General features: G+C 69.6%; 54 protein-coding genes and 1 riboswitch (1 of these 55 only partly in view). Of the genes, 15 read left to right on the top strand and 39 right to left on the bottom strand.

The features are described 5' to 3' along the window. The 7 genes from JJL56_RS16735 to JJL56_RS16705 all read right to left on the bottom strand — a co-directional run. Window positions 1-410 carry the beginning of a cation acetate symporter gene (locus JJL56_RS16735; protein WP_145628901.1) on the bottom strand. 1,261 nt of this gene lie to the left of the window's left edge, so 410 of the gene's 1,671 nt are visible here — the first part of the coding sequence; the start codon lies at window positions 408-410; its stop codon lies beyond the left edge, outside the window. Continuing rightward, window positions 407-718 carry a DUF485 domain-containing protein gene (locus JJL56_RS16730; RefSeq protein WP_109071062.1) on the bottom strand — a complete coding sequence of 104 codons (312 nt, stop codon included), beginning with the start codon at window positions 716-718 and terminating at the stop codon, window positions 407-409. Before JJL56_RS16730 ends, JJL56_RS16735 begins: the two co-directional genes overlap by 4 nt. A gap of 230 nt (window positions 719-948) precedes the next feature. Beyond that, window positions 949-1,716: a phytochelatin synthase family protein gene (locus JJL56_RS16725; protein ID WP_145628903.1), complete on the bottom strand. Its 768-nt coding sequence runs from the start codon at window positions 1,714-1,716 to the stop codon at window positions 949-951. Window positions 1,717-1,778: 62 nt separating this feature from the next. Further along, window positions 1,779-2,291: a hypothetical protein gene (locus JJL56_RS16720; RefSeq protein WP_145628905.1), complete on the bottom strand. Its 513-nt coding sequence runs from the start codon at window positions 2,289-2,291 to the stop codon at window positions 1,779-1,781. An 88-nt stretch (window positions 2,292-2,379) separates the two neighbouring features. After that, window positions 2,380-5,526 carry a carbohydrate-binding domain-containing protein gene (locus JJL56_RS16715; RefSeq protein WP_200485685.1) on the bottom strand — a complete coding sequence of 1,049 codons (3,147 nt, stop codon included), beginning with the start codon at window positions 5,524-5,526 and terminating at the stop codon, window positions 2,380-2,382. A gap of 335 nt (window positions 5,527-5,861) precedes the next feature. Further along, entirely contained in the window at window positions 5,862-7,091 is a 1,230-nt protein-coding gene (locus JJL56_RS16710) for an extracellular catalytic domain type 1 short-chain-length polyhydroxyalkanoate depolymerase (RefSeq protein WP_145628909.1), read from the bottom strand. Window positions 7,092-7,170: 79 nt separating this feature from the next. Continuing rightward, the gene (locus tag JJL56_RS16705) at window positions 7,171-7,590 is read right to left on the bottom strand and encodes a CopG family transcriptional regulator (RefSeq protein WP_145628911.1); all 420 of its coding nucleotides are present in this window, start codon (window positions 7,588-7,590) and stop codon (window positions 7,171-7,173) included. Window positions 7,591-7,887: 297 nt separating this feature from the next. Here JJL56_RS16705 and JJL56_RS16700 point away from each other — a divergent pair, with 297 nt between their 5' ends. Together JJL56_RS16700 and JJL56_RS16695 are read left to right on the top strand one after the other, a co-directional pair. Next, window positions 7,888-8,616 (top strand): hypothetical protein, encoded by a 729-nt coding sequence (locus JJL56_RS16700; RefSeq protein ID WP_200485684.1) that lies wholly within the window; start codon window positions 7,888-7,890, stop codon window positions 8,614-8,616. A 95-nt stretch (window positions 8,617-8,711) separates the two neighbouring features. Further along, window positions 8,712-9,209: a hypothetical protein gene (locus tag JJL56_RS16695; protein WP_345772592.1), complete on the top strand. Its 498-nt coding sequence runs from the start codon at window positions 8,712-8,714 to the stop codon at window positions 9,207-9,209. 18 nt (window positions 9,210-9,227) lie between these two features. On the opposite strand, the gene JJL56_RS16690 is transcribed toward JJL56_RS16695, so the two are convergent. Both JJL56_RS16690 and JJL56_RS16685 read right to left on the bottom strand, forming a co-directional pair. Further along, complete coding sequence (locus JJL56_RS16690; protein ID WP_200485682.1) at window positions 9,228-10,007, bottom strand: hypothetical protein; 780 nt, start codon at window positions 10,005-10,007, stop codon at window positions 9,228-9,230. Window positions 10,008-10,205: 198 nt separating this feature from the next. Beyond that, entirely contained in the window at window positions 10,206-11,252 is a 1,047-nt protein-coding gene (locus tag JJL56_RS16685) for a TerC family protein (protein ID WP_200485681.1), read from the bottom strand. Between the two features lie 540 nt (window positions 11,253-11,792). Further along, window positions 11,793-12,011: riboswitch (cobalamin riboswitch) on the top strand. 116 nt (window positions 12,012-12,127) lie between these two features. Between JJL56_RS16685 and JJL56_RS16680 the strand changes: the two genes are divergently transcribed. From JJL56_RS16680 to JJL56_RS16660, 5 genes are read left to right on the top strand one after another with little or no spacing between them, the layout of a single operon-like run. Next, window positions 12,128-14,041 (top strand): TonB-dependent receptor plug domain-containing protein, encoded by a 1,914-nt coding sequence (locus JJL56_RS16680; protein WP_200485680.1) that lies wholly within the window; start codon window positions 12,128-12,130, stop codon window positions 14,039-14,041. Continuing rightward, window positions 14,038-14,886 carry an ABC transporter substrate-binding protein gene (locus JJL56_RS16675; RefSeq protein ID WP_200485679.1) on the top strand — a complete coding sequence of 283 codons (849 nt, stop codon included), beginning with the start codon at window positions 14,038-14,040 and terminating at the stop codon, window positions 14,884-14,886. Before JJL56_RS16680 ends, JJL56_RS16675 begins: the two co-directional genes overlap by 4 nt. Next, complete coding sequence (locus JJL56_RS16670) at window positions 14,883-15,890, top strand: FecCD family ABC transporter permease (protein ID WP_200485678.1); 1,008 nt, start codon at window positions 14,883-14,885, stop codon at window positions 15,888-15,890. The genes JJL56_RS16675 and JJL56_RS16670 overlap by 4 nt, the downstream gene beginning before the upstream one ends. Next, entirely contained in the window at window positions 15,890-16,693 is an 804-nt protein-coding gene (locus JJL56_RS16665) for an ABC transporter ATP-binding protein (RefSeq protein ID WP_211111887.1), read from the top strand. Before JJL56_RS16670 ends, JJL56_RS16665 begins: the two co-directional genes overlap by 1 nt. Then, entirely contained in the window at window positions 16,690-17,403 is a 714-nt protein-coding gene (locus JJL56_RS16660; RefSeq protein ID WP_200485676.1) for a DUF6925 family protein, read from the top strand. Before JJL56_RS16665 ends, JJL56_RS16660 begins: the two co-directional genes overlap by 4 nt. A gap of 61 nt (window positions 17,404-17,464) precedes the next feature. Here the strand turns inward: JJL56_RS16660 and JJL56_RS16655 are convergent, their stop codons facing one another. The 12 genes from JJL56_RS16655 to JJL56_RS16600 form a co-directional block, all read right to left on the bottom strand. Next, window positions 17,465-19,603, bottom strand: a complete 2,139-nt coding sequence (locus JJL56_RS16655; RefSeq protein WP_200485675.1) for a heavy metal translocating P-type ATPase — start codon at window positions 19,601-19,603, stop codon at window positions 17,465-17,467. Then, the gene (locus JJL56_RS16650) at window positions 19,600-19,962 is read right to left on the bottom strand and encodes a YtxH domain-containing protein (RefSeq protein WP_200485674.1); all 363 of its coding nucleotides are present in this window, start codon (window positions 19,960-19,962) and stop codon (window positions 19,600-19,602) included. Before JJL56_RS16650 ends, JJL56_RS16655 begins: the two co-directional genes overlap by 4 nt. Continuing rightward, window positions 19,955-20,299, bottom strand: a complete 345-nt coding sequence (locus JJL56_RS16645) for a hypothetical protein (RefSeq protein ID WP_145628934.1) — start codon at window positions 20,297-20,299, stop codon at window positions 19,955-19,957. The genes JJL56_RS16650 and JJL56_RS16645 overlap by 8 nt, the downstream gene beginning before the upstream one ends. Continuing rightward, complete coding sequence (locus JJL56_RS16640; protein WP_200485673.1) at window positions 20,296-20,694, bottom strand: hypothetical protein; 399 nt, start codon at window positions 20,692-20,694, stop codon at window positions 20,296-20,298. Before JJL56_RS16640 ends, JJL56_RS16645 begins: the two co-directional genes overlap by 4 nt. Continuing rightward, window positions 20,691-21,032: a cation transporter gene (locus JJL56_RS16635; RefSeq protein WP_145628936.1), complete on the bottom strand. Its 342-nt coding sequence runs from the start codon at window positions 21,030-21,032 to the stop codon at window positions 20,691-20,693. The genes JJL56_RS16640 and JJL56_RS16635 overlap by 4 nt, the downstream gene beginning before the upstream one ends. A gap of 34 nt (window positions 21,033-21,066) precedes the next feature. Continuing rightward, complete coding sequence (locus JJL56_RS16630) at window positions 21,067-21,546, bottom strand: HMA2 domain-containing protein (protein WP_200485672.1); 480 nt, start codon at window positions 21,544-21,546, stop codon at window positions 21,067-21,069. 50 nt (window positions 21,547-21,596) lie between these two features. Further along, window positions 21,597-21,791, bottom strand: a complete 195-nt coding sequence (locus tag JJL56_RS16625) for a hypothetical protein (RefSeq protein WP_200485671.1) — start codon at window positions 21,789-21,791, stop codon at window positions 21,597-21,599. 8 nt (window positions 21,792-21,799) lie between these two features. Continuing rightward, the gene (locus JJL56_RS16620) at window positions 21,800-22,999 is read right to left on the bottom strand and encodes a response regulator (protein WP_200485670.1); all 1,200 of its coding nucleotides are present in this window, start codon (window positions 22,997-22,999) and stop codon (window positions 21,800-21,802) included. Further along, complete coding sequence (locus JJL56_RS16615) at window positions 22,996-26,043, bottom strand: ATP-binding protein (RefSeq protein WP_200485669.1); 3,048 nt, start codon at window positions 26,041-26,043, stop codon at window positions 22,996-22,998. The genes JJL56_RS16620 and JJL56_RS16615 overlap by 4 nt, the downstream gene beginning before the upstream one ends. Further along, the gene (locus tag JJL56_RS16610) at window positions 26,040-27,563 is read right to left on the bottom strand and encodes a bifunctional metallophosphatase/5'-nucleotidase (RefSeq protein ID WP_200485668.1); all 1,524 of its coding nucleotides are present in this window, start codon (window positions 27,561-27,563) and stop codon (window positions 26,040-26,042) included. The genes JJL56_RS16615 and JJL56_RS16610 overlap by 4 nt, the downstream gene beginning before the upstream one ends. A 144-nt stretch (window positions 27,564-27,707) precedes the next feature. Continuing rightward, on the bottom strand, window positions 27,708-28,034 hold the full coding sequence (locus JJL56_RS16605; RefSeq protein ID WP_145628948.1) for a DUF2218 domain-containing protein: 327 nt from the start codon (window positions 28,032-28,034) through the stop codon (window positions 27,708-27,710). A 29-nt stretch (window positions 28,035-28,063) separates the two neighbouring features. Then, the gene (locus JJL56_RS16600) at window positions 28,064-28,693 is read right to left on the bottom strand and encodes a PadR family transcriptional regulator (protein WP_247889639.1); all 630 of its coding nucleotides are present in this window, start codon (window positions 28,691-28,693) and stop codon (window positions 28,064-28,066) included. Window positions 28,694-28,933: 240 nt separating this feature from the next. Between JJL56_RS16600 and JJL56_RS16595 the strand changes: the two genes are divergently transcribed. Genes JJL56_RS16595 through JJL56_RS16580 form a run of 4 tightly spaced genes read left to right on the top strand, consistent with a single transcriptional unit; the run spans window position 28,934 to window position 32,569 of the window. After that, the gene (locus tag JJL56_RS16595) at window positions 28,934-29,863 is read left to right on the top strand and encodes a siderophore ABC transporter substrate-binding protein (protein WP_200485667.1); all 930 of its coding nucleotides are present in this window, start codon (window positions 28,934-28,936) and stop codon (window positions 29,861-29,863) included. 3 nt (window positions 29,864-29,866) lie between these two features. Then, window positions 29,867-30,841: an ABC transporter permease gene (locus JJL56_RS16590; protein WP_200485666.1), complete on the top strand. Its 975-nt coding sequence runs from the start codon at window positions 29,867-29,869 to the stop codon at window positions 30,839-30,841. Next, window positions 30,831-31,814 carry an iron chelate uptake ABC transporter family permease subunit gene (locus JJL56_RS16585; RefSeq protein WP_186453061.1) on the top strand — a complete coding sequence of 328 codons (984 nt, stop codon included), beginning with the start codon at window positions 30,831-30,833 and terminating at the stop codon, window positions 31,812-31,814. The genes JJL56_RS16590 and JJL56_RS16585 overlap by 11 nt, the downstream gene beginning before the upstream one ends. Continuing rightward, window positions 31,811-32,569, top strand: coding sequence for an iron ABC transporter ATP-binding protein (locus JJL56_RS16580; RefSeq protein WP_145628952.1), 759 nt, complete (start codon window positions 31,811-31,813; stop codon window positions 32,567-32,569). Before JJL56_RS16585 ends, JJL56_RS16580 begins: the two co-directional genes overlap by 4 nt. Window positions 32,570-32,575: 6 nt before the next feature. On the opposite strand, the gene JJL56_RS16575 is transcribed toward JJL56_RS16580, so the two are convergent. The 8 genes from JJL56_RS16575 to JJL56_RS16540 form a co-directional block, all read right to left on the bottom strand. Next, on the bottom strand, window positions 32,576-33,664 hold the full coding sequence (locus JJL56_RS16575) for an alpha-hydroxy acid oxidase (protein WP_200485665.1): 1,089 nt from the start codon (window positions 33,662-33,664) through the stop codon (window positions 32,576-32,578). A 46-nt stretch (window positions 33,665-33,710) separates the two neighbouring features. Beyond that, window positions 33,711-34,382: a tetratricopeptide repeat protein gene (locus JJL56_RS16570; RefSeq protein ID WP_200485664.1), complete on the bottom strand. Its 672-nt coding sequence runs from the start codon at window positions 34,380-34,382 to the stop codon at window positions 33,711-33,713. After that, the gene (locus JJL56_RS16565; RefSeq protein ID WP_200485663.1) at window positions 34,382-35,068 is read right to left on the bottom strand and encodes a Fe2+-dependent dioxygenase; all 687 of its coding nucleotides are present in this window, start codon (window positions 35,066-35,068) and stop codon (window positions 34,382-34,384) included. Before JJL56_RS16565 ends, JJL56_RS16570 begins: the two co-directional genes overlap by 1 nt. An 83-nt stretch (window positions 35,069-35,151) precedes the next feature. Then, window positions 35,152-37,455 (bottom strand): TonB-dependent receptor, encoded by a 2,304-nt coding sequence (locus JJL56_RS16560; RefSeq protein ID WP_200485662.1) that lies wholly within the window; start codon window positions 37,453-37,455, stop codon window positions 35,152-35,154. Window positions 37,456-37,825: 370 nt separating this feature from the next. Beyond that, the gene (locus tag JJL56_RS16555) at window positions 37,826-39,352 is read right to left on the bottom strand and encodes a glycosyl transferase family protein (protein WP_200485661.1); all 1,527 of its coding nucleotides are present in this window, start codon (window positions 39,350-39,352) and stop codon (window positions 37,826-37,828) included. A 137-nt stretch (window positions 39,353-39,489) separates the two neighbouring features. Next, window positions 39,490-39,861, bottom strand: a complete 372-nt coding sequence (locus JJL56_RS16550) for a hypothetical protein (RefSeq protein ID WP_145628964.1) — start codon at window positions 39,859-39,861, stop codon at window positions 39,490-39,492. 21 nt (window positions 39,862-39,882) lie between these two features. Further along, on the bottom strand, window positions 39,883-40,488 hold the full coding sequence (locus JJL56_RS16545; protein ID WP_247890458.1) for a hypothetical protein: 606 nt from the start codon (window positions 40,486-40,488) through the stop codon (window positions 39,883-39,885). 53 nt (window positions 40,489-40,541) lie between these two features. Continuing rightward, a complete protein-coding gene (locus JJL56_RS16540; protein WP_186453062.1) occupies window positions 40,542-41,288 on the bottom strand; it encodes a phosphatase PAP2 family protein in 747 nt (248 codons plus the stop codon). 230 nt (window positions 41,289-41,518) lie between these two features. Here JJL56_RS16540 and ahcY point away from each other — a divergent pair, with 230 nt between their 5' ends. After that, a complete protein-coding gene (gene ahcY, locus JJL56_RS16535; RefSeq protein ID WP_145628966.1) occupies window positions 41,519-42,823 on the top strand; it encodes an adenosylhomocysteinase in 1,305 nt (434 codons plus the stop codon). Between the two features lie 169 nt (window positions 42,824-42,992). Here ahcY and JJL56_RS16530 read toward each other — a convergent pair whose 3' ends face one another. The 5 genes from JJL56_RS16530 to JJL56_RS16510 form a co-directional block, all read right to left on the bottom strand. Beyond that, the gene (locus JJL56_RS16530; RefSeq protein WP_145628968.1) at window positions 42,993-43,580 is read right to left on the bottom strand and encodes a hypothetical protein; all 588 of its coding nucleotides are present in this window, start codon (window positions 43,578-43,580) and stop codon (window positions 42,993-42,995) included. A 79-nt stretch (window positions 43,581-43,659) separates the two neighbouring features. Beyond that, entirely contained in the window at window positions 43,660-44,607 is a 948-nt protein-coding gene (locus tag JJL56_RS16525; RefSeq protein WP_244947925.1) for an Hsp33 family molecular chaperone, read from the bottom strand. A 111-nt stretch (window positions 44,608-44,718) separates the two neighbouring features. Next, window positions 44,719-45,633 (bottom strand): ornithine carbamoyltransferase, encoded by a 915-nt coding sequence (argF, locus tag JJL56_RS16520; RefSeq protein ID WP_200485660.1) that lies wholly within the window; start codon window positions 45,631-45,633, stop codon window positions 44,719-44,721. Next, window positions 45,633-46,787 (bottom strand): aspartate aminotransferase family protein, encoded by a 1,155-nt coding sequence (locus JJL56_RS16515; protein WP_200485659.1) that lies wholly within the window; start codon window positions 46,785-46,787, stop codon window positions 45,633-45,635. The genes argF and JJL56_RS16515 overlap by 1 nt, the downstream gene beginning before the upstream one ends. A 150-nt stretch (window positions 46,788-46,937) precedes the next feature. Further along, on the bottom strand, window positions 46,938-47,741 hold the full coding sequence (locus JJL56_RS16510; protein ID WP_200485658.1) for an ABC transporter permease: 804 nt from the start codon (window positions 47,739-47,741) through the stop codon (window positions 46,938-46,940). 80 nt (window positions 47,742-47,821) lie between these two features. Between JJL56_RS16510 and JJL56_RS16505 the strand changes: the two genes are divergently transcribed. Both JJL56_RS16505 and JJL56_RS16500 read left to right on the top strand, forming a co-directional pair. Beyond that, a complete protein-coding gene (locus tag JJL56_RS16505) occupies window positions 47,822-48,382 on the top strand; it encodes a regulatory protein RecX (RefSeq protein WP_145628976.1) in 561 nt (186 codons plus the stop codon). A gap of 74 nt (window positions 48,383-48,456) precedes the next feature. Next, entirely contained in the window at window positions 48,457-49,230 is a 774-nt protein-coding gene (locus JJL56_RS16500; protein ID WP_247891103.1) for a hypothetical protein, read from the top strand. A 194-nt stretch (window positions 49,231-49,424) separates the two neighbouring features. Here the strand turns inward: JJL56_RS16500 and rpmB are convergent, their stop codons facing one another. The 5 genes from rpmB to JJL56_RS16475 all read right to left on the bottom strand — a co-directional run bounded on the left by rpmB (window position 49,425) and on the right by JJL56_RS16475 (window position 54,474). Next, window positions 49,425-49,727, bottom strand: a complete 303-nt coding sequence (gene rpmB / locus JJL56_RS16495) for a 50S ribosomal protein L28 (protein WP_145628978.1) — start codon at window positions 49,725-49,727, stop codon at window positions 49,425-49,427. Between the two features lie 163 nt (window positions 49,728-49,890). After that, window positions 49,891-50,739, bottom strand: a complete 849-nt coding sequence (locus JJL56_RS16490) for a phasin family protein (RefSeq protein WP_200485657.1) — start codon at window positions 50,737-50,739, stop codon at window positions 49,891-49,893. Window positions 50,740-50,934: 195 nt separating this feature from the next. Further along, window positions 50,935-51,933 carry a methylmalonyl Co-A mutase-associated GTPase MeaB gene (gene meaB, locus JJL56_RS16485; protein ID WP_200485656.1) on the bottom strand — a complete coding sequence of 333 codons (999 nt, stop codon included), beginning with the start codon at window positions 51,931-51,933 and terminating at the stop codon, window positions 50,935-50,937. An 81-nt stretch (window positions 51,934-52,014) separates the two neighbouring features. Then, window positions 52,015-52,572 (bottom strand): biliverdin-producing heme oxygenase, encoded by a 558-nt coding sequence (locus JJL56_RS16480; protein ID WP_145628984.1) that lies wholly within the window; start codon window positions 52,570-52,572, stop codon window positions 52,015-52,017. Between the two features lie 42 nt (window positions 52,573-52,614). Continuing rightward, window positions 52,615-54,474 (bottom strand): ABCB family ABC transporter ATP-binding protein/permease, encoded by a 1,860-nt coding sequence (locus tag JJL56_RS16475; protein ID WP_282188934.1) that lies wholly within the window; start codon window positions 54,472-54,474, stop codon window positions 52,615-52,617. Between the two features lie 244 nt (window positions 54,475-54,718). Here JJL56_RS16475 and JJL56_RS33140 point away from each other — a divergent pair. Further along, window positions 54,719-55,734: cache domain-containing protein (locus tag JJL56_RS33140; RefSeq protein WP_345772591.1), on the top strand; the 1,016-nt coding region annotated here is incomplete at its 3' end.

Here is a 55,734-nt window from a genome sequence, read left to right as displayed (position 1 = left end):
AAGCGGCCCAGGTTGCGCAGCCGTTCGGCGATCAGGAACAGCATCAGCGGCCAGCCGACCAGGAAGCCGATGGTGTAGATCACCCCGTCGAAGCCCTTGGCGAAGACCATGCCCGACAGGCCGAGAAAGGCCGCCGCCGACATGTAGTCGCCCGCGATGGCCAGCCCGTTCTGGAAGCCGCTGATGCCGCCGCCCGCGGTGTAGAAGTCCGACGCCGAGCGGGTGCGCTTGGATGCCCAATAGGTGATGCCCAGCGTGCCCGCGACGAACAGCAGGAACATGGCGATGGCCGTCACATTGACCGGCTGGCGCTCCACCGCCCCATCGATGGCGGCGGCGAAAGCGGACCCGGCCGCCAGCACCGGCAACAGCGCGGCGGAGGCGGAAGCGAGAAGACGCGCGGCGCTCATCGGCCCACCTCGTTCAGCAGGTCGCGGTTCATCGCGTCGTAGCGGCTGTTGGCGCGCAGCACGTAGACGCCGGTCATCAGCGAGCAGAAGACGGTGATGACGATGCCGGCGGCCAGACCGACCGGAAAGGTCATGCCCTCGGCCAGCGGGCGCGCCATCAGTTCGGGCGCCAGCGCCGAAGCGAACACGAAGGCGTAGTAGACCGCCAGGACGATCAGCGCCAGCCGCCAGCTGAAGCGTGCGCGGCTCGCCGTCATCGCGGCGAACTTCGGGTTGGACAGCACCCGCTCGTAAATCTCGTCGGACATGATGTTCATCGCTTTTCGTGAAGCCCAGGCATTGCGCATCGCAGCAATACCTTGGGTGCATGGCAGCAAAAAGCGAAATTAAATTTCTTAGACTGCGAAATGACGAAAGATTCGGCCGAAACTGCCCCTGTTTAACCGAACGCCAGTTAATTATTAGCCGGGTCGCGGTTGATCCATGGGCGTGGAATGCGACAACCGGTCGCGCTGCGCCGCAACATGAGCCAACGCTGTTATCCCGCCGTCCGCCCCTTCAGCCGCACATGGATCAGGCCGCTGCCGGTGGGATCGGAGCGGTCGGGCTTCACCATCGCCTCCAGCAGCTTCTCGTCGCTCGACCAGTAGGGCACGTACCACAGCCGGTCCACGTCCATGACCAGCACCCGGTGGGTTTCGGCGTCGTAGGCGCCGAGCGGCGCGATATGCCCCACCGTGGCGTCGCCGGTCAGCGTGCCCTGGTCGTAGGCCAGCAGAATGATGTCGCTGTCGTCGCGTTCGTTCTCGTCCAGGATGCGTCGCAGTTCGCCCAGCGTTTCGGGCGACGTGTCCTTGGGACGGAAGACCTCCACCGTGGCGTCCAGGCCGAAGGCGTCCACCGATTTCTGGACCAGCCCGGCGAAATCGGCGAAGGAGACGCCGTCGCCGTTCTCCGCGGTGGCCGCCTTCCAGCCGTCGTCGTCGACCTCGTTCAGCACCCGCGTCTGGGTGACCAGGCGGTTGGACGAGAGCGGCGGCAGGCCGCGCAGCGCGTTGATCATCATCGCCACACTGGCGACCGAACAGGCGCTGCCCGTCTGCTGGGCCGTGTAATAGGGCATCATCGCCCAGAAGTCCGGTGCCCCGGACTTGCGCAGATGCTCGCGGTCCTGGGTCATTGGCACGGCGTCCGGCCCGAACTTCGGCTTCGTCTCGCTCTGCGCGTCCTGCGCCGCGACGGGCTGGCCCGCCAGCAAGGCGAACGCGCACAGGGCCAGCAGAGCCGAGCGGAACGGTGCTTTCATCGTCGGCGTCTTCATCGCCAGCGTTTTCGTCAATGGTGTCACGGTGGATGCCTCTGCCGGCTTTAGCCGGACGGGGTGGGCCTTGGCGGGATGGTCTGCGGCACGAGCGCCATGCAGTTCTGCACGACCGCGGCGCAGGCGCCCAGCGACGACGCCCGGTAGACCAGCCGCTCGACGGCCCCGTTCCTCAAGGTGAAGGTCGCTTCGCACCGGTTGTCCACCACGTCGCCAGCGCGCGGAGGGTAATAGTCCCACGGGTCGTAGTCGAGCCCGCGATGACGCCAGCCGGGATAACCCCACGGATACCCCCATCCGTATCCCACCGGCGGCGGCGGTGGGGCGTAGTAGTCGATGGAGCCCGCCTGGTAGGTGAAGAACTCCAGGGCGCCGCTGGCCGCCTGCCGGTGCGGCACCCCGGCACAGGAGAGCAGCGTTCCCTTGGGCATGCCGACCAGCGCGCTCTGGGCGGCCAACGCGACGTCGGCCCGGGGATCGGCGCACCCCGCCAGCCCCCCGGCCACGGCGAGCAGAAGGACGGCGGCGGACCGCCGCAAGGCGTGTGGACGCGGGAGCACGGGCGGAGCCTCCTTCCCCGGGACATATCCCGGAAGAACAAGCCTCCGCCCGCTTTTGATCCCGCTTTCGCCCCGTCCGGGCCTGGGATCAGGCGTCCCAGAAATGCGGCATGCCGTCCGACGCCGTGTGGCCGCTCTGGCCGATCATTGCCCAATCCAGGTCATGGATGCCCATGGCCAGCGCCGGGGAGTCCGCCTGCAGCGAGTAGTCGCCCCAATAGGGGTTGTTGAACAGCGGCTTGCCCGTCACGTCGTTGTCGCCGTAGCGCGGCACGTTGTGGACGAGGTTGCGGTCGATCAGCGGGTTCCCGGCGGTCAGCAGCTCCATGTAGTCGTCCAGCGGCAGCGTCCCGCTGATGAGGTTGCCGGTGATGGTGTTGTTGCGCGGCAGGCCGGGATCGCCGTGCTTGGGCGCCCAGCCGACGCGGATGAACTCCTCGGCGTTGCTGGCGATGATCGAGAAGTTGTTGGTGACGAGGTTGTTGTCGCCGCCGTGGATGTGCACCCCGGCCAGCCCGGTGTCCTTCAGGAAGTTGCCGGTCACCGTGACGCCGCCGGCCATGTCGTCCAGATAGATGCCGAAGCCCTTGTGGTTGGTCAGCCACTGGTCGGTGTTGCTGGTCGCCAGCCCGCCCACGCTCTCCACCCAGTTGCCGCGGATGATCGTGCCGGTGTCGACGCTGGACCGGCCCAGCACCTCGATGCCGCCGCCGTCCGCCGTCTCCAGGTTGGAATTGGTGACGCGGTTGTACTCGATGACGTTGTTGCGGTTGATGTTGCTGGAGTCCCAGTTCTTCAGCGAGATGCCGTAGCGCGCGCTGGAGTCCACGTCGTTGTGGGCGATCAGGTTGTTGTCGACCCCGGTGCCGATGATGCCGGCGACCCCCTTGCGCACCTCGCCGACGTGGGAGATGTCGTTGGCGTAGACGGTGTTGCCGTTGCTGCGCCCGTCCAGCTCGATGCCGTTGACGGCCAGATGCTCCAGCGTGTTGCCGCCCACCAGATTGTTGGAGGAGGCCGCGGTCAGCTTGATCGCCGTGCCGACGTTGAGGAAGCTGTTGTTGCCGATGCTGTTGCCCGACGCCCCCTTCAACTCCACCGCGTAGCCCCAGGTGGTGGTGTTGGTGAAGCCCAGCCCTTCGATGGTCACGTCGCTGCTGCCGTTCAGGCGGATCAGCGTGCCCAGCCGCGCCACCTCGACGCCGTCCTGCGCCAGAGTGGCCGGGTTTTCCGGCTTGAACACCAGCGACTTGTCCGACGCGCGCCACGCGAACTCGCCCGCCTGATCGACGAAGGACGGGTTGTTCAGCAGCTTGTAGGTCGTCCCCTCGGCGAAGGGCAGCGAGGTGCCGTTCTTCAGCGTGATGGTGCGGGTGGCGTCGTTGACGCCGGCGATCTCGGTCAGCGTGTCGGACAGCCGCTCGGCGTCCATCAACTGGATCTTCATGCCGGGGATGATGTCGCCCGACGACATGTCGCCGGTGTGGTAGCGCACCGACCAGCCGCTGGGGCCGCCGTTTGCCGCGTCGGCGAAGTACCAGCCGGTGGTGGTGGGGTTGTCGGCGTGGACGATGCCCTTGCTGGCCAGCGTCTGGCGCACCCCGCCGATGGTCAGGTCGAGGTCGGTGGCCTGCGACAGCTTCGCGGAATAAATCCCCTTGCCCTCGCTGACGAAGTTGGTGACCTTCTCCGCCCCGTTCAGCACGGGAGTCTCGCCGGGATAGTTGCGGAAGCTGTGGCCGTTGTCGGCACCGGTCAGCTCCAGCGTTTTGGTCAGGCGGTAGATGCCCTCGCGCACATAGGTCGTGTCGACGTCGCTGTCCCGCATGGCGTCGCGGGCGCGTTCCAGCGAGGCGAAGGGACCGTCGGTGCCGTCGGCGTTCGGCGCCGACAGCTTGCCCGACCAGCTGTCCTTGCCGTTGGCCGCGACGTAGAAGGCCGGGCCGGACGGCGCCGCCGGGGGCGGTTCGGCCGAGGGCTGGAACAGCGACGCCGGGGCGTCCACGTTCAACGCACCACCCCAGAACAGCCCTTCCTGCCCCTTCACCACGTCCTTTCCATCCACCGCCCCCTTGTCATAGGTGACGATGCTGTCGGTCGCCGCGACGGTGTGGCCGTTGATCGACACCGACTTGACGAACAGGTTGCGGTCCTGCCCGTTCACCATGGAATCGTTGTCGTAGTGGACCTGGATCTTGTGGGCTTCCTTGGCGTCCAGATCGACCGTGAAGCTGAAGGGCTGCGGGTCGCTGGACGTGGCGCGGCCCTCGCCGACCACCTTGCCGTCGACCAGCAGCTTGAAGTGCGGCGCCACCCCGCCGGCCGACTGGCCCCAGGCGGTGACGACGATGTCCGTCGGCGTCAGCGTGACCGGCGGCGGCGGCGGCGGCGGCGGGACGTAGGGGCCGCCGAAATACTCCTCCGGCACGCCGAAGGTCAGGGCACCGCCCCAGAACAGCCCTTCCTGGCCCGCGACCACGAACTTGCCGTCCACCGGCCCCTTGTCGTAGGACGCCATCGGGGAGGTCGCTTTGATCTCCTGCCCGTCGATGGTGATGCCCTGGACGAACAGATTGCGGTCCTGGCCGTTGACGGTGGCGTCGTTGTCGTAATGGATCTGGATCTTGTGGGCCTCGTTGGGGTCCACATCGACCTTGAAGGTGTAGCCGGTCGCGCTGGTCGCGCCGACCCAGGCGTCGCCGACCACCTTGTCGTCCACCAGCAGCTTGAAATGCGGCGGCGTGCCGTTGGCGGCGGCGCCCCAGGCCTTCACGACGATCTCGGTCGTCATGGTGGCCGGCGCTTCGGGTTCGGGTTCCTGCGCGCTGGCGAACATGGTCTTGGGCAGATCGACGTTCAGCGCGCCGCGCCAGTACATTTCGGTCTGCCCGGCGATGACGTTCTTGCCGTCAATGTCACCGGTGTCGTAGGTCACCAGCGGGTCGATGCTGAGGATCGGTTTCCCGTTCACCTCGAACGACTTGACGAAGAGGTTGCGGTCCTCCCCGTTCACGGAGCCGTCGTTGTCGTACTGAAGCTGAAGTTTGTGCGCCTGATCGGCCGGAACGCGGGCGGTGAAGCTGTAGCGGCCCAGCGACGCCGACGCGACGGTCGCTTCTCCGATCTCCACCCCATCCAGCCGCAGCACGAAATGTGGCCACTTTCCGCCGGCGGAAGCGCCCCAGGCGTTCACCGTGAAGGTGACGTCCATCAGTTCGGTAGTTTCGGCAGCCATCTCGGACCTCATAGAACTCTAGACAATGGTCTTAGCCCAGAGGTTGAGGTGCCGTGCTTAACGAGAAAATAAGAATCTTGGTAAAAAATATGTTAACGCAGGTGATTCCCGTGGCAAAATTGCGCCTTCCACAGTCTGAACGAAGTGTTTCCACATTATCGTGAAAGTCTAAACATGAATAGACAGGCAACCAGGGCCCAAGCTTAAGCTTCCCTTCGCGGCGAGGCGGAAGCGCGGCCTTGGCGATGGAAGGAGCTTCTTGCCGCGAAGCCGCGCTGAACTGATCCGCAATCCATGGACGTCTCGCAGATGCGAGACGTCCTTCTCGGCGGTGGTTATGACGCGGACGACCGGCGTCGCGGGTTATCGAGGAAGAAGCGCAGCATCTCCCTTGAGGCGTCCGGACCACGCGGATCGGTGTAGGAACCGGCTGGGCTGCCCCCCGCCCAAGCGTGCCCGGCACCCTGGATCGTCCACTGCTCGCACAGCGCATGACCGGAGGCGTCCATGTGGAGGCTGCGGGTGTAGCCGTGCCCATCCGGCACCCGGCCATGCTCCACCGTCGTCCGCAGCCCCGCCGCGCTCGCCTTGGATTGCGCGATGACGTCGTCACCGTTGCGCGGATGCACCGTGCCGTCGCGGTCGCCGTGAAAGACGATGGTCGGCACAGGTTGAGCGAACGGCCGCCCCACCGCTCCACCACCCTGACGCATGGCCGCGAATGCGGAGGGGATGTCGTGGGCGACGCCTTGGGGAAGACCGGAATGCACCCCGATGGCGGCATAAAGGTCGGGATAGGCCGCTCCCATGATGACCGCCGCGGCCCCCCCGGCCGAGAGCCCGGCGGCGAACACGCGGTCGGCGTCGACGGCATGGTCGCTCATGACCTGTCTGGTGATTCCCGCGATCAGCGAGGGCTCGCCGTCGCCGCGCCGCTGGTCGACGGGGTTGAACCAGTTCCAGCACCTCTGGGCGTTGGCCGAGGACGGCTGCTCCGGGTAGACGATCAGGCAGCCGTGCTCCTCCGCCAGCCGGTTCATCCGGGTGCCCGCGGCGAAGTCGTCCGGCGACTGGGTGCAGCCATGCAGCATCACCACCAGGGGAAGCGGCTGGCCGTCGCGGCGGTTGGCCGGGACATAAAGTCTGTAGGAGCGTGTCCCGGCCGCGTTGCCGTAGGACGCCGCGGTGAAGGAGGCGCCGTCCGGCAGTGGATCGGCGGCCGGACGGGCGACGCCGCCCATCCCAAGGTCGAGGCCCGCCGGCATGGCGCGGGCGGCGAGGCCGCGCAGGGTCTCGCCAAGGCCGGCCCGCGGTCCGGGATGGAGCCGGCCGGCGAAGGCGCCGGTGGGCTTGAAGGCCGCGGCGCGGCGCGGCGGCGCGTCCGGACCGTCCGGTGGGGTGTCCACCCGAAGCGGCTCGACGTCGATGACGGTCGGACCGGCACCGGGAGGCGCGTCGGACGTCCCCCGCAGCAGGCGTTGAATGAGGGCGGTTGCCCCGGTGAGGTCGCCGGCCCGGGTGAGGCGCAAAGCCTCGGCCATTCCGGCGGGAACGCGGTCGGTCATGTCGGGAGCTTTCTGTGCTCGGACGGGGGCATGCGGGAAAGCCCCGCCCGTCATCTTTCGGGAATGCGGCCTTGCGCCTTCAGCGCATGCGGTCCGCAAGAGCCGCCTTGACGGCGCTGCTGGCGTGCAGCGCCCCCAGCACGGCGATTGAGGCGATGGTGGCGCGGGCGAGGTCCGGGGTGACGTCCTGGGCGATCGTGGCCAGCCCGAGGACACGGATGTCGAGCATCTCTCCGGCATCCCGTGCCGCCTCCAGATCGCCGCGGCTGTAGTGGCGCAGGCCGAGATCGACGCGTTTGCGCGTCACCGCCTGCCGCAAGGCGTCGCCATGGCGGTCGATCTGGTTGCGGATGGCGGTGCGGATGAGGTCCGTGCGGTTCGCATAGAACCCCTCCTGCACCAGCAGATCGATGTGGCCGAGGTCGACATAGCCGAGGTTGATCGTGATCTTCTCGCTGTCTCCGACCTTCAGCTTCGTTTCGCGGGCGTTTTCCGACATCCCCTTACCATCCTTCCACCATCCAGATGGATGGTAGATGGCGATGAAGGCGCACCGTTCAAGGGGGAGGGCGTCGTCATAACGGCGAACGGTTCAGGACCCGTCGGCGGTGAAGATCCCGACCGCAGCTTTGATGCGCATTCCGCCAACGCACCCGTCTCGAACAATTGATCGCACGGCTTGTTGACAACCCCTCATTGTGAAATACTGGCGCGCCCATCCCTTGAAGCGCGCCTTCCGGCCGACGGACCGGAATCGGCGGGCTTCCGTCTTCAGGAACACGGAAAGGCAGGCAGGATGCGCTCTGGACGACCGAGCATCGGCCGCAAGCCGGATGCCGCTCTCGATCTGAACGCCGCGTTCGATCGGCGTGACACGCTGTTCACCCGAGCCGCGGAACAGATGTCCGACATCGTCGCCAATCCGCCCAGCGGCCCCTACGCCTTCGAGCTGCTGAACGGCGGCATCCGTGAATTGTCGAGCCTGATGATCCGGCAACTGCCCTTGACGACGGCGCGCGAGGCGCGCCTTGCCCACGCCCTCTGCCAGGAGGGGATCGTCGAGGACTCGAAGGCCCTGGCCCTTGGGGAAGGCGTGGCGTTGTTCCTCGACCGGCTTCAATCCGCCGCCGATCATGTGGGAATCGGTCCGGCCGCGGACCACCCTCCGGTGCCGGGCGCCATGGCGGCGCCCCCCGCGCAGGGCTTGGATGGGGTTCTCGCCAAATTGCGGGCGTGCCGCAGCGCGATGGCGGACCAGGGGAACGGCCCCGACACACTGGCCCCCCTTCTGGACGAAGCCGTGGCGGCCCTGGAGCGCATGGCGCTGCAGGAGGCCGTCGCACGCTTCGACAGCGCGGCCGACGCCTTCGAGGCGGCGATGCCGAAGGCCCTGCCGAGCAAGCCGACCGAGCGGATGCTCGCCGCCGGGGCCAAGGCGGGGAGTGTGGCCCTGGACGCGGCGCGGCGGATCTATCAGGCGATGGCGTCGGAATTTCTGTCGCCGAGGAAAGGGGTCGGGGAGTGACGGACGCCTTGCCCATCACGCCGTCACTGACCGCTTCCTTGATAAAGGATCGCACCGGCAGGGAGCGCAGGTCCTGGCCGCTTGCCCGCGGTCTGGTGAGCATCCTGCGCGGCCGCCGCGGCGACCCGCCGCCCCAACCGTCGGAGACCCATGTCGACATCCACCGTCAGCCCTTCCGCTCGGCGCTGGACTGGCACCAGGACATGGTCGCCGTGTGGAAGCGGAATCCCATTTTCGGTCCGGGCCTGCACGACGACCTGAAAAGCGCGGGTCTGCTGCCGCGCTGCGTCATCCTGACGTCGCGGGACGGCGGGCCGCTGCGCTTCCGTTACATCGGGGAGCCGACCCGCCGGGTCTTCGGCGACCGCTGGGCCGACCAGAACATCGGCAAGCCCCATCTCGAGGACGTCCACAGCGCCTACGCGCAGGCCATCGACGCGCAGTACCGGGAGGCGGTGGAGGGCGGGGAGCCGGTGTACAATCACCTGGTGATCACCGGACTTCCCCGGCCGCCCGTCCATTACCGGCACCTCCTGTTCGGCTGGTCGCTGGGCCATCGCCGTCAGGCCCTGCTGGCGCTGATCGATTCCTGAGGCGGACGGACCTCTCCGTCAGGCCGCCTGGGCGAGGTCCGCGGCGAGTTGCGCCAAATCGCCCAGGAACTGCGCACGGCTGAACCGCACAAGGTGCATCGGCAAGGTCTTCAGGCCGACCTGATTGTAAGTGATGCCCGGCTCGTCGTCGATGTGGCGCGGCCCCATCTTCCGCTCCGCCCAGACCGGGACGATGTCGGGATCGACGACCGAGATGAACCAGGTCGGCGACCACAGCAGCCACGCGGCCAGCTTGTTCACCCGCTGGCAAATCGGGAACAGCCCGCGGCCCTGGAAATCGGGGCGCGTCCATCCCGCGTTCGTCCACACCACCCGACCGCGGGTGCTGTTGGCGGTGTCGGACGTGCAGGTGCACCATTCGCCGTCCGGAGCCTGCACGGCGGGCTCGTCGTAGAACACCGTCATGGCGGTGAAGCGCTCACCGATGGACTGCATCGTGCAATCGTAGAGCAGCCCGGCCTGGGCGGTGACCACATCGCCGGAGGGGGCCGTCCCGCAGATCCAGAAGGCGTTGGCCGGCGTCAGGGAGCGGCAGGCCGGATGGGCCGCCGGAAGCATCGGTTCCCAGGAGCCCGCGGCCACCGCCGCCTCGTTGACGCGCACCAGCGCCGGCATGTCGAACACGACGGAAAGCGCGACCCCGCGGGCGGCCGCCAAGCCGACGAGGTCATCGCGGGCGGCCTGGAGCAGGCCGGACAGGGGTCCCGACGGAACGGGGAGAGCGGACAGGGCGATGGAGGCCGGTTGCGTGCCGGTAAACTGCGTGCCGGTGAACATGGATGTCTCTTCCTTGAGTTGGAAAGGAGTGGCATCAAGCGCCAAACGGGGCGCGATCCGCCCCGCGCATCCACATCATCGTCGCAGCGAAACCGGCATTACTACTTTTACGGATGCCGTCACCCGGAAACGCGCGGGGCGCCCGATCCACCGGACCGGACGCCCCGCCTCTTCCCGTCCGCCCTTGGATCGGGCGTCTTACTGGCCCTTGCCGTCCGAGGACACCGCGGCCGCCTCGCTGGAGGAGGCCGGCGTGGAACCACCGGCCCCCTTGGCCGGGCTGCCGGGCACCCACCAGCGGCGGGCCTCGGCGTCCGCCGCGCCCGGCGTCGATTCGGCGCGGGTCTTCAGCATCGAGAAGACGATGGAACCGCCGACCAGGAAGGCCGTGATGCCCAGCGCCACCGCCGTCGGCATCTTGTAGATGTCCACCATCATCATCTTGGCGCCGACCACCACCAGAACCAGCGACAGGCCGTACTTCAGGTAATGGAAGCGGTGGATGACCGAGGCCAGCGCGAAGTAGAGGGCGCGCAGGCCGAGGATCGCGAAGACGTTGGAGGTCCAGACGATGAACGGATCGGTGGTCACCGAGAAGACCGCCGGGATGGAGTCCACGGCGAAGACCAGATCGGTGAATTCGATCAGGATCAGCACGAGGAACAGCGGCGTCATCATCCGCACGCCGTCGCGCATCACGAAGAACTTCTGCCCCTCGTAGCCGTCGGTCATGCGGAAGCGGGAGCGGACGAACTTGACGATCCGGTTGTTCTCCATGTCCGGCTCGTCGTCCACCGACATCAGCATCTTGATGCCGCTGAAGATCAGGAAGGCGCCGAAGATGTAGATGATCCAGTGGAATTCCTGGATCAGCGCCGTGCCCGCCACGATCAGCACGCCGCGCATCACCAGCGCGCCCAGGATGCCCCAGAACAGCACCCGGTGCTGGTATTGCGGCGGCACCGCGAAATGCGTGAAGATCAGCGCGATGACGAAGATGTTGTCGACGCTCAGGCTGTATTCGATCAGGTAGCCGGTCAGGAACTCCAGTCCCTTCTCGGAGCCCTGAAAATGAAAGACGCCGGCCGCGAAAATCATCGCCAGCGTGGAATAGGCCGCGCAGCGCATCAGCGCCTCGCGGCCGGAGATCACATGGGATTTCTTGGAAAATACACCAAGATCAAAGGCCAAAAGCACGCCAACGAAGACGGCGAAGCCGGCCCACATTAAAACGATCTGGTCCATGGAACTGTCCCTTGCTTCATGCACTCCGCTCCCGCAAGCGGAGACTTCGATCGTCACATGAGCAGTCCGACATCACCGATGCGCCACGGCGGGACGCATCGGCCAGAGGGGCCCGGACTGGAATCGTGACCGCAAGGTCTGCGGCCAATGAGAAAGCGCGCGCAACGGCTCGGCCGCGGCGCGTCAGGTCACCCGTCTCCATCGTTCGCCGTGGAGACGTGGCGGTCGGTCAGGATGTTGGTTCGGTGCGGTCCATGTCGATGTCTCCCAAAGGCCCGTCGGGTGCCGTCGTCCGGCGGTGGACCTTGTGGGGGAGCGGGACCCAGGGGGAAGAACAGGGCCAGCTTCCGCAAGGCCGCGCCAAGGCGACGGCTCAATGGGAAGTCCGACATCACAGCGCCGGGCGACGCTGCCAGAGGGGCCCGGACCTCGACCGTCATGTAGTCAGGCCCCGGCCCGGCGACAAGAGGGGGGCATGGCCTTCGCGACCCGTGATCGGCGTATCGGCGGAATGCGGCTTGACCGGAGCCGTTCCGCCCGCGTAGCTTCGCATCCGACGGTTGCCCGAAAGGGCTGAAAATGGGAACACGGTGCGGACCCCGCGGCGAAACGCCGCGCGAAGGTCCAACGCCGGGGCTGCCCCCGCAACTGTAAGCGGCGAGTCGTCCATCGGAATGCCACTGGGATCGCGATCCTGGGAAGGCGATGGGCCGACGATAACCCGTGAGCCAGGAGACCTGCCGTCAGTCGTGGTCACACGCGAACACGTTCGGGCGGGGTGCACCGAAGGTCGTCGAACCGGGAGTCCGTTCGCGGAAACCCTGGTGGGACTTCGTTCGCGGTGACGTGCCACCGGCGTCCCGCCCGAGGTCTCAATGAGTGTCCGCGTTCCCCGCCTTCACCGGACGGCGTCCTTCGCCGCCGTTCTGGGAAGCCTTGCCCTTCCCCTATCGGCCTTCGCCGATTCCACCACCATCACGATGCTTCCGCCGGTCTCGGTGACCGCCAACCGCGTCCCCACCGCCGCCGGGGAAACCGGCAGCGCCCTGACCGTCATCACCCGTCAGGAACTGGAGCAGCGCCAGACCCACCTGCTGTCCGACGCACTGCGCGCGGTGCCCGGCGTCGCCGTCAACCGCACCGGCCCGATGGGCACCCTGACCCAGCTCCGCATCCGCGGGTCGGAGGGCAACCAGACGCTCGTCCTGATCGACGGGATCGAGGTGAACGACCCGGCGTCCGGCTCCGAATACGATTTCGCCAACCTGCTGGCCGGCGACGTGGAGCGCGTCGAGGTGCTGCGCGGCCCGCAGAGCGCGCTCTACGGCTCCGACGCGGTCGGCGGCGTCGTCAACATCGTGACCCGCCGCGGCGCCGGCGTCCCCCGGATCGGCGCCGCCGTCGAGGGCGGGTCCTTCGGCACCGCCGCCGGGCGGGCCTCCTTCGGAACGGGGACCGACCGCTACGACCTGTTCCTCAGCGGCCAGGGCGTCACCAGCGACGGCGTGTCGGTCGCCGACAAGCGGCTCGGCAACCCGGAGAAGGACGGCTACCGCAACGGCACGCTGACCGGAAACGCCGCCGTCCGCCCGACCGAGCGCAGCGAGATCACCGTGACCGGCCGCTACACCCGCTTCCGCGCCGACACCGACGGCTTCGTCGGCGGGCGCGGCGCCGTCGATGACGGGACCAGCACCGCCGGGGAGCAGTATTTCGGACGGCTCCAGGGCAAGATCGCCCTTCTCGACGGGAAGTGGGAGCACATCGTCGGCCTGACCCATGGCCGCCAGCAGCGCGACTACCGCGACGCCGCCAAGACGGTGACCAGCCGTTACGACGGGCGCAAGACCAAGGCCGACTACCAGACCAACCTGACGCTGAAAAGCGGTCCCGCCGACCATGTGCTGACCGCCGCCGTGGAGCGTGAGGAGGACAAGGCGATCAGCCGCAGCGCCTTCTCCAGCTTCGACCGCTCCATCGGCTCCACCGGGCTGGTGGGCCAGTACAAGCTGGGCCTGTTCGACCGGCTGACCCTGACCGGCAGCGTCCGCCACGACGGGAACGACCTGTTCCGCGACGCCACCACATGGCGCACCACCGCGGCCTACCGCGTCGAGGGCAGCGGGACGACGCTGCGCGCCTCCTACGGCACCGGCGTCAAGAATCCCACCCTGTTCGAGCTGTACGGCTACACCGCCACCTACGCCGGCAACCCGAACCTGAAGCCGGAGCGGGTGCGCGGCTGGGACGCCGGCTTCGATCAGTCGCTGTGGGGCACACGGGCCTCCGTGGACGGCACATGGTTCGACCAGCGCATCCGCGACCTGATCACCGGCACCGGGCGGACTTCCGTCAACATGCCGGGCGAATCCCGCATCCGCGGCTTCGAAATGGGGCTGTCGGTGGAGCCACTGGACCGGCTGACCGTCCGCGGCTCCTACACCTGGACCGACGGCGAGGATTCCGCGGGGGCGGAGCTGGTGCGCCGGCCCAAGCAGATCGCCAGCCTGACCGTCAACCACCGCTTCCTGGAGGACCGGGCGAACGCCAACCTCAGCGTGGTCTACAACGGGCGGTCCAGCGACTGGGCCTACGATCCCTTCTACAACCGGCAGGTCGTGAGCCTCACCCCCTACACGCTGGTCAACATGGCCGGGTCCTACGCGCTGTCCGAGGGGATCGAGGTCTTCGGACGCGTGGAGAACCTGTTCAATCGCCGGTATCAGGAGGTCTGGACCTACGGCGCGACGGGCCGGGCCGGGTATCTCGGGCTGCGGCTGTCGCTGTGAGGCCCACCCGTCTCGGGCTGGCCGCCGCCCTCCTGCTGATCGCGGGGGGGCCGGCGGCGGCGTGGGAGGCGCCGCCCGCAAAGCCGCAGCGCATCGTCTCCCTGAATCTGTGCGCCGACGAGCTGCTGTTGCGGCTCGTCGGGCCGGAGCGCCTCGCCGCGGTGACGTGGCTGGCGCGCGATCCCCGCGCCTCCACGGTGGCGGATCTGGCGGCGCGGGTGCCGGTCAACCACGGGATGGCGGAGGAGATCCTGCCGCTCAACCCCGACCTGATCGTCGCCGGGCGCTACACCACGCGGGTCGCGGTCGGGCTGCTGACGCGGCTGGACGCGCCGCTGCTGGAGCTGGACGTCCCGCAGAGCGTGGCCGGGGTGAAGGAGCAGATCCGCGGCCTCGCCCGCGCCGTCGGCGAGCCGGAACGGGGGGAGGCGCTGGTCGCCGACCTGCTCTCCCGCCTCGACGCCCCGCCCCCCGCCGCGCCGGGGCCGCGCCCGACCGCGGTGGTCTTGCGGCCCAACGGCTTCGTCGCCGGGTCCGGGTCGCTGGTGGACGAACTCCTGACCCGCGCCGGGCTGGAAAATCTGGCCGACCGCCTGCCGCTGGGCAGCCAGGGCGCCCTGCCGCTGGAGGCGGTCATTCTGGGCGGGGCGGACATGCTGATCGTCGACGCCGCACCCGACGCGCCGCCGTCGCTGGCCGGTGCCCTTCTGCATCACCCTGCCCTGAAAGCTCTAAAACATCAGGTCCGCACCCTGTCGCTGCCAACCCGCCTGTGGACCTGCCCCGGCCCGCAGATCGCCGAGGCCGCGGAACGGCTGGCCGCCGCGCGGGAGGCCGCACCATGAGCCGGGACTCCCGCATCCCCTACGCCGCCCTGGTCGCCGGGCTGACGGGTCTGGCGCTGGCGCTCTGCGCGGTGTCGGCGGCGGTCGGCTATGTGCCGTTCGACCTGGGCGCCGCCCTGTCCGACTGGCTGGCCGGGCGCCCCACCCTCGGCGCTCTGGTGCTGGCCGAGCTGCGCCTGCCGCGCGCCCTGCTGGGCCTGCTGGTCGGCTTCAGCCTGGGGCTGACCGGTGCGGCGATGCAGGGCTGGCTGCGCAACCCGCTGGCCGAGCCGGGGCTGGTCGGCGTGTCGAGCGCGGCGGCGCTGGGCGCGGTGATCGTCTTTTACAGCGGCCTGTCCGCCGCGCTGTCGCTGGCCCTGCCGCTCGGCGGCATGGCCGGAGCCGCCACCGCCGCAATTCTGCTGAACCTGATGGCGGCGCGGGGGGCCGGAACGACGGCGCTGGTCATCGGCGGCATCGCCATCAACAGCCTCGCCGGGTCGCTGACCGCGCTGGCCCTCAACCTCGCCCCCAACCCCTACGCGGCGCTGGAGATCGTGTTCTGGCTGATGGGATCGCTGGCCGACCGCGGCACCGACCAGCTCTGGCTCGTCCTGCCGCCGATGCTGGCGGGCTGGGCGCTCTGCCTGTCCGGCGCCCGCGCGCTCGACGCGCTGACCCTGGGGGAAGACGCGGCGCGCAGCCTGGGCTTCGACCTCACCGGGCTGCGCGTCCGGCTGATCGCCGGGGCGGCGCTGGCGGTGGGCAGCGCGGTGTCGGTCACCGGCGCCGTGGGCTTCGTCGGGCTGGTGGCCCCGCACCTGATGCGCCCGCTGGCCGGGGCGCGGCCCGGACGGCTGCTGCTGCTGGCGGGTCTGGCCGGGGCGTGCCTGACCCTGGCCGCGGACATCGCGGTCCGGCTGCTGCCGACGCGGCCCGAACTGAAGCTGGGCGTGGTCACCGCCCTGATCGGGGCGCCCTTCCTGATCGTCCTGATCGCCCGGCTGCGGCGGGAGGAGGCGTGATGCGCATCGAAACCCACGGCCTGTCCGCCACCGCCGGCGGGCGGACCATCCTGACGGACGTCAATCTCGCCATCAGGCCCGGCGCCTTCACCGGCCTGATCGGTCCGAACGGCGCCGGCAAGACCACCCTGCTGCGTCTCCTCGCCGGTCTCGCCGAGCCGGCGGCGGGCCGCGTCACCTACGATGGAAGGTCCGCTGCACAGGTCGGACGGCGGGCGCTCGCCCGCGGCATCGCCTATCTGCCGCAGAGCGGCCCGGTGCATTGGCCGCTGCGCGCCGAGGCGCTGGTGATGCTCGGCCGCCTGCCCCACCGCGGCCCGCTGGGCGGAATCACCGCGGCGGACCGCGCGGCGGTGGAACGGGCGCTGTCCATCGCCGACGCCGCGCACCTGCGCGGGCGGATCGTCGGCACCCTGTCGGGGGGCGAGCGGATGCGCGTCCTGCTCGCCCGCGCCCTGGCGACCGAGGCGCCCGTCCTGCTGGCCGACGAGCCGGTCGCCGCCCTCGACCCCGGCCACCAGCTCGCCTGCATGGCGCTGCTGCGCGACACCGCCCGCCGGGGAAGCGGCGTGGTGGCGGTGCTGCACGACCTGACCCTGGCCGCCCGCTTCTGCGACCGGCTGATCCTGCTGTCGGAGGGCGGCGTGCGGGCCGATGGGCCGCCCGACCAAGTGCTGACCGACGACACCCTGCGCGCCGCCTACGGCATCGCCGTCCACCGTGGCGAGGCCGGCGGCGAACCCTTCCTGCTTCCCTGGCACGCCCTGCCATCCCCGAATTCCGTAACGGAGACCACCCGATGAGTGACCTGTCCTCCCTGCTGCGCGACGCGCTGAACGATCCGGCGACCGGCTGGAGCCTCGGCGCGTTCGGCGCCATCGCGGAGTTCATCCGCGACCCGGACGAACCCGTCGTCCTGCGCAGCGACGGCCCGGAGCTGGAGGCGCGGACCGCCCGCGGCGGGTTGCGTCTCCGCCCCACCCCGGCCATCCGCCCGGTGCCCTACCGGACGCGCAACGGCAGCCTCGCCGTGGCCCTCTGCCTGCCCTGCCACGTCGGCGCCATGAACCGGCGCGGCGTGGTGACCGAGCTGGGTCCCGACCACGCGGCCATCGCCGAGGCGGACCGCGGCGCCCTGCTGTTCGACCTTGGACTGGGCGTCTTCCAGACCGACGTCTGCGTGCGCAGCGCCGACCCCGCCACCATCGCCCGCCTGCGCGCGGTGGTCGGGACGGAGCTTCTGGCGCCGGGCAACCCCTTGCCGCCCGACCTGCCGGCGCTCAGCCCCGACCGTGTCTTCATCGGCCCCTTCGGGCGGATCGAGGTCAGCCAGCCGATCCCGCCGCCCGACGGCCGCAGCCCGGAGGGTCCACACACCCACGTCCTGCCGAAGCTGCTGGCCCACAACCGGACCCACGCGGCGACCGTCCCGATCCCGGACGGCTGGGTGCCCAGCCTGTACCTGTCGCCGCGCGCGGAGTCCTTCGCCGCGTGGGAGGGGCTGGGGCGCTGAGGTCCTGCCCCCTCCCTAACCCTCCCCCTCTACGAGGTGGAGGGGACTGCAGCCGCTTCGCTCAAGCCCCCCTCCCCCGCGAAGCGGGGGAGGGTTGGGGAGGGGGCACCGACGCCGCCGGCGCCCGGCGCAGCGCGTTCAACAGAATCCCGATCGTCGTCCCGTTGTGCAGCACGGCGGTGCCCACCGGGGACAGCAGGCCCAGCGCGGCGGCGCCGAGGATGGCGCTATTCAGCCCCACCGTCAGGCGGTAGTTGCGGGCGATCAGCGCCATGGCGGCGTTGGCCGTCTCCTTGGCGTCCGCCACCCGCTCGATCCGGTCCTCCAGAAGCGCCACGTCGGCGGTCAGGCGGGCGATGTCCGCCCCCTTCTGCATGGCGATGCCGACATGGGCGCCGGCCAGCGCCGGGGCGTCGTTGATGCCGTCGCCGACGAAGGCGATGCGCGCGCCGTCGCGGCTCAGGTCCTCGATGATGCGGGCCTTGTCGGTGGGCAGCAGGTCGGCGTGGAAGCCGTCGAGACGCAGCTCCGCGGCCAGCTCGGCGGCGCGGTCGCGGTGGTCGCCGGTCAGCATCAGGACCCGCGTCACCCCCGCCCGCCGGAGCCGCGCGATGGTCGCCGCGCTGGCCGCCCGCACGCTGTCCTTCAGCGCCAGCACGCCGACCAGCACCCCGCCGAAACCGATGAACAGCAGCGTCTTGCCGTCGCGGTGCAGCGCGTCGATGGCCTCCCGTTGGGCCGTCGTGTCGATGCCCTCGTCGTCCTCGATGAAATGGCGGGAACCGACGACGATGCGCTTGCCGTCGATGACGCTGGCCACCCCGTGGGCGACGATGAACTTCACCTCCTGATGGTCGAAGTGGCGGTTGTGGGTCTCCTTGGCGGCGTTGACCACGGCCATCGCCAGCGGGTGGAAGTAATGCTCCTCCACCGAGGCGGCGAGGCAGATCAGGTCGTCGGGGCTGAAGGTCGGGTCGAAGGCGATGGAATCGGTCACCTGCAGATCGCCGGTGGTCAGCGTGCCGGTCTTGTCGAAGATGACCGTGTCGGCCTGGGCCAGCCGTTCCAGCGCGTTGGCGCCCTTGATCAGGATGCCCCCTTGGCCCGCCCCGTACATGGCCGACTTGAAGGCCACCGGGGTCGCCAGCTTCAGCGCGCAGGAATAGTCGGCCTGGAGCACCGACGCGGCGCTGCGCCAGTCGCCGGTCATCAGGAAGGAGCCGCCGGCCAGCTTCAGCACCGTGGGCACCAGCCGGTCGGCCAGCCGCGCCGCGTCGAGCTGCGCCTCGCTCTTGGCGGTCAGCGACTGTTCGACGTAATCGGCGATGCGGGCGGCGGCGGTGTGGCTGCCGACATGCTCGGCGTAGACGACGAGCCGCCCTTCCTCCATCAGCGTGCCGGACAGGACGGCGGAGCCGCGCTGCTTGACCACCGGGGCGCTCTCGCCGGTCATGGCGGCCTCGTTGACGGTCGCCTCCCCGCTCAACACCGTGCCGTCCACCGGGATCACCGTTCCGGCGCCGATCACCACGCTGTCGCCGACCATGACGGTGTCGGCGGGCACTTGGATTTCCATGCCGTCACGCAGCAGCCACACCTGATCGCTCGACGGGCGCAACAGCCGTTTCAGCAGCGCGTCCGAGCGGCGGGCGATGGAGTCCTCCATATACTCGCCGAGCGCCAGCATGAAGACGGTGGTGTTGGCCGCGGTGAAATCCCGCCGCGCCAGGGAGATCGACACCGCCGCAGCTTCCAGCACGTGGGAGTTGACGCCCTCCCGCCCATAGATGGCCATGCCCTCCCGCAGCATCGGCATCGCGATGGCCAGCGACAGCGGCAGGCGCAGCGGCATGGGCAGCAGGAAGCCGCCGACCAGCGTGGCGAGGCTGCGGGCCAGCGCGGCGCCGTGATTCTCACCGCCCTCCGCCGCCGGGGCGGGCGGGGCCGCTTCGGGAATCGGCAGGGCGGCCAGCGCGAGGCACAGCGCCGTGGCGTCCGTCACCGCCGGATCGTAGCGTAGGGCCAGCGACCGCGCGGCGCGGCTGACCCGAACCGACGTCACCCCGGCGACCGCCTCCACCACCCGCTGCAGGGTCGCCTCGTCAGCGGGGGTGCCGGGACGGCAGGCGTAGCGCAGCCGGATGCGCCCCGGAACCCGATGGACCGGCTCCAGCCGCAGGAACCAGGGCAGGCCGCTCATGAGGCTCCGGCCTGTTCCGCCTCCAGCTCGGCCTGGAGGTCGGCCATCTGCTCCTTCATTTCGGCGAGGCCGCCGGCGAGGTTGCCGTACAGCTTCAGGCCGGACTTCACGATCTTGCCGCGCAGCTCCTCGTCGGACAGCACATAGGCCGCCGCCGCCCCGACCAGAAGCCCGACCAGGAACTGCTCGGACCGGCGCGACGGCAGAAGACCGCTCAACCCGCCGAGAAGCCCCTGCCCCCGCGCCATTCCGGCCCCCATGCGACCTCCAATGGGGGCGCCGTTGGCGGCCATGGCGGCTTCATACTGGCGCTGCTGCTTCTTCAGCTTCTTCAACGCCTTCTTGGTCTTCTTAGCCATGGGGGTCCTCGTTCTTCGGCAATTCTTGCGGCAGCTCGTCCGCCGGATTCAGCAGATGTTCGATCATCACCACACCCGCCGCCCCGGCGGCGACCGCCAGGGCGAGGCGCGCGTAGTCGCGGTTGCGCAGGGCGTCGGCGGCAAGGCTGGCGGCGGCCAGCGCCGCACCGCCCTGCAGACCGTGGCGCAGGATGGTGCGCGGCGCGGGAGGCTCGGCGCCCGTCACCCAGCGGTCCTGGACGGCGGTCAGCAGGCCGGTCGCCACCATGCCGCGCGTGAAGTCGGCGGCGAGCGTGCCGGAGCCCCGCGCCTTGCCGCGCCGCTTCGCGCGCTTCACGCGGCCCCCGAGGCGGCGGACGGCGTCGGTTCGGTCTTTGCCGGCTCCGCCGCATCGGTCTTTGCCGGCTCCGCCTCGGCGGGCACCACGGGTTCGGCAACCACGTCTTCCACCGTCTCATCAACCGCCTCATCCACCGGTGTGACGAGGCGGGAGCGCAGACCGGCGGAGGTCCGCTCGATGGCCAGCAGGCCGGTGACCGCGGCCTCGCGCACCGCGGTCCGGGCCTTGCCGGCACCCTCGCGGGCGGCGGCCTTCACATCGACGGCCTTGACGTCGGTGGCCCTGAGGTCGGCGATCTTGGGATCGGCCTTGGCCTTGGCGTTCTTCACCATCCGGACGCCGATGGCCCCGGCGATCACACCGGACGCGAATGTCAGAAGCGGCAGCATCATGGTCTCCTTTCCGGCACACCGCCGGCAAAGCCGGCGGTGGCGATGCGCAGCAGCGTCCCGGCCGCCGCGCTGGCTTCCCCGCGCAGCAGATCCGGCCACGCCGAGGGCGGGATCACCGTGGGGTCGTATTCGATGGTGCAGGACCGGGCGAGCGGGTTCAGCGCGACGGAACGGATGCCCTCCGCCCCGGATAGCGCCCGGTGCAGCGCCTTGGCGTCGTCCGCCAGCGCCGCCAGATTGCGCTCCGCGGCGCCGTCGAGCTTCAGCCGCACCCGGCCCGGAATGTGGTGCGCGATGGTCAGGGCGGCGGCCAGCCGGCTCAGGAATTCGTCGGGCATGCTCGGGTCGCGCTCGGTCATTGAAAGCGGGCGTTCATTGGAAGAGGCGTTTGCGCTGCACGGTCATGTGGACGAGCATGAAGGCGACGAACAGCGTGCCGAAGCCGGCATGGACGCGTTTGCCCACCCCCAGCGCCGCCAGGGTAGCCGCCATGCTGCCCATCATCCCGATCTTGGCCGCGCGGTTGATCCGCCATTTCAGCTCGGGAGCGGCCGGCTTGCTTTCCGCGACGGAGGCAGGCTCGTCCGGCTGCGGCGGAGCCTCCGCGGGGTACAGCACCGCCGTCAGCAGCGTCTCCACCTGGGACCGGGCTTCATCCGGCGCCACCGCGGCGGAGTCGTAGCTCAGCAGAAAGCTGCCCACCGCCGGGTTGCTCTCGGTCATCCGGACGGCATCCAACGCTTCCAAACGTCCCAGCGCTTCCTGGAAGCGGTCCGTCCGGCGCAGCAAGGGGTGGCGCACGCGGATGCGTCCGGGCACCGCCGATGCGATGGGAGAGGTCCGTCCGGTCATTGCCCGTTCTCCTGCGTCAGCCGCGGTCCACCCACACGGCCAGGGACCGTTCAATGGCTGCCCAGAATATCCATAACTTCACAATGGTGAAACATTTCCCGCCCTTGCGCATCGGCGTCGGGCGCAAGGCCGCGTTGCAAAAATGCCGCGCCCTCATCCATGAAGTGCAGGGCGAGGAGCATCATGGCGCCGTGGCCGCGGTCCGCTTCCGGCTCTGGAACTTGCTTTCCGGCGTGATTGAGCAAAGTCCAGCTCACAGATCCGGCGGGGTGCGGGCCGGCAGATGCAGGGTCGCCAGGGTGCCGCCCCCGGAGCGCGAGGCGATGGTGAAGGACCCGCCCAGCCGGTCCGATGCCAGATTGTCCACGATGTTCAGGCCGAGCCCGACCGACCCCGTGCCGCGTCGGGTGGTGAAGAAGGGCTCCAGGATGCGCCCGGCGGTCCCCTCCAGGATGCCGGCCCCGTCGTCGGCGACGGACAGCAGGACCGTCTCCGGCCCCGACGCCATGGCCCCGACCGTTACCAGCCCGCACCGCCCCGCCGGAAAGGCGTGGTCCAGCGCGTTGCGCACGAGCTGCTCCAGGATCGTCGACAGAATTGCCGGGTTGCTGACCATGCGCAGGTCGGCGGGGCAGTCCACGGCCATGCGGTGCCCCAAAGGCTCCCACTGCGGGCGCAGGCTCTCCGTCACCTGTTCGAGGAAGGGCCTCAGCGCGATGGTCTGGCGCAGCCCGCCATGGTCCGCCGCCACCCCCTTGAAGCAGCGCACGATCTCCCCGGCGCGCGCGATGGTGCCGGACAGCAGGGCGGCCAGCTCCCCGGCGCTCGCCAGGAAGCGCTCAAGCTCGGCGCGGCGGAGCTGGTTGGCGGCCAGCCGCTCCGTCATCGCGGCGACCCGGTCGCCGAGATGGGACGCGCTGCCCAGCGCCACGCCGATGGGCGTGTTGATCTCGTGCGCCACGCCGGCGACCATCTGGCGCAGCGCCGCCATCTTCTCGCGCTGGGCCTGGGCCAGCTTGCGCGTGCGCTCGCGGACCAGCGCCTCCAGATGCTCGTTCTCGTCCTTCAGGCTGCGGTTGGCCCGGCGCAGCGACAGGTGGGTGGCGACGCGGGCGCGCACGATGGCCGGGCTGAAGGGCTTGGTCACGTAATCGACCGCCCCGGTCTCCAGCCCGAAGGCCTCCTCCTCGGGGCTGGACAGGGAGGTGATGAAGATCACCGGAATGTCGGCGGTGGCCGGGTCGGTCTTCAGCAGCCGGCACACCGCGTAGCCGTCCAGCCCCGGCATCATCACGTCGAGCAGCACCAGCTCCGGCGGGTCGGCGGAGGCCAGCTCCAGCGCGCGGCGGCCGGAGGTGGCGAAACGCACCTCGTGCCGGTCCTCCAGCACGCTGGCCAGCGCCCGGATGTTGGCCGTGTCGTCATCGACGATCAGAATGTGACCACCGTTCACGGTGTCGTCTCCCGGTCCCGTTCCCTGTTGCATGCGGCGGTGAGCCGTTCCAGCGCCGCGCGGGCGGCGGCGAAGTCCAACGCCTCCACAGCGTGCCCCATCCTGTCCAACGCCTCGTCATGGCCATGCCCGGCCAGCAGGCCGCGCAGAGCGGCGAAGCGCGCTGCCGCCGACAGGCTGCCGCTGCGCAGCGCCTCCTCCAGCGCGCGCAACGCCTCTTCCAGCTCGTCCGGGCTGACCAGAGGAAGCACCGGGATTTCCGGCACGACCTCCACAGCCATCTCCGCGGCGCGCAGCGTTTCCGCCGAAGCCAGCGCGGGACCGAGGGCGGCGGACAGGTCGGCCACGAGCCCCGGTATCGCGTCTCGCCGCTCCTCGCGCGCCGCCAGTTCCAGCGCCGCGGCGGCGGAACTGGCGGCCATCGCGCCGACCGTCCCGGCGCTGCCGCGTAGTCCATGGGCGAAGCGTTCCAGCGCCGGCCCGTCTCCCGCGCTGCGCAAGTGCTCCAGCCGGACCGGCGCATCGCCGTAGCGGTCGAGGAAATCGAGGATCGCCCGGCGCAGCGTGCCTGCCCGCCCATTCATCCGCGCCAGCGCCGGGGTGAGGTCGAACCCCTCCAAGCTGTCGGGAAGTGTCTCGGGACGCTTGGCATCCGTCTCCGCGGCCATGGCGACCGGCGGAGCCTCCCGCCGCCCGAACGGCTTCAGCCGGCGGTTCAGCACGGCGACGAGGCGGTGCGGCTCCACCGGCTTGGCGATGTGGTCGTCCATCCCCGCGTCCAGACAGCGCCGCCGCTCCTCTTCCAGGGCGTGGGCGGTCATGGCGATGATCGGCAGGCGGTCGGGGCCGCACTGGCGGCGGATCGCCCGCGCCACCGCGAAGCCGTCCATGTCCGGCATCTGGACGTCGGTGAGCAGAGCGGCGTAGTCCGCCCCCGGCTCCAGCGCCAGCCGCACCGCCTCCCCGCCGCTGCCGACCGCGGTGACGGCCAGCCCGGCGTCCTCCAGCAGCTCCCGCGCAACCAGACGGTTCACGGCGTTGTCGTCGACGACCAGCACGCGCAGGCCGCGCAACGGCTCGTCCACCTGCAGGCCCGCAAGCCCCGGATCGGCCAGGGCGGGCAGCGCCCCCACAGCGCCGTCCTGCACGCCGACCGTGACCGTGAAGCGGAAGGTGCTGCCCAGGCCGGGGGTGCTGTCCACGGCGATGCCGCCGCCCATCATGACGGCCAGCCGCCGGCTGATCGCCAGCCCCAGCCCGGTTCCGCCGTAGCGGCGGGTGGTCGAGCTGTCGGCCTGGGCGAAGGGCTGGAACAGGCGGGCCACCTGCTCCGCCGTCATGCCGATGCCGGTGTCGCGCACGGCGAAACGCAATTCGGCCTCCCCCTCCCCGGCCATCCGCGGCGCGGCGGTCACGCCGAGGACCACGCTGCCGCTCTCCGTGAACTTGACCGCGTTGTTGACGAGGTTGAGGAGCACCTGCCCCAGCCGCAGAGGGTCGCCCAGCAGGGCGGTGGGCACGTCCGGGGCGACCTCCAGCCGCAGAACCAGCCCCTTCTCCTCGGCGGAGAGGGCGGCGGTGCCGGCCACCATGTCGAGCACGGCGGACAGGTCGAAGGGCACGCGCTCCAGCGTCAGCATGCCCGCCTCGATCTTGGAGACGTCGAGGATGTCGTTGATGATCCCCAGCAGCGCCGTGGCGGAAGCGCGAATGCGGGTCAGGTAACCGCGCTGGCGCAGCGGCGGCCCGGCGCGCAGGGCGAGGTGGCTGAGGCCGAGGATGGCGTTCATCGGCGTGCGGATCTCGTGGCTCATATTCGCCAGGAAATCGCCCTTGGCGCGCGACGCCTCCTCGGCGCGGCGGCGGGCCTCCTCCACCTGCTGCTGGCGGCGCGCGATCTCGTCAAGGAAGTGGCGGATCGAGCGGGAGATGGTGGCGATCTCGTCGGTGCCGCCGTCGGGCAACGGCGTCTCCCGCCCCTCGACCCGGTCGAGCACCGCGTCGTTCAGCCGGACCAGACGCAGGGTCAGGAAGCGGCGCAGATACAGATACACGCCGAGCGCCACCAGGAAGCCCAGCGCCCCCAGCCCGATCAGGATGCGGTTCTGCGTCGCGGCCAGTTCGGACAGGCCGTCCGCCTCGCCCGCCGCCGCCGCGTTGATCCGTTCGAACAGCGCGTGGGAGATCTTCACGACCTCCTCGACCATCACCAGCACCTGGTTGGTCAGCGCCTTGCTGCGGGCGATGGCCGCCTGCCGCTCCATCAGGCTGGGCAGCAGGCCGGTGGGGCCGAGCAGAGCCACCTCCAGCCGCCGGTGCAGGGCGGCGAAGCGCTCCGCCTGTTCGGGCGGCAGCCCGGTATGGAGCGCCGGCAGGGCCGACAGCGCCGCCGCCGCGTCCTTCTGGGCGCGCGCGATCTCGCGCTGGAACCGGCTGTTGCCGGCGTGGGTGCTCTCGTTCAGCACGCGGTTGACCGTGTTGGTCCAGGCGGTCAGCGGTCCCAGCCGGTCTGCCGGCAGCGTCGGCAGCACGGCGGCGACCAGCGCGCCGGCCTCCGCCGACAGACGGCGGGTCTCGTCCAGCGCGTCGTCGGTGCGCACCGCCGCGTCGATGCGCTCGGCGACCAGCCGGTCGAGGTCCGCCACCGTCGGGACGAGCGTTCCCAGCACGCCGGCCAGCGTCGCGCCGCCCTCGATGTCGGAGAGGGCCTGGGCCGACCGGGTGACCGCCGTCAGGTTGGCCGTCAGCTCGGCCAGGGTGACCCGCCGTTCGGGATGGCTGGTCGCCCCGCCCAGCCGGGTCGCCTGCGACAGCACCTGCTGCAGGCCGCCGTTCAGCACCGCCCCGGTGGTGATGCGCGGCAGCGCCCCGTTGGACAGGTCCGACAGGGCGTGGCGGAACTGCGCGAGGTCGTAGAGAGCCGCACCCGACACGCCGAGCAGCACGCCCACCATGACCAGAAGGCCCAGCCCGACGCGCCGCCCAACGCCGCCCCGGAAGGGCGCGCGCGGGACCGGCGCGGTCGAGGCTGGCTCCGTCGTCATCGACGCTCGGTGATGCGGCCGTCGATGCGGGGCGACACCGTCCCCCGGTCGGTCAGATGCTGGGCCATGATCTCCCACAGCAGCTTGCCGCCGGCCCCGGAGGAGGAGGGGAAGGCGCCGGGCGACTTCAGCATGCCGTAGCCGTCGCCGCCCTGGGCCAGATAGGTGGGCAGGGCCACCGAATAGGTGGCGTTCGGGTCGAGCGGCTTGCCGCCCACCGTGACGGAGACGACGCGGCTGCCCGCCGGTTGCTTCAGGTCGTAGACCACCGCCATGTTGGACGGGTGGAGGAAGCTGCCCTTCTGGTTGTCCACCCCGGCGGCGCTGACCTCCAGCGCCTCGCGCAGGGCCTTGCCGGTCAGCGGGACGGCGATGATGGAGTCGCGGAAGGGCAGTTCGCGCTGGATGTCGCGGCGGGTCAGCACGGCTCCCGCCTCGTACTGGCGGTTGCCGCGGATGTTGCCGCCGTTGATGAAGGCCAGGTCGGTGTTGAAATGGCCGCGCATGGCATCGGCGATCAGCGAGGCGAAGGCGTTCTCGCCCGTGCGTATCGCGGCGCGGCGGGTGTCGAGCGGGGTCGCCGTCGTCCCGACGGTGATGTCCAGCAGTTCCGACAGGCGGGTCAGATAGACGCCGACGCGCTTTTCCATCGCCGGGTCCGGCACCAGCCCGGCCAGCGGCACGATGGCGGCGCCGGCCAGCGCGGGCGGCGCCTTGCCGTCGCCGTCCAGCTTCAGGACGAAGGCCGATCCCTTCACGTTGACATGGACGCCGAAGACTTTTCCGTTGCCGGCCTCCAGCACGTCCTTGCCGCTGGCGGAGAGTTGGAGCAGCGCGTCGATGGCGGGTTCGCCGCGCAGCGCCTCCACCGCCTCCGGAGTGTTGTCCAGGATGGCGACCACATAGACGGCCCCCTGCGCGCGCAGGGCGCGGGCCTCGGCGGCGATCGTGGCGGGGGGCCGGACCTCGATGTCCGGCACGATGTACTGGACGGTCAGTTCCGGCGAGATCGCCGAGACCACGCCGATCTTGCCCACGGGCGTGTCGAGCAGCGCCGACGGCTCCAGCCCCTCCATCACCTTGCCGGTGTTGCGGTCGATGGTGTTGGCGCTGACGAAGGGGAAGCGCGCCTCGTAGCTGCGCAGCGTCAGCTCGTCCTTGCCGAAGCCGAGATCGCGCTTGGTCACCGCCATCATGTCGGGCTGAAGCTCGTTCAGCAGGTCGATCATGTGGGCGCCCCGGTCGAAGGTGGACAGGACACCCGCGGCCAGCGACGCGCCGCCGTGCAGGAACAGGGTGCCGCCCTCCACCCGCGTGGTGCGCAGCAGCGTGGCGAGGTTGGCGAGGCCGCCCTCACCCTCCACCGGTTCGATGTCGGCCATCGTCGAGGTGAAGACGATCGACAGCTCCGCCGCCGACGCGACCGGCGCGAAGGCGCCGAGCGCCGCGACGGCGCAGGCGGCCATGACGGCACGCCAGCCGGAAAAACGCCACACCCCACCATCGCCGCGCTTCGGCATGGGTACCCCCTTCTGCCATCCCTGTTCCTTCAGGATGGTTCTTCCCGTATTCGGGTGGGGGAGTTCAAGGCATATCCACGCATGCCGGGGAACATTCCCGTGACAAAAACCCCTTTCGAAACAAGGACAAGAGCAACGACCGGATCAGGCCTCCTCGTCCTGCCAGGGGTAGGCCAGCGGAACCTCGCGGAAGGCGAAGCGGTCGAGATGGCGTTCCAGTGCCCCTTTCAATGCGGCGAGATGCTCGGCGGAGCTGGTGTCCAGCCGGCAGTCCAGCGAGTCCGGCCGGGCCTGGAGCGTCAGGATGGCGTCGCCCGGCCAGTCGGCGCCGCGGGCGTCGCGCGGGAAGACGACTCTCCCCGCCTCCGGCGTGTATTCCACCGCCAGATTGTGCGCCCAGTGCTTGCAAAGCTGTTGAAGGTAGCGGCTGCCGTTCGGGGTCGGAACGCGGACGCTGCTGGCGTGTCTCATGTTCATCCTTCCATGCGGTGGCGGTGTGTTCAGGGAAGACGTTCGATGCGCTGGGCCGCCTCGTCGATGATCGAGACGGCGGCGTGCACCGTGTCCGCATCGACGCCCTCGCGCCCCAGCCGGTGCATCAGCACGGCGCGCAGATTCTCCATGGCGCGGCGGATCGGGGCGCCGTCGGTGTGCTCCCGCCGGGTCGCCAGGGCGGCAAGGCGGGCGAACAGGGCCTCGACGGTGTCCTTGTCCTGGGCGAGCTGGGCGGTGCCCTCCGGGGTCACGGCGAAGGGTTTGCGCGCGCCTTCGGCGTCCGTCTTGGCGATGTGGCCCATCTCCTCCAGCAGCGACAGGGTCGGGTAGATCACGCCGGGGCTGGGCACGTAGCCACCACCGGTCAGCTCCTCGACGGCGCGGATCAGGTCGTAGCCGTGCCGTGGCTCGTCGGCGATCAGCTTCAGAAGAACCAGCCGCAGTTCCGACGCTTCGAAGACGCCGCGCCGGCCGCCGCGGCCGCCGCGCCGCTCGTGACGCTCATGGCCCCAGCCGCCCTCCGCGGCGTGACGGCCGCCACCATGGCGAGGACCGCCGCCGTGCGGGCCATCGCCGTACGGGCCGGGATGATGGCGGCGCATCCGGCCGCAGAAGGGATTCGGGAAAAACTTCATGACAAGGGCTCCATCGTGTTCCGATAGATTCAAGATATATCGCGAACTATCTTATATCAAGCCCCGATCGCACCGTTTCCCCTCTCACGCCCTGGGAGAGGGGAACACCCTCTCCAGCCACGCCCGGCAAGCATACTGCGAATGCGAGCAATTCGCATTGACGATCCGCGGGAATCCGGACCACAGTGCCCCCGCCCTTCCGGCATAGGCCGTCCAGTCAAAGTTGAAGGAGATTCAAGGATGAAGCTGACCCGACGCCACGCCCTCGCCATGACCGCCGCCGTGGTCGGCCTCGCCGCCCTGGCGCCCGCTCCCGGCCACGCCCAGGACATGACGGTGCGGCACGCGCAGGGCGAGACCCGGATTCCTCCAAAGCTCGACCCCGTCCTGGTCTTCGACATGACCGCGCTGGACACCTTGGACGCGCTGGGCGTGGCCATCGCCGGGGTGCCCACGGGGCTGAAGCCGCCGCACCTCGCCAAGTATGACGGTCCGTCCTACGCGAAGATCGGCACGCTGTTCGAGCCCGACTACGAGGCGGTGAACGCCGCCGAGCCCGGCCTGATCGTCGCCGGCGGCCGGTCGGCCCCGAAATACGCCGAGCTGTCGCGCATCGCGCCGACGCTCGACATGACGACCGACCAGACCGACTTCCTGGCCAGCTCCATCGCCAACATCGAGACGCTGGGCCGCATCTTCGGCAAGAGCGCCCTGGTCAAGCAGAAGGTCGACCGGCTGCGCGCCTCCATCGCCGAGTTGAAGGCGACCGCGGCAAACGCCGGCAAGGGCCTGTTGGTCCTGACCACCGGCGGCAAGATGAGCGCCTACGGGCCGGGGTCGCGCTTCGGCATCCTGCACACGGAGTTCGGCATCCAGCCCGCCGCCCCCGACCTGAAGGTCGCCAACCACGGGCAGGCCATCTCCTTCGAGTTCATTCTGGAGACCAACCCGGACTGGCTGTTCGTGATCGACCGCGACGCCGCCATCGGGCAGGACGGCAAGCCGGCCCGGCAGTTTCTCGACAACGACATCGTCCGCCGCACCACCGCCTGGCGGAAGAACCAGGTCGTCTATCTGAACGGCGGCAACTGGTACATCGTCGGCGGCGGGCTGTCGGCGCTCCAGCAGGATGTGGACGATCTCCTGGCGGCGCTGTCCAAGAAGTCCTGATCCGTGAAGCCCCTCCCAATCGCCACACTCCCGATTGCCGCATTCGGCATCGGCCTGCTGGCCGTCTGGAGCCTGTTCGTTGGTGTCAGCGACGTCAGCCTCGCGGCGCTGTTCGGCGGCGCCCCGGACCAGGCCACGCAGGTCCTGCTGGTCAGCCGTCTGCCCCGGACGCTGGCCCTGATCCTGGCCGGCGCGGCCATGGCGGTGTCCGGCCTGCTCCTCCAGATGCTGGTCCGCAACCGCTTCGTGGAGCCCTCCACCGCCGGGACCGCGGAATCGGCCATCTTCGGCATGATGATGGTCTCGCTGCTGGCGCCGGAGATGCCGGTGTTCGGGCGCATGGCCGTCGCCAGCCTGTGCGCGCTGGCCGGAACGGGGCTGTTCCTGGCGATCCTGCGGCAGGTGCCGCTGCGCTCGCCGCTGGTCGTGCCGCTGGTCGGCATCATGCTGGGTGGGGTCATCACGGCGATGACGGAGTTCGTTGCCTACCGCCAGGACCTGATCCAGTCGGTGCGCGGTTGGGAGACGGGGGACTTCTCCGCCATCCTGCTTGGCCGCTACGAGCTGCTGTGGCTGAGCGCCGCCCTGACCGGCGTCGCCTATCTGGCGGCGGACCGCTTCACCGTCGCCGGGATGGGGCGTGACGTCGCCACCAACCTGGGCATCGACCACCGCAAGGTGATGGCGCTGGGGCTGGTCATCGTCTCGATGACCACGGCGGCGGTGATCGCGACCTGCGGCATGATCCCCTTCCTGGGGCTGATCGTTCCCAACGTTGTCAGCCTCGTCCGCGGCGACAACATGCGCGGGTCCCTGCCCTGGGTCGCGCTGATGGGGGCCGGGCTGGTGCTGGCCTGCGACATCGCCGGGCGGCTGGTGATCCACCCCTACGAGGTCCCGATCGGGACGATGATGGGAGTCATCGGCAGCGCCCTGTTCCTCTACCTGCTGCTGCGGAGGAACGGCCATGCCGGCTGACCGCCGCATCCTCTCGCCGATGGTCGTCCTGGGCGGCCTGTCGGCGCTGACCCTGCTGTCGATCGCGCTGTTCATGACGCTGGGCGCGCGCGGCAAGTGGGACTTCATCCTGGCTTTCCGCGGCACCAAGATCGCGGCGATGGTGCTGGTCGGCTACGCCATCGCCGTGTCGACCGTGCTGTTCCAGACGATCACCAACAACCGCATTCTCACCCCGTCGGTGATGGGCTTCGACCATCTCTACCGGCTGATCCAGACCGGGCTGGTGTTCCAGTTCGGCAGCGGCCTTGTCGCGACGCTCGACCCGCGCCTGCGCTTCGGTGTCGAGGTGGCGTCGATGGTCGTCTTCTCCGGCCTGCTCTACTGGTGGCTGTTCAACGGGGCGGGCCGCGGCGACAACCGGCGCAGCCTGCATTTGCTGCTTCTCGTCGGCATCGTGTTCGGCGTGCTGTTCCGCAGCGTGACCAACTTCCTTCAGCGCATCATCGACCCCAACGCCTTCCTGACCGTGCAGGACCGGCTGTTCGCCAACTTCAACCGGGTGGACGTCGAGCTGCTGACGGTGTCGGCGCTGGTCGTGCTGGCGGTGTCGCTGGCCGGCTGGCGGTGGCGGCGCACCTTCGACGTGCTGGCGCTGGGGCGCGACGCCGCGGTCAACCTCGGCGTGGAGCACCGGCGCGCGGTGATGACGGTGCTGGTGATGGTCTCCATCCTGGTGTCGGTGTCCACGGCGCTGGTCGGGCCGGTCACCTTCTTCGGCCTGCTGGTCGCCAACCTCGCCTATCTGGTGATCCGCTCGCACCGGCACGCGCTGATCCTGCCGGCCGCGGTGCTGATCGCCGTGCTGACGCTGGTCGCCGGCCAGCTCGTGCTGGAGCGGGTGTTCGGCTACAACGCGGCACTCAGCATCGTCATCGAGTTCGTGGGCGGTCTCGCCTTCCTGTTCATCCTGGTGCGGGGTTCGGCCCGATGATCGACGTCAAGACCATCACGAAACGCTACAACGGAACCGTCGTCGTCGACGGGGTGTCCCTGTCCCTGCCGGCGGGCGGGGTGATCTCGCTGATCGGGCCGAACGGGGCCGGCAAATCGACGCTGCTGTCGATCGTCAGCCGCCTGCTGCCGATGACCTCGGGCACGGTGGAGATCGACGGGCTGGACGTGACCACCACGCCGGGCGAGGTGCTGGCCCGCCGCCTGTCCATCCTGCGCCAGGACAACCAGATCATGTCCCGCCTGACGGTGGAGGACCTCGTCGCCTTCGGCCGCTACCCGCACAGCAAGGGCCGCCTGACCGACGACGACCGCGGGCACATCCGCAACGCGCTGCGCTATCTGGACCTGGAGCCGCTGGCCGGCCGCTTCCTGGACGAGCTGTCGGGCGGCCAGCGCCAGCGCGCCTTCATCGCCATGGTGCTGTGCCAGGACACCGAATACATCCTGCTCGACGAGCCGCTGAACAACCTCGACGTCAAGCACGCGGTGGCGATGATGAAACTGTTCCGCCGCACCGCCGACGAGTTCGGCAAGACCATCGTGCTGGTGCTGCACGACATCAACTTCGCCTCCTGCTACTCCGACCGCATCGTCGCGATGCGCGACGGCCGGGTGGTGCACCAGGGACCGCCGGAGGTCATCATCACGCCGGACGTCATCCGCGACGTCTACGGCGTCGAGGCCCAGGTGATGGAGAACGGCGGCCAGCGCATCGCGCTGTATTATCAGTAAAGTGCCTCAGAAGCGCGGCGGTTCGAAGATCGCCGAACGGTCGATGTCGGCCAGCCGCGCCCGCCCGCTCAGCGCCATGGCGACCTCCAGCTCGGTCTGCAGGATGGTCAGCATGTGGGCCACCCCCGCCATGCCGCCGACCGCCAGGGCGTGCAGCACCGGCTGGCCCACCAGCACCGCGTCGGCGCCGAGCGCGAGGGCCTTCAGGATGTCGGTGCCGCGCCGGATGCCGCCGTCCGCCAGGATGGGCAGGCGGCCCGCCGCGCGGGCGGCGACCAGCGGCAGCACCTCCGCCACCGCGGGCAGCGTGTCGAGCGTCCGCCCGCCATGGTTCGACACGATGATCCCCGCCGCCCCGGCCGCGATGGCGGGGTCCACGTCGTCGGGGTTCATGATGCCCTTCAGCAGCACCGGCAGCCGCGTCTCGGCGCACAGCCGGCGCACGGTGTCCCAGGTGGCGGCGGCGTGCAGCATGCCCTGGAAGACCGGGCTGCCGGGCCGCGCCGGAGTGAAATTGTCCGGCGCCAGACCGGCCAGATTGACCGGAGCGATGCCGTCGGGCAGGCGGAAACCGGCGCGCTGTTCGATGTTGCGCAGGCCGCTGACCGGCGCGTCCACCGTCAGCACCAGCGCGCGGTAACCCGCGGCCTCCGCCCGCCGCACCAGGGTGAGCGTGTCTTCAAAACGCGGCTGGGTGTAGATCTGGAACCACAGCGGCCCGCCGGCCGCCGCCGCGACCTCCTCCAGCGTCACGCTGGACTGGGTGCTGACGGTCATCCAGGTGCCGGTGAGGCCCGCCGCCTGCGCGGTCGCCCGCTCCCCGTCGCGATGGACCAGCCGGTGGAAGGCCATCGGCGCGATCAGGATGGGATAGGGCATGGCCTGCCCGAACAGCGCCGTCGCCGCGCTGGCCTGCGACAGGTCGCGCAGCGCCCGAGGCATCAGGCGCATCCGGTCGTAGGCGTCGCGGTTGGCCTGCCGGGTGATGCCGTCCGCCCCGGTCCCCGCGATGTAGGCGCGGGTCGCCGCATCGACGCGGGCGGTGAAGTGGCGCTCGTAGTCGGAGAGCGAGACGGTGTCGGCGGGAACGCTCATCGCGGGGGTCCTCAAGAAATGTTCCCTCTCCCCTCCGGGGAGAGGGTTAAGAAGTGCCCTCCGCCAAATCCCTCGCCCGTCGCGCCAGCGCGCGCAGGCGAGGGTCGGGCTGGTCGGCCAGGGCGACGGCCATGCCGCGGTGGAAGTCGGGAAAGCCGGTTTCCAGCGCCCGCGCGAACCACGCCAGCGCCTCCTCCGTCCGCCCGTCCTGGAGCAGCAGGCGGGCGTGGTTGAAGCGGCCCCAGCAGTCCCCGCCCTCCGCCGCGGCCTGGAAGAGTTGGCGGGCGCCCGCCCCGTCCTCGGCCACCGCGCGCCCGGCCTCGTGGAACAGGCCGAGCATGTTCAGCGCCTTCACGTTGCCCTTGCGGGCAGCGGCGGCGTAGAGCCGGTAGGCCTCGGCGTCGTCCGCCGCGACGCCCAAGCCGCGGCAATGCAGGTCGGCCAGATTGAACAGCGCCCACGCATCGCCCAGCTCGGCGGCCCGGCGGTAATGGGCGGCGGCCAGGACGGGATCGGCGGGCACGCCCCAGCCGTGCTCGTGGCAGCGGCCCAGCATGTTGACGGCGCGGGCGTCGCCACTGCGGGCGGCGATGCGGAACCACTCCACCGCCTGCGCCCGCTCGGCCCCGCCGCGGTCGAGGCACTGCTGCCCCAGGGCGAGCTGCACGTCGATGATCCCCGGCCCCTCCGTCGAACCGGTTGCCGCTGCGCCGGCCATCACACCTCCGCCCAGCGCCGCAGCAGGTTGTGGTAGTGGTTGACCAGGGCCAGCACGGACGGGTGCTGGTCGCCCAGCTCCCGGCGCAGGTCGATGATCGCGACGTCGAGGTCGTAGAGCATCGCCCGCAGCCCGTCGTCCTTGACCAGCGACTGCGTGAAGAAGAAAGAGGCCCAGCGCGAGCCGCGCGTCACCGGGGTCACCCGGTGCAGGCTGCTGGACGGGTAGACCACCGCGTGCCCCGCCGGCAGCTTCACGCCCTTGGTGCCGTAGGTGTCCTCGACCACCAGATCGCCGCCGTCATATTCGCCGGGATCGCTGAGGAAGATCGTGGTGGAGACGTCGGCCCGCATCCTCATGCCGCCGGTTCCCGGAATGGCCCGGATGGCGTTGTCCACATGGTTGCCGTAGGTCATGTCCAGGTCGTAGCGGTTGAACATCGGCGGCAGGACGCGCAGCGGCAGGACCGCGGAATTGAAGGCCGGGTTGCGGCCCAGCGCCTTCAGGATGACCACGCCCAGCTCGCGGGCGGTGTCGCTCTCCTCCGGGATCTGCCGATTGTTCTTGGCCAGCACCGCCTGGGAGCCCGCGGTGACGCGGCCATCGACCCAGGGCGACGCCTCCAGCACCGCGCGGCAGTGGGCGACCTCGTCGGCGGTCAGAACGTCGGGGATTTGCAGAAGCACGGGGAGGAATCCTTTTGCAGAAGAAGAAGGCCGGACCGGCCCCCCGGAGGATGGTCCGGGAACACGGTCCGGCCTGGCCGGGATCAGAAGGTGACGCCGGCGGTCAGCATGAAGGTGCGGCCCGAGGCCGGAACCGCGCGCGAGGCGTTGAAGGCCGAGGCGTAGTTGCGGTGGTCGGTCAGGTTGTAGGCGTTGAGCGCCAGGGAGAGGTTGTTGATCTCGTAGGACACCACGCTGTCCAGCGAGACCGTCTCCGGCACGCGCGCGGTGTTGGCGCTGTCGGCCCAGTATTCCGAGGCGTACTGGACGCCGCCGCCGACCATGACCTTGCCGGGCACGAAGCCGGCGGCGAACTCGTAGGTCGTCCACAGGCTGGCGTTGTGCTTCGGCACGTTCGGCGCCTCGTTGCCGACGACCGCCGCGTTGGTGCGCGACTCCTTGATCTCGCCGTCGAGGTAGGCGTAGCTGGCGTAGACGCTCCAGCCCTCGACCACCTTGCCGCTCACCCCCGCTTCGAAGCCGCGGATGCGGGTGCCCAGGCCGGCCTCGGAGAAGCCGTCGGTGACCGTGCCGGTGGCCGGATCGACCGAGTAGGTGTTGCTCTTCTCGATCTGGAACAGGGCGCCGTTCAGGCCCAGCCGCCCGCCGAGGAAATCGGCCTTGCCACCGATCTCGTACAGGTCGGTCTTTTCCGGATCGAAGTCACGCCCGTTGCGCGGGGTCTCCGCCGTGCCGTTGGTGACCTGCGCCGCGATGTCCACGCCGATCGGCTTGTTGGAGCGCGCGTAGGAGACGTACAGCGACACGTCCTTCGTCGGCTCGTAGATCAGGCTGGCGGACGGGCTGAGCGTGCGGGTGGTCTCGTTACCGCCGACCACCGCCGGGTCGGCGGACTTGAAGGTGGTGCGGAAGTAATCCCAGCGCAGGCCGCCCTGCACCGAAAGCTGGTCGAACAGCCACACGCGGTCGGTGACGAACAGGCCGGTGTTGGCGACGCTGGACTCGCGCACGCCGGTCGCCGGATAGGTGATGAAGGCGTTGGCCGGGTAGTTGTGGCTGGGGTTGCGGATGGTCTGGGTGTTGGTGCGGTTGACCCAGGTGCCGCCGCGCCGCTCGTCCTTCTGATAGCTGAGGTCCAGGCCGCCGTTGACCTTGTGGTAGAGGCCGAGGAAATTGCCCTCCGCCTTCACGCCCGCGACGTTCTGGACGCCCCAGCCCTTCTGCTTGAAGGCCATGCCGCCACCGGCACCATAGCCGATCACCGGGTTGCCGCCGTTCAGGAAGGCGGTGTTGGCCGCGGCGGTCAGCGCCGAGGGAGCCGTGGAAACGAAATCGCGGTCGTAATGGCTGTAGCGGCTGTCGTTGTAGAAGGACAGGGTCTTGCTGACCTCGTGGGCCAGGGTCGAGGTCACGATGTGGTTGTCGGTGTCGTCACGGTCCAGATTGCGGACGTAGGACGTGGACCGGTCGAGCCCGAACTCGGGTGCCGGGCGGACGATGCCGTCGCGGCCGCGGATCATGGGCTGGCCCATGTCCGGCGTCTTCTCGCCGTTCAGGTAGGCGTAGTTCATGTGCCAGGTCGTCGGGGTGCCGAGGCCCACGCCCAGGTCGGCGGCGATGCCCTTGCGCTTCGCCTCGACCTTGTCGCGGTCGGCGACGTCCTGGTCGTGGTACAGGCCGTTGAAGCGCAGCGCGGTCGTCTCGTTGATCGGCTGGTTCACGTCCACCGTGGTGCGGTAGGTGGGGCCGGAACCGACCGACTGCTCGACGTTGTAGCGCTTCTCAAGCCCCGCCTTCTTGGTGCCCTGGTTGATGACGCCGCCGGAGTTGCCGACGCCGAAGCCGTTGCCCGACGGCCCCTTGAAGACCTGCACGGATTCGGTGTTGAAGACGTCGTGGGTGTAGACGCCGAAATCCTTCAGGCCGTCGGTGTAGATGTCGCCGCGGGCGGTCAGGCCGCGGATGCGGAACTGGTCGCCGTTCTGGCCGCCGTTGCCCTCGCCGGTGGAGATGGTGATGCCGGGGACGTTGCGCAGGACCTGCTCCAGGGTCGTCGCGCGCTGCTGCTCGATGATCTCTTCCGGAACGACGTTGACGACGCGGGGCGTGTCCTTGACCGTGTCGGGCAGACGGGAGATGCCGGTGGGCTTGGCGTTCACGTTGCCGCTGTCCGCCGGGCGGTCGGCGCCGACCCGCACCGGGTCGAGGACGGTGGCGGCGCCGGCCGCGGTGCCCGGCGCGGTCCCGGTCCCCGAACCGGCCCCCGCACCGGCCGTCTGCGCCTCGGCCACGGTCGCCAGGGTGGAGAAGGACATCGCCAGCCCCGCCGTCGCGGCGGCGCCGGCGATGATGGGTCGGAGGCGGTCGGGGACATTCGATTGCAACATGAGGCTCTCCCGAGAAATCGTCGTGGCGGATGCGCCGATCAGCGGCCGGTATCTACCAAGCGGGGAGTAGCCCCCATCAACGGCGATCATTCAGAATAATTCTAAATTGCAAAATCACCGTCATTCGGCCCCGACGCATGCAGGGGTATGCTCTTTGGCGGAGGCTCATCACCAACCGTCCGGTGGCCTGCACAGGCACCGATCCGAAGGCATTTTTTGTATGTATTCCAACGATTTAAAATGTCTGATCAGGAGCTCTCAAAGGCGCCCGCGGCAACGGGAGGGATCGGACTGTTGCAAAGCAGCAACTCCGATAATAAGAATTATTCTCAACATGCTGGGGTACCGCAGACCGGACGTCTCTTGTACGTCAGGACGGAATCCGGGCCGCCATCGCGGTCTGCCCGAGACGGGCCTTCCAGAGTTGCTCGGCCAGCCGCAGGGCGTCGGCGAAGGCTGGTCCGGTGGCGCCGGGAAGGGCGAACAGGGCGAAGGCCGCGGTGCCGACGATGATGCGCTCCGCCCGCGCGTCGCGCACCGCGCCGGTCCACACACCCTGCCAATATTCCAGGCTGGTGCCGCGCGGGCGCGGCGTGGGCGGCGGCTCCTCCATGCAGGCGGGCAGGATGAGATCCTCCGCCTCGCCGTTGACCAGACGGTGAATGGAGGAGGAACGGAAAGGCGTGAACTGGGCGACGTCGCGCACGCTGCCCAGCACGGCCATGTGCTTCCAGCCCAGGATGAGGGCGGCGTCGCGGTGCAGTTCCCGATAGGTCGGCTTCGCCGCGCCCAACAGGGAAGTCTTGGCCTTGGCCGGCTTCAGCAGATGCACCGCCTCGAACACGGCGGAGCGGGTCTGGGTCAGCCGGTGCAGCCCGATCAGCCGGTAGATCTGCGGGGACAGGGCGGCCAGCGGCGCGTAGGCGATCCGCTGCGCCGCCAGCGCCGCGGCGATCTCGCGCGCGTTGGTGCAGACCGGGATGCCCACGGTGGGCGCGATGAACTCGTACCGGCCGGACGCCGCGCTGCACCCCGTGCCGCCGTGCAGCAGCACCCGGTGACCGGCCTGCACGACCAGCCGCGCCGCATGGAAGAACCAGGGCGGGTTGTGGTAGTTGGGCGAGGTGAAGCAGGGCCAGTCGATGTCCGCCTGGATCGTCCGGCCCAGCCCGGCGGCGACGTGCGCCCGCATCGCCCGCACCAGTCCGGCGAGTTCCGGCGCGGTCGAGCCGCGCATCCGCATCATGCCGAGAAGCGCGCCGACCTGGACCGGATCGGCCTCGCCCGCCAGGATGATGGTCATCGCCTCCTCCGCCTCCTCGGCGGTCAGGGGGCGCCCGTGGCCGCCACCGGCGATGCCCAGCACGCCGATGTGGCGGGCCAGACGGTCCTGCGCGGAGGCATCCGGCGCGATCGTCGCCAGCTTCGCGTCGAGTTGCGCCGGGGACGGCTGCCCCTCCAGCAGGCCGGCGGGCCGCACCTGGAGCGGCGGCGCGTCGATGCCGGTCGGCACGTTCCAGCGGGGATCGAAGGTCTCGTCGACGGCCGGGCGTTCCGCCGACGGTTCGAACAAACCGTCGATCCCACGGGCCATCGCCTGGACGCGCGGGCGCAACGCTTCGGCGAAGGGCGTGGGCACGAGACCGCGGCCGGAGCGGATGAACAGGGGATCGCCGAACTCCTCGCGCATCTGCGCCAGGAGCCGGCTGAGCGCCGACGTCTGAAGACCGAGGTCGCGGGCGGCCAGCGTGACGTTCCGTTTCGACAGCAGCGCGTCCAGCGCGACGATCAGACGTCCGCGTGACAGCCGGTTCTCCTGGTTGACGGCGGCCGTCCGCCGCGGACCGGACAGCTTCGGCTCCGGGCGCGGCGCCCCGTCCTTCCTCTTGACCGTCATGTGAATTCAGCCCGAATGCGGTTGCCTGGCCGTTTCACGGCTGCATACCATGATAATGATACGCATTCGCATGCGAACGCAACACGCATGGCTCTCCCCTTCTTCACTGGAAAGAAGGGGAGGCGGGCTTTGTAAGCTCAGTCTTCGGACGCTTCGGGCTTGGGGGCCGCGGCCTGCTCCGCCTGAATCCGCTCGACGATGCGGGTCAGCGCCGCCGCGTCGAACGGGCTTTCCATGTTCAGGTCCTGGGCGAACTTGCGGATCACGCCGATGGCGCGGCGCCGGGTCACGATGTCGACGTCGCCGGGGCGCGTCCGCTCGACCACCGGACCCTTGTAGTAGCCGCTGCCGACACGCCACTGGCGTTGCCCGTCCGCCCGCCATTTGGTGCCGTCGGACAGCACCATGCAGCGGTTGCCCTCGGTGAAGGCATCGACCGTGGCGATCCTCTCCGGGCCGGTCTGGCTGTTGTGGATCGTCACCTGATCCCCGACCCTGAACGCTGTCATTCCGTGATCATCCTATCTGAATCAGTCTCTGTCCGGCACCGGCCCGCCGGAATGAAGCCGCGCGCCGTGGTCGCTTTCGCGCCGCTCCTCCACCGCCGCCATCAGCCGCGACTTCGCGGTGGCGCGGCTGTCCGGCGCCCCGTCCGCCTTCGGTTGCCCCGCTTGGGGCTGGCCCGGCGGCTGGCTCCGCGCGGCGGAGCGCACGCCGTTCAGCGCCGCCAGGAAGCCGGTGGCCGGGCGCATCGTCCTGCCACCGCGCAGGCCGGGCGGCGGGCCCGCTGGCGGCGCCAAGGGCGGCAACGCCGGGGGTTGCGGCTTCGCCGCGGCGACGGGGACGACCTCGGCCTCCACCTCATCAAGCGGAGCCCGCCGTTCGGCGGCCTCGGCATGGGCGAGGCTGGTGGCGCGCTCCACGACCAGCGTCCGGCATTCGCCGTCCAGCGTTTCGTAAACGCGCTTGGCCTCGTTCAGTTCATGCAGGTCTTCCGTTTCCAGCGTGCGGTCCAGCGCGCTGGCGAGCATCCGGAACTCCAGCACACCCGGCACCCGCGCCTCGTCCACGGCGCGCTTCAGCACGCCGACGGCTTGCAGGGTTTCACGGTCTAGTGCGCCTTCGGACATCGACATGCTGTGGGTTGAACGACGGGATCACCCGAAATATCGGCTGAGGCCGGGTGGGGTCAAGTGCGATCCGGCACCGTTCCGGCTTCATCCTCCGGTTCGACCGCACCGCGTCTTTGCAGCCACAGGGCGACGAGCCAGCACAGCGCGGCCCAGCCCGCCCCGACGCACCAGCCCGCCAGGACGTCGGTCGGCCAATGGACGCCCAGATAGACGCGGCTGCACCCGACCAGCAGCGTCACCGCCATCGCCACGACGAGCACGTAGGCCTTCTGCCGCTTCCCCTCGACGAAGCGCGCCAGCATCGCGCCCAGCGTCAGGAAGACGACCGCCGACAGCAGCGAATGGCCGCTGGGGAAGCTGGCGGTGAAGACGATGTCGCCGTGGGGGACGATGTCCGGACGATCCCGGCCGATCTGATTCTTCAACAGGCCGCTGATCGCCATGCCGCCGCCGACCGACAGCAGCACCAGAAGCGACGCCCCGCGCTTTCCCCGAAGCAGCAGGAAGCCCAGCGTGACCGCGGTGATCAGCGACAGCACGGTGATGCTGCCCAGCGCCGTGACGTCGCGCGCCGCGTTCTGCAGCCAGGGCGGCCCCAGCGGCATCGCCGGGTCGCCGGCCACCCGCAGCGCCATCAGCACCGCGCGGTCGAAGGCCGCCGTCTCGCCCTCGATCACCTCGCCGGCCAGCAGGGCGAAGGCCAGCATCAGCCCGGCGCTGACCGCCATGCCGACGAGAAGCCGCAACTCGTGCCGGCCGAGCCTCGTCCAGAAGCCGGGTGCCCTCAAACCTGCCAGCGCCATCGCCCGTCCCTTGCCTTCCGTCCGCCGCAGAACGGTTATGGGAACGCCGGCCTCCCGGAAAAAGGTCCACCGCGCCGAAGGGGGAAAGTCCAAACGACCCGCCCGCAAACATAAAGATATCTTTATGCTTGCGGGGTCCGGATGGCGCTGCTACACCAACGCCACAGCGGGCCGGTGCGCCCGCCCCTTTTCATTGCTGTCCCGCAAACAGCCGCGCAGGAGACCCCCCGATGGCCGCGCCCGCCAACTTCACCGACTATAAGGTCAAGGACATCAGCCTCGCCGAGTGGGGCCGCAAGGAAATCACCATCGCCGAGACCGAGATGCCCGGCCTGATGGCGCTGCGCGCGGAATTCGGCGAGTCCAAGCCGCTGTCCGGCGCCCGCATCGTCGGCTGCCTGCACATGACCATCCAGACCGCCGTGCTGATCGAGACGCTGACCGCTCTCGGCGCGACCGTCCGCTGGTCGTCCTGCAACATCTTCTCGACCCAGGACCAGGCCGCCGCCGCCATCGCCGCCGCCGGCATCCCGGTCTTCGCCTGGAAGGGCGAGACGGAGGAGGAGTTCTGGTGGTGCATCGAGCAGACGCTCCGTGGTCCCGATGGTTGGACCCCGAACATGATCCTGGACGACGGCGGCGACGTCACCCAGATCATGCACGACAAGTATCCGGAGATGCTGGCCGAGGTCCGCGGCCTGTCGGAGGAGACCACCACCGGCGTCCACCGTCTCTATGAGATGATGAAGAAGGGCACGCTGAAGGTTCCGGCCATCAACGTGAACGACAGCGTCACCAAGTCGAAGTTCGACAACCTCTATGGCTGCCGCGAGTCGCTGGTCGATGGCATCAAGCGCGCCACCGACGTGATGGTGGCCGGCAAGGTCGCCGTGGTCGCCGGCTACGGCGACGTGGGCAAGGGCTCCGCCGCCTCGCTGCGCTCGCAGGGCGCGCGCGTCCTGGTGACGGAGATCGACCCGATCACCGCGCTCCAGGCCGCCATGGAAGGCTATCAGGTCGTCACGATGGACGAGGCCGCCCCGCAGGGCGACATCTTCGTCACCGCGACCGGCAACGTGGACGTCATCACGCTGGACCACATGCGCCAGATGAAGGACCGCGCCATCGTCTGCAACATCGGCCACTTCGACAGCGAGATCCAGATCGAGGCTCTTCGCAACTACAAGTGGGAAGAGGTCAAGCCGCAGGTTGACGAGGTCGTCTTCCCCGACGGCAAGCGCCTGATCGTCCTGGCCCAGGGCCGCCTGGTGAACCTGGGCTGCGCCACCGGCCACCCGAGCTTCGTGATGAGCGCCAGCTTCACCAACCAGGTGCTGGCCCAGATCGAGCTGTGGACCAACGCCGCCAGCTACGAGAACAAGGTCTACGTCCTGCCGAAGCACCTGGACGAGAAGGTCGCCCGCCTGCATCTGGACAAGATCGGCGCCAAGCTGACCACGCTCTCCGCCAAGCAGGCCGAGTACATCGGCGTGAAGGTCGAAGGCCCGTTCAAGCCGGACCACTACCGCTACTAATCAGCGGGTCCGGACGGATCGGAACGGAAAGGGCCGCCCAATGGGCGGCCCTTTTTGTGTTTGGCGGTGAACGGCGGTGCCCCCACCCTTCCCACGGCTTCGCCGCGGGCCCCTTCCCTCCCCCGCCCAGCGGGGGAGGGGATAGGGTGGGGGACCCGTCTGCCGAACGTTACCGCCGCACCATCGGCGCCAGATCCTTGCGGATGCCGGCGTCGAGCCGGGCGTTCAGATCGTCCATCATCCGGCGGACGAGGTCCTGCAACGTCGCCTCGCGATCAGCCACCGAGATGTTCTCCGGCACCGTGGTGGAGTGGGTCACCGTCGCCTTGGTCATGCCGCGGAAGGTCGTTTCGCCGGGCAGCTCGCCGCCGATCTCGACCTCGATCCGGCCGTCGTAGCGCTGGGCCTGATCGTTGGTGAAATAGCCCTTCACCCCGCCGGTCTTGGGAAGCTGAACCTCGACGATGCTGGCGTCGCGGATGGTGACGCGCACACGGCCCGGCCCGCCCGCGGCCTGGAGCCGCTCGTTGGCCCAGCGGCGCACCGCCTCGGCGGGCGGCAGGGGGATGCGCTGGTCGACGGCGGTGCCGGCGGGACGGTGGGCGTCCACCACGTCGACACCGCCCGCGTTCAGGACGATCGGGCCGAAGTTGGAATAATCGATGGGCCGGGACGCCGGACGCGGCGGCGTGCTCTGGCAGGCCGTCAGGGCCACGGTGGCGAGAGCGGCGGCGAGAACGAAACGGCGGGTGGGCATGATCGCTCCGGTGAGACGGAAAAACGGCGCGGCACTATAGCCGCGCCGCCTTCCCAACGCATCCAGAACCTGGAGCCCCCTACTTCGCCGTCCCGTAGACCCGGTCGAGGTCCGCGTCGTCGAAGTGGTAGGCGGTGGAACAGAACTGGCAGACCACCTCGACCCGCCCGTCGTCGATCTTCAGGCTCTGCACCTCGTCCCGCGGCAGGCTGGACAGCATGTCCGACACCCGCTCGCGCGAGCAGCGGCAGCCGAAGCGCAGGGCCTTGGGCTGCCACACCCGCACGCCGTCCTCGTGGAACAGGCGGAACAGCAGGTCGCGGGCCGGCAGCTCAGGGTCGAGAAGCTCGTCGCCGGTGGTGCTGGACAGCAGGACCATGGCGCGGCGCCACGCATCCTCGTCGCCGGAGCCGAGCACCTTCTCGGTGGCGTCCTGCGGCAGGCGCTGGATCATGATGCCGCCGGCCCGCCAGGCGCCCTTACTGCCGTCCGGCAGGGTTTCCTGGTCCACCGACACGGTCAGGCCGGTGTCGATCTGCTCCGACTGGCGGAAGTAATGCTGCACGCAGTCGGCCAGCGTCTTGCCGTACAGCTCGACGATGCCCTGGTAGCGCTCGGTGTTCGGCCCCTGGTCCACGGTGAAGGCGATGTGGCCCTTGCCGAGCAGGGCCGGCGCCGGGGCGATGGCCACGTCGTCGGCGGCCTTGGCCAGCGCTTCCTCGTCGAACTGGGCGTAGGCGCGGATGTCGCCGACCGAGGTGATGTCCGCCACCATCAGCCGGACCGGGCCGTCGCCCTTGGTCTGGAGCGTGAAGATGCCGTCGTACTTCAGCATGCTGGACAGCAGCATGGCGAGCGTCATCGTCTCGGCCAGAAAGCGGGCGACCGGCTCCGGATAGGCGTGGCGGGTCAGGATTTCGTCCAGCGCGGGTCCCAGCTTCACCATGCGGCCGCGCAGGCGCGACGCCTCGATCTGGAAGGGCAGAACGAGATCGTCGGTGATCGGTTGGACGGAAGGATCGTCCATGATGTCCTCGAAGTTACGACAGGCCATGGCCCGGCGCCGCCTTCCCGTTCGTCACGGGGGGCGGCGCCGGGCCACGCGCCAAATTCCAAGGGCTCTTAGCCCCAAGCGCTCTTAGATAGTGGCGCCGAGGCACCATGCCAGTATGGCCTTCTGGGCGTGCAGGCGATTTTCCGCCTCGTCCCAGACGACCGAATGCCGGCCGTCGATCACCCCGTCGGTCACTTCCTCACCGCGGTGGGCGGGCAGGCAGTGCATGAACAACGCATCCGGGGCGGCCAGGGCCATCAACGCCTCGTTGACCTGATAGGGCGACAGGATCGCCGCCCGCTCGTCCACGTCGGTGTTGTGCATGGAGGCCCAGGCGTCGGTGACCACGCAGTCGGCGCCGCGCACGGCCTCCTCGGGCGAGGTGGTGACGGTGATCCGCCCGCCCTCGCGCTTCACCCAGTCCAACAGCTCCGGCGCCGGGCCGTAGATCTCCGGGCAGCCGAGGCGGATCTCCACGCCGAAGCGCACCGCCACATGGACCCAGCTCACCGCCACGTTGTTGACGTCGCCGATCCAGGCCACCGTGCGCCCTTCGATGGGGCCGCGATGCTCCTCGAAGGTCATCACGTCGGCCATGATCTGGCAGGGGTGCGACTGGTCGGTCAGGCCGTTGATGATCGGCACCGAGGCGAACTCGGCCAGCTCGTGCACGCGCTCCTCGCCCATGGTGCGGACCATCACCGCGTCCACGTAGCGGGACAGCACGCGGGCGGTGTCGCCGATGGTCTCGCCGCGGCCGAGCTGCATGTCGTCGGGCTTCAGCACCACCACGTCGCCGCCGAGCTGGCGCATGCCCACCTCGAAGGAGACGCGGGTGCGGGTCGACGGCTTCTCGAAGATCATCGCCAGCGTGCGGCCCGCGAACAGCGAGCGGTAGGCCGGGATGTCCTTCTTGATGGTCACGGCCATGTCGAGGATCTGGCGCAGGGTGGCCTTGTCCAGCCGGTCGATGTCGAGGAAATGACGAACGGCGGGCATCACACCAGCTCCTTGGCGGTCTTGGCGAGGATGGACACGGCCTCCTCGACCTCGGCCTCGCCGATGTTCAGCGGCGGCAGAAGCCGAACCACATTCTCGCCCGCCGGAACGGACAACAGGCCGTTGGCGCGCAGTTTCGCCACCACGTCGCCGACCGCCGGGCCGCAGACGAGGCCGAGCATCAGCCCCTTGCCGCGCACGCCCTTGAAGACCGACGGGTTCTCGGCCACCAGCCCGGCCAGACGGTCCTGGAGCAGCCCGCCGATGCGCTGCACATGGTCGAGGAAGCCGGGCTCCAGCACCTTGTCCAGCACGGCGTTGCCGACCGCGGTGGCCAGCGGGTTGCCGCCGTAGGTCGAGCCGTGGGTGCCGGCGGTCATGCCGGACGCCGCCTTCTCGGTGGCGAGGCAGGCGCCCAGCGGGAAGCCGCCGCCGATGCCCTTGGCCACCGCCATGACGTCCGGCGTGATGCCGGCCCACTCATGGGCGAACAGCTTGCCGGTGCGGCCCATGCCGCACTGGATCTCGTCCAGGAACAGCAGCAGCCCGTGCTCGTCGCAGATTTCCCGCAGGCCGCGCAGGAACTCCACCGAGCCGGCGCGGATGCCGCCCTCGCCCTGGATCGGCTCCACGCAGATGCCGGCGGTCTGGTCGGTCACGGCGTTGCGCACCGCCTCCAGATCGCCGAAGGGCACGAGGTCGAAGCCGTCGAGCAGCGGGCCGAAGCCCTTGATCAGCTTCTCCTGCTGCGCCGCCGACACCGCGGCCAGCGTGCGGCCGTGGAAGGCCTGCTCGAAGGTGATGATGCGGGTGCGGGCCTTGTCGCCCTTCTCGTAATGGTACTTGCGGATCAGCTTGGCGCCGCACTCCCACGCCTCGGCGCCCGAGTTCGTGAAGAACACGGTGTCGGCGAAGGTGGCGTCGGTCAGCCGCTTGGCGAGGCTCTCCTGCCCGGCGACCCGGAACAGGTTGGAGGTGTGCCAGAGCTTGTGGGCCTGGGCGGTCAGCGCCTCGACCAGATAGGGATTCGCGTGGCCGAGGACGTTCACCGCCACACCGGCGGCGAAGTCCAGGAATCGTCGCCCGTCGGTCGCGTACAGATACGGACCTTCGCCGCGCTCGAACACGATGTCGGCGCGGGCATATGTGGGCATGACGACCGGAATCACAGCGAAAGCCTCCGAATGAGGAAAGCCCGGCGGACACCCTCGCCCGCCGGGAACCGTCGAATATCAAGATGTCACTTCAGCCTGTCAACGGATTGGCTACGCCAACCGGCTGAATTCGGCCGAATTCCGGCGGATTTACGCCTTCAGCTTGTAGCCCGTCTTCAGCATGCGCCAAGCCAGCCACCACAGGGCGCCGTTGACGGTCAGCATGACGAGAATCCCGATCCCCAGCGTGCCGTCCGACCGCCCGATGAAGCCGTAGCGGAAGCCGTCGATCATGTAGAAGAACGGGTCGAAATGGGCGATCCACCAGAAGACCGGCGGCAGCGTTTCCACCGAATAGAAGGTGCCGGACAGGAAGGACAGCGGCGTCACCACGAAGTTGGTGACCGCCGCGATGTTGTCGAACTTCTCCGACCAGATGCCGCCGACCAGCCCGAGCAGCGACAGCAGCATGGAGGCCATCAGGGCGTGGAAGATGACGAACTCCGGATGGGCAATGCGGATCGGCACGAAGGCCCAGATCGCCAGCCCGGTGACCAGCCCGACCAGCAGGCCGCGCGTCACCCCGCCCATGACGAAGCCGAAGACCAGCTCCAGCGGAGCCATCGGCGGCATCAGGATGTCCACGATGTTGCCCTGGACCTTGGCGATCACCACGGAGGAGGAGGTGTTGGCGAAGGCGTTCTGGGCCATCGCCATCATGATCAGGCCGGGGGCCAGGAACTCCAGATAGGGCACCGTCCCGATCATCCGCACCGCACCGCCCAGCGCCAGCGCGAAGACGGCGTAGAACAGCAGGGTGGTGACCACGGGCGCCCAGACGGTCTGCTGGTGCACCTTCAGGAACCGGCGCACCTCACGCGCGTAGAGGGTCCATAGGCCGACCCAGTTGACGGCGCCGACCTGGCGGGGCATGGGAGGGAGAGGATGAGTCATCGCACCACGATCAACAGGAATGGACCGGACTTTAGGGCGCGCCGCCCGTTCCGGCAACCGCCCCCGGACGGGAGACAGCCATGACCCGCGACCAGCCGCCGGCCCGCAAGCCGCCGCGCCTCGTGACCGCCCAGTATCTGGAGAACGCGGCCCTGCACTATCTCCAGCGCTTCGCCAGCTCCTCGGCCAGCCTGCGCCGCGTGCTGATGCGCAAGGTCGACCGCTCCGCCCAGGCCCATGGCACCGACCCGGCGGAGGGCGCCCGCTGGGTCGAGGACCTGATTGCCCGCTACCTGCGCAGCGGCCTGCTGAACGACGCGGCCTATGCGGAGATGCGCGCGGCCAGCCTGCACCGCCGCGGCACCTCGACCCGCGCCATCCGCGAAAAGCTGTCCGCCAAGGGCATCGGCCGCGACGAGGCCGACCGCGCGCTGGAGTCGCTGGACGAGGAGGTCGAGGGCGACCTGAACCTGACCGCCGCCCTGGCGCTGGCCCGCCGCCGCCGGCTCGGCCCCTACCGCCTGCCGGACAAGCGCGCGGAGTTCCGCGACAAGGATCTGGCGGCGCTGGGCCGCGCCGGCTTCGCCTACGACATCGCCCGGCGGGTGGTGGACGCCGAAGACCCCGACTCGGTGGAGTAACCCCCTCCCCTCCGCGGCCCGTTCGCCCCGTCCGGCTGTTGTTCGGCAAACGCCACCGGTTCGGGAAAGCAGACATGCGCCACGCCGCCCTCGCGGGCCTCACCCTCGCCACCGGGCTGCTCGCCGCCGCCGGGGCCGCCCGCGCGCAGGACGACGAGCGCATGGCGCTGTCGTCGGAGCTGCCGATCACCGTCGAGGACGCCGCCGCCATCGAGAAGGGCAGCGTCGACGTGAAGGTTCGCGCCTTCTTCGAGCGGCTGAAGGGGGATGGTGGGCGCAACCGCCTGTCCTTCGACCCGGAACTCCAGGTCGGCGTGGCGAACGGCCTGGCGTTGAAGGTCAGTCCCGGCTACCGCGTGGGCAACGCCGACGACGCGCAGCAGGGCGACGTCAAGGTGTCCGCCGAATACAACATCCGCGAACCGTCGCAGGGACGGCTTGGCGTCTCGGTGGAGCCTCTGGTCAGCATCCCCTACGGGGCGGGGAGCAAGACGACCGAGGCCGGGATCACCGGGCGCCTGACCCAGCCGCTCGGCACCGCCGCCGGCGCGCCGCGCCTGCACGCCAACCTGTCCTGGCGGCATCTGTTCGATCCGGCATCGGACGAGCGCGAGAACCGTTTCATCATGGCCGCCGGGATGAACGCCCCGGTCGGCCCCGCCACCGCCGTGGCCTTCGACGTGGTGCGCGAGCAGTCGCAGGAGCGCGGCAAAGCCGACAATTTCGTGGAGGCCGGCGTCCGGCATCTCGTCGGAGAAGACCTTGCCGTGGGAGCCGGGGTCGGCGTCGGGTTCGGCCCCGATTCGCCGCGCTACCGCCTGCTGCTGGGCGCGCAGCGGTCGTTCTGAACCCGGCATCCGGACACGACAAAACGCGCGCAAAGCCTTTCGGCGATGCGCGCGACGCTCTCAACCGGGATTCGGTGCAACCGAGAGTCGGAGTCGTCCTGGTGTGGGGCGTAGCGCCCGACCGCGGAGTTTGCCGCCCCGCGGTGACGTCACCAGAATCGCCGGAAGCGCTCAGGCGCCTCCAGCGGTCAGCCTCAGGCCGCGGCGGCCTGCTGCTTGTCCTGGGCCTTGGCGATGCGGCGCTTCAGGCGGCGCGCATCCAGGCTGAGGACGTCGTCCTTCGCGTCGAGCAGGAAGGCGTCCAGGCCGCCCTTGTGCTCGATCGAACGGATCGCGTTGGTGGAGATACGCAGGCGCACCATCTGACCCAGAGCGTCGCTCAGCAGCGAGGTTTCCTGCAGGTTCGGCTGGAAACGGCGGCGGGTCTTGTTGTTGGCGTGGCTGACGTTGTTGCCAAACTGCGTGCCCTTACCGGTCACGGAGCACCGACGTGCCATCGGACTGATCCTTTATTTTTGCAAATGAAACCCGGTCCCGGGCAGCATTCCGCCCGAAGGAGGCGGCGTTATAGTCGAACAAGCGCGCGCCCGTCAAGGAAGGAAGAGACGGGCGCGCGCCGATCGACGGTCCCCGGGCCGGCGGGGACCGCGATCCGGTGAATCACTCGGCCGCGGGAGCGGCGGCCTTCGGGGCGGCCTTGGCGGCCTCCGGCTTCGGCGCATCCGCCTTCGGGGCCTCGACCTTGGGGGCTTCGGCCTTCTTTTCCTCGACCTTCGGGGCGGTCTTCACGTCCGCCTTCACGTCCGCCTTCGGGGCCTCCGCCTTGGGCGCCGGGGCGGGAGCCGCCTCGGCCTTTGGCGGTTCGGCCTTTGGCGGTTCGGCCTTCACCGGCTCCGCCTTCGCAGCGGGCGTCTCGGCCTTCTTCTCTTCAGCCTTGGGCGCCTCGACCTTGGGAGCGGCGGCCTTGGCCGGAGCCTTGCGGGCCGCCGGCGCCTTCTTCGGCGCCTGGGCGGGAGCCGGCTCGGCCTTCACGTCCGCCTTCACCTCGGCCTTCTTCTCCTCGACCTTGGGCGCCTCGGCCTTTGGGGTCTCCACCTTCGGGGCGGGAACCGGCGCAGCCAGCGGGGCGGCCTTGGGCGCCGGGGCGGCCGGAGTCAGGGCCACCGGGCTGACGCCCAGTTCGGCGGCGATCTTCGAGGAGACGTCGAGGACGGTCTGCACCTGGTTGACGACGCGGGCCTGGGCGACCGTCGCCCATTCGCGCTGCACGGCGGCGAGGTCCGCCGGGCTGCGCACCTTGGCGAATTCACCCGCGAGGTGCGTCGTCTCGCCGATGCCGGCGGTCACGCCGTCGAGCAGGCGGCGGCAGCCGTCCTGCATGACGCCGGCGACGCGCGTGCTGCGGGCGGCGTAGGTCTCGGCACCCGCCTTGCCCAGCGGCGACAAAGCCAGCGGCCCCATGGTCAGGGGGTTGAAGCGCTCGAAAAGATCCAGAAATTTGGCGGCCATGTCCTAGGGTCTCCCGTTGACGACTCGACGCGGAGGCGGTGTCGGACAAGTCAACTCCGGCTCATACCCCAGGAGACTGCGGGCAAACCTCTCGCCCAAGCGCCGCGAAGACGCTCCTTTCCCGCCCACGCCACCTTATGCACGGGAGAATCGCGGCGCAACGGAAATGTTGCGGTGCAGCATACCCGAAAGGACCTACTCCACCGGGCGCCCGAGGAACTTTTCAAGCAAAACGCGTGCAGCGGCGGTGGGGGTGATGGCGCCGCCGGTCACGCGGGATTCCAGCGCGGACAGGTCGGCGCGCACGGCGGGATGCGCCTTGAAGGCGTCCACCAGCGTCTCGCGGATCTCGCTCCACAGCCAGGCGCGGGCCTGCTCGGCGCGGCGCGTGGCGCGGACTCCGGACGCCTCGGTGATCGCCTTGTGCTCCCCGATGGTCTCCCACACCGAATCGATGCCGGCCCTGGTGATGGCCGAGCAGCTCAGCACCGGAACGCGCCAGTCGCCATGGCGCAGCAGGGTCAGGGCGTGGCGGTAGTCCGCGACGGTATGCCGCGCCGTGTTGGCGAGGTCGCCGTCCGCCTTGTTGACGACCACGAGGTCGGCCAACTCGACGATGCCCTTCTTGATGCCCTGAAGCTCGTCGCCCCCGGCGGGCAGCAGCAGCAGCATGAACAGGTCGACCATGTCGGCCACCGCCGTCTCCGACTGGCCGACGCCCACCGTCTCCACCACGATCACGTCGAAGCCCGCCGCCTCGCAGATCAGCATGGCCTCGCGCGTGCGGCGGGCCACGCCGCCCAGCGTGGCGCCGGCGGGCGACGGGCGGATGAAGGCGTTCGGTTCGCGCGACAGGTCCACCATGCGGGTCTTGTCGCCCAGGATGGAGCCGCCGGTGCGCTGCGACGACGGGTCGATGGCCAGCACCGCCACCTTGTGCCCCCGCGCGATGACGTGCTGCCCGAACGTCTCGATGAAGGTCGACTTGCCCACCCCCGGCACGCCGGAAATGCCCACCCGCACCGAGTTGCCGGTGTGGGGCAGCAGCGTCTCCAGCAGGGAATCGGCCTGGGCACGGTGGTCGCGCCGGGTCGATTCGATCAGCGTGATGGCGCGGGCGAGCGCGCGGCGGTCACCCCGCAGCACCGCGTCGGCGAGCGCGGCGGGGGTGTTGAGGGCGGGAGCGGTGGTCATGCAGGGAACCTAGCGGGCGCGGCGGGCGCGGTGAAGCCCCCGCGTCGATCCGCTGCGTCGATCCGCCGGCCAGGTCCTGGATCAGGCGGCCTTCGGGACCAGCCCGTCCAGCCAGACCTCCAGCGCGGCGAACAGGGCCACCGCCGTGGCGCAGGCCGCCTGCGCCGACTCGGGCGTGTCCAGATCGCTTTCCAGCCGGGCGAGCAGCGCCTTCCAGCGGCCGGCCATGTCGATTCCAGCGGACGCAAGGAAACGCGCCCCGCGCGTGGCGTCGAACCCCAAGGCACGGGTGACGTTGGGCAGCATCGCCCGCCCGCCATGGGCGGAGCCGTCCAGCACGTAGCGCGCCGCCAGCCGCGCCGGCAGGCCGTCCAGCGCCGGCAGCACCCCGGCCACCGGCAGGGAATCCGCGTCCACCCCCAGATCGGCCAGATCGGCGCGCAGCAGGTCCAGCCGCTCGGCGCCCTCGCCCAGCGCCCGCTCGATGGGGGAGTTGAATCCGTGCAAGGCGATCAGGGCGTCGCGGTACTCGTCTGCCGTGATCGACGGGCTGGTCAGCGGGCGCAGGACCGCCGCCCGGTCCAGCCGTTCATGGATGTCGCGGGTCGCCTCGCGCAGCGCCTGCCGTACCGGTCCCAAAGGGATGCTCCGTCGTGATGATGGGTTCAGGTGGGAAAGGGATCAGGTGGGGGCAAGGACTTCCGGAACCGGTTCCGGCCCTTGCGAGGATTCCTGCTGCCGCGCCCACAATGCGGCATAGGCGCCGCCGCGCGACAGCAGTTCCATGTGGCGTCCCCGTTCGATCACACGCCCGGCCTCCATCACCAGGATCTCGTCGGCGTCGATCACGGTGGACAGGCGGTGCGCGATCACCAGCGTGGTACGGCCCCGGCTGACCTCGCGCAGGTTCGCCTGGATCTCCCGCTCGGTGTGGGTGTCGAGCGCCGAGGTCGCCTCGTCGAACAGCAGGATCGCCGGGTTCTTCAGGATGGTGCGGGCGATGGCGACGCGCTGCTTCTCGCCGCCGGACAGCTTCAGCCCGCGTTCCCCCACCGTGGTCTCGTAGCCGTCGGGCAGTGCCATGATGAAGTTGTGGATGTGGGCCAGCCGCGCCGCCTGCTCGACCTCCGCCGGGCTGGCGCCGGGGCGGCCGTAGGCGATGTTGTAATAGACCGTGTCGTTGAACAGCACCGTGTCCTGCGGGACGATGCCGATGGCGCCACGCAGCGATTGCTGGGTCACCTCCCGGATGTCCTGCCCGTCGATCAGGATGCCGCCGCCCGACACGTCGTAGAAGCGGAACAGCAGCCGGCCGATGGTCGATTTGCCCGCCCCGGACGGGCCGACGATGGCCACCGTCCGCCCGGCGGGCACGGTGAAGCTGACCCCCTTGAGGATCGGCCGCCGCGGGTCGTAGCCGAACTCCACCCCGTCGAAGCGCAGCTCGCCCCCCGTGATGGCCAGCGGGGGAGCGCCCGGCCGGTCGGCCACCTCGCGGTCCACCGACAGCAGCGTCACCATGGATTCCACGTCGATCAACGCCTGCTTGATCTCGCGGTAGACCACCCCGAAGAAGTTCAGCGGCTGGTAGAGCTGGAGCAGGTAGGTGTTGACCAGCACGAAGTCGCCCAGCGTCATCGTGCCGTTGACGATGCCGCGCGCCGCCATGCCCATGACCACCGCCAGCCCCAGCGAGATGATCGCCGATTGGCCGATGTTCAGCAGCGACAGGCTGCGCTGGCTCTTCACCGCCGCCTGCTCGTAGGAGGCCAGCGCCTGGTCGTAGCGCCGGGCCTCGTGCCCCTCGTTGCCGAAATACTTGACGGTCTCGTAGTTCAGCAGGCTGTCCACCGCCTTGGTGTTGGCCTTGTTGTCGGTCTCGTTCATGGCGCGGCGGAACTGGATGCGCCATTCCGACACGAAGAAGGTGTAGGCGATGTAGCTTCCCACCGTGGCGAAGGTCGCCAGCGCGAACCAGCCGTCGAACATCCGCCACAGGATCACGCAGACCAGCGTGATCTCCACCAGCGTCGGCACGATGGAGAACAGGGCGTAGCGCAGCAGCGTCTCGATGGCGCGGGTGCCGCGCTCCAGCGAGCGGGTCAGGCCGCCGGTCTGCCGCTCCAGATGGAAGCGCAGCGACAGGGCGTGCAGATGCTGGAAGACCGACAGGGCGACCTTGCGGATGGTGCGCTGGGCGACGTTGGCGAACACCGCGTCGCGCAGCTCCGCGAAGACCAGCGACATCACCCGCGCCAGACCGTAGGCGACGATCAGCCCCAGCGGGATGGTCACCAGCGCCCCCGCGTCCCCCGGCGACAGGGCGTCGACCGCCCGCTTGTAGAAGAGCGGCACCCAGACGTTCGCCACCTTGGCGCCGACCAGCAGGACCAGCGCCACCACCACGCGCAGCTTCGTCTCGAAGGAATCATGCGGCCAGAGATAGGGAACGAGCGAGCGCAGCGCCGCCATGTCGCCGGTGCTGGACGCGGCCTCCGCATAGGACGGGGCCGGGCTGGGGTTGCTGGTGCGGCGGCGCATGGAAAGGTCCGGGAAAGGTGTCGGTTGCCAAAAGCGGCTGCCCTAACCTAGGGCCACATGCGCCGCCAACCAAGGAAGACGGGCCGTGCGCCGGCTGCATGGCGGTCCGCCGGGGCGTTTCCACACGGATGACGGGAATCGATCGCCGAAAAATTGCACGCGGACGAAAGGATAAAACCGTATTAGACTTATTGTCTATCTCCGTTGGCGAGGGCTGCGGAGCGATTGCCGCATAGGGCCGAACGTGCTGAAAAACCTCTCCCTGACCGCCAAACTGTCCCTGCTGAACGTGCTGGGGCTGTTCATCCTGGCCATCGTGCTGACGCTGGCCTCCAGCCAGGTGCTGAGCGACCGCAGCGCCGCCTCCGCGCAGGAGCAGCGGGAGCGCAGCATGGCGCTGGCCCACATGCTGCTGAAGCAGAACGGCGCCGACTACACCCTGCGCGACGGCGCGCTTTACGTCGGATCGGTGCGGATCGACGGCGACACCCGGATGGTCGACCAGATCCGCGAGCTGACCGGCGGTGCGGCCACGGTGTTCCGCGGCGACACCCGCGTCGCCACCACCGTGCAGAACCCAGACGGCAGCCGGGCCAACGGCACGAAGCTGGGCGCCGGGCCGGTCTTCGACAGCGTCATCACGCAGCGCAAGCCCTACCGCGGCGAGGCCGACATCCTGGGCGAACGCTACTTCACCTCCTACGACCCGCTGCTCGACGCCTCCGGCTCGGTGGTCGGCGTGCTGTTCGTCGGGCTGAAGCGGGCCGACGTGATGAGGGTGGTGGACGAGGTGGAGCGGACCATCCTGGTGGTGGCGCCGCTGGTCACGCTGGCCTTCGGTCTGGTCAGCTTCTTCCTGGTCCGCCGCCAGATGGGCGCGGTGCGGGCGATGAGCGCGACCATGCACGACCTCGCCGCCGACAAGCTGGACGTCGCCGTTCCCGGCCTCGACCGCGGCGACGAGATCGGGCAGATGGCCCAGGCGGTGCAGGTGTTCAAGGACAACGCCATCCAGAAAAAGGCGATGGACGAGGCCGAGCGCGAGCGCCTGGAGGCCGAGCGCCGCGCCGACGAGGCGCAGCGCGCCCGCGAGACGGCGATCGGCGAGGAGATCGCCGCGCTGATCGACGGCGTGTCGAAGGGCGACCTGTCGCGCCGTCTCGATCTGACCGGCAAGGACGGCTTCTACCGGACGATGTCGGCGGGCATCAACCGCCTGACCGACACGGTGGAGGCGGTCATCGCCGACCTCGGCGCGGT

The organism is Azospirillum aestuarii (genome assembly GCF_016632405.1).
In the GTDB taxonomy this organism is placed as follows: domain Bacteria; phylum Pseudomonadota; class Alphaproteobacteria; order Azospirillales; family Azospirillaceae; genus Azospirillum; species Azospirillum aestuarii.
Note: the sequence above shows the minus strand (reverse complement) of the source record. Positions and strands in the feature narration are given on the sequence as shown.

Excerpts from the sequence above, each read along its gene's own strand:
- ahcY (WP_145628966.1), top strand. The coding sequence starts at position 41,519 with ATGGCCGCGCCCGCCAACTTCACCGACTATAAGGTCAAGGACATCAGC.
- rpmB (WP_145628978.1), bottom strand. The coding sequence starts at position 49,727 with ATGGCACGTCGGTGCTCCGTGACCGGTAAGGGCACGCAGTTTGGCAAC.
- JJL56_RS16640 (WP_200485673.1), bottom strand. The coding sequence starts at position 20,694 with ATGATGCTGCCGCTTCTGACATTCGCGTCCGGTGTGATCGCCGGGGCC.
- JJL56_RS16580 (WP_145628952.1), top strand. The coding sequence starts at position 31,811 with ATGATCGACGTCAAGACCATCACGAAACGCTACAACGGAACCGTCGTC.
- JJL56_RS16730 (WP_109071062.1), bottom strand. The coding sequence starts at position 718 with ATGTCCGACGAGATTTACGAGCGGGTGCTGTCCAACCCGAAGTTCGCC.
- JJL56_RS16595 (WP_200485667.1), top strand. The coding sequence starts at position 28,934 with ATGAAGCTGACCCGACGCCACGCCCTCGCCATGACCGCCGCCGTGGTC.
- JJL56_RS16650 (WP_200485674.1), bottom strand. The coding sequence starts at position 19,962 with ATGGCTAAGAAGACCAAGAAGGCGTTGAAGAAGCTGAAGAAGCAGCAG.
- JJL56_RS16660 (WP_200485676.1), top strand. The coding sequence starts at position 16,690 with ATGAGTGACCTGTCCTCCCTGCTGCGCGACGCGCTGAACGATCCGGCG.
- JJL56_RS16690 (WP_200485682.1), bottom strand. The coding sequence starts at position 10,007 with ATGTTCACCGGCACGCAGTTTACCGGCACGCAACCGGCCTCCATCGCC.
- JJL56_RS16555 (WP_200485661.1), bottom strand. The coding sequence starts at position 39,352 with ATGACGGTCAAGAGGAAGGACGGGGCGCCGCGCCCGGAGCCGAAGCTG.
- JJL56_RS16490 (WP_200485657.1), bottom strand. The coding sequence starts at position 50,739 with ATGGCCGCCAAATTTCTGGATCTTTTCGAGCGCTTCAACCCCCTGACC.
- JJL56_RS16505 (WP_145628976.1), top strand. The coding sequence starts at position 47,822 with ATGACCCGCGACCAGCCGCCGGCCCGCAAGCCGCCGCGCCTCGTGACC.
- JJL56_RS16705 (WP_145628911.1), bottom strand. The coding sequence starts at position 7,590 with ATGTCGGAAAACGCCCGCGAAACGAAGCTGAAGGTCGGAGACAGCGAG.
- JJL56_RS16550 (WP_145628964.1), bottom strand. The coding sequence starts at position 39,861 with ATGACAGCGTTCAGGGTCGGGGATCAGGTGACGATCCACAACAGCCAG.
- JJL56_RS16630 (WP_200485672.1), bottom strand. The coding sequence starts at position 21,546 with ATGACCGGACGGACCTCTCCCATCGCATCGGCGGTGCCCGGACGCATC.
- JJL56_RS16525 (WP_244947925.1), bottom strand. The coding sequence starts at position 44,607 with ATGGACGATCCTTCCGTCCAACCGATCACCGACGATCTCGTTCTGCCC.
- JJL56_RS16560 (WP_200485662.1), bottom strand. The coding sequence starts at position 37,455 with ATGTTGCAATCGAATGTCCCCGACCGCCTCCGACCCATCATCGCCGGC.
- JJL56_RS16515 (WP_200485659.1), bottom strand. The coding sequence starts at position 46,787 with ATGCCCACATATGCCCGCGCCGACATCGTGTTCGAGCGCGGCGAAGGT.
- JJL56_RS16615 (WP_200485669.1), bottom strand. The coding sequence starts at position 26,043 with ATGACGACGGAGCCAGCCTCGACCGCGCCGGTCCCGCGCGCGCCCTTC.
- JJL56_RS16710 (WP_145628909.1), bottom strand. The coding sequence starts at position 7,091 with ATGACCGACCGCGTTCCCGCCGGAATGGCCGAGGCTTTGCGCCTCACC.
- JJL56_RS16545 (WP_247890458.1), bottom strand. The coding sequence starts at position 40,488 with ATGTCGATGTCCGAAGGCGCACTAGACCGTGAAACCCTGCAAGCCGTC.
- JJL56_RS16570 (WP_200485664.1), bottom strand. The coding sequence starts at position 34,382 with ATGGCCGGCGCAGCGGCAACCGGTTCGACGGAGGGGCCGGGGATCATC.
- meaB (WP_200485656.1), bottom strand. The coding sequence starts at position 51,933 with ATGACCACCGCTCCCGCCCTCAACACCCCCGCCGCGCTCGCCGACGCG.
- JJL56_RS16715 (WP_200485685.1), bottom strand. The coding sequence starts at position 5,526 with ATGGCTGCCGAAACTACCGAACTGATGGACGTCACCTTCACGGTGAAC.
- JJL56_RS16685 (WP_200485681.1), bottom strand. The coding sequence starts at position 11,252 with ATGGACCAGATCGTTTTAATGTGGGCCGGCTTCGCCGTCTTCGTTGGC.
- JJL56_RS16605 (WP_145628948.1), bottom strand. The coding sequence starts at position 28,034 with ATGAGACACGCCAGCAGCGTCCGCGTTCCGACCCCGAACGGCAGCCGC.
- JJL56_RS16635 (WP_145628936.1), bottom strand. The coding sequence starts at position 21,032 with ATGCCCGACGAATTCCTGAGCCGGCTGGCCGCCGCCCTGACCATCGCG.
- JJL56_RS16680 (WP_200485680.1), top strand. The coding sequence starts at position 12,128 with ATGAGTGTCCGCGTTCCCCGCCTTCACCGGACGGCGTCCTTCGCCGCC.
- JJL56_RS16655 (WP_200485675.1), bottom strand. The coding sequence starts at position 19,603 with ATGAGCGGCCTGCCCTGGTTCCTGCGGCTGGAGCCGGTCCATCGGGTT.
- JJL56_RS16725 (WP_145628903.1), bottom strand. The coding sequence starts at position 1,716 with ATGAAAGCACCGTTCCGCTCGGCTCTGCTGGCCCTGTGCGCGTTCGCC.
- JJL56_RS16510 (WP_200485658.1), bottom strand. The coding sequence starts at position 47,741 with ATGACTCATCCTCTCCCTCCCATGCCCCGCCAGGTCGGCGCCGTCAAC.
- JJL56_RS16665 (WP_211111887.1), top strand. The coding sequence starts at position 15,890 with ATGCGCATCGAAACCCACGGCCTGTCCGCCACCGCCGGCGGGCGGACC.
- JJL56_RS16500 (WP_247891103.1), top strand. The coding sequence starts at position 48,457 with ATGCGCCACGCCGCCCTCGCGGGCCTCACCCTCGCCACCGGGCTGCTC.
- JJL56_RS16575 (WP_200485665.1), bottom strand. The coding sequence starts at position 33,664 with ATGAGCGTTCCCGCCGACACCGTCTCGCTCTCCGACTACGAGCGCCAC.
- JJL56_RS16600 (WP_247889639.1), bottom strand. The coding sequence starts at position 28,693 with ATGAAGTTTTTCCCGAATCCCTTCTGCGGCCGGATGCGCCGCCATCAT.
- JJL56_RS16475 (WP_282188934.1), bottom strand. The coding sequence starts at position 54,474 with ATGCGCCGCCGCACCAGCAACCCCAGCCCGGCCCCGTCCTATGCGGAG.
- JJL56_RS16610 (WP_200485668.1), bottom strand. The coding sequence starts at position 27,563 with ATGCCGAAGCGCGGCGATGGTGGGGTGTGGCGTTTTTCCGGCTGGCGT.
- JJL56_RS16585 (WP_186453061.1), top strand. The coding sequence starts at position 30,831 with ATGCCGGCTGACCGCCGCATCCTCTCGCCGATGGTCGTCCTGGGCGGC.
- argF (WP_200485660.1), bottom strand. The coding sequence starts at position 45,633 with ATGCCCGCCGTTCGTCATTTCCTCGACATCGACCGGCTGGACAAGGCC.
- JJL56_RS16530 (WP_145628968.1), bottom strand. The coding sequence starts at position 43,580 with ATGCCCACCCGCCGTTTCGTTCTCGCCGCCGCTCTCGCCACCGTGGCC.
- JJL56_RS16670 (WP_200485678.1), top strand. The coding sequence starts at position 14,883 with ATGAGCCGGGACTCCCGCATCCCCTACGCCGCCCTGGTCGCCGGGCTG.
- JJL56_RS16700 (WP_200485684.1), top strand. The coding sequence starts at position 7,888 with ATGCGCTCTGGACGACCGAGCATCGGCCGCAAGCCGGATGCCGCTCTC.
- JJL56_RS16540 (WP_186453062.1), bottom strand. The coding sequence starts at position 41,288 with ATGGCGCTGGCAGGTTTGAGGGCACCCGGCTTCTGGACGAGGCTCGGC.